Annotated in this window: 51 protein-coding genes and 1 pseudogene (2 of these 52 only partly in view); 31 read left to right on the top strand and 21 right to left on the bottom strand. The window is 71.4% G+C overall.

All coding sequences use genetic code 11. The features are described 5' to 3' along the window. A protein-coding gene (locus tag ACIRR9_RS16215) for a LacI family DNA-binding transcriptional regulator (RefSeq protein WP_403751672.1) crosses the window boundary here: on the top strand, positions 1–749 show its 3' portion. The gene continues 316 nt to the left of window position 1, outside the view; the window shows 749 of its 1,065 coding nt (coding positions 317–1,065); its start codon lies beyond the left edge, outside the window; its stop codon occupies positions 747–749. A gap of 30 nt (positions 750–779) precedes the next feature. Further along, the gene (locus ACIRR9_RS16210) at positions 780–983 is read left to right on the top strand and encodes a hypothetical protein (protein ID WP_123973078.1); all 204 of its coding nucleotides are present in this window, start codon (positions 780–782) and stop codon (positions 981–983) included. A 77-nt stretch (positions 984–1,060) separates the two neighbouring features. Here the strand turns inward: ACIRR9_RS16210 and ACIRR9_RS16205 are convergent, their stop codons facing one another. The 3 genes from ACIRR9_RS16205 to ACIRR9_RS16195 form a co-directional block, all read right to left on the bottom strand. Continuing rightward, positions 1,061–1,306 (bottom strand): hypothetical protein, encoded by a 246-nt coding sequence (locus ACIRR9_RS16205; protein ID WP_365341227.1) that lies wholly within the window; start codon positions 1,304–1,306, stop codon positions 1,061–1,063. After that, positions 1,303–2,175 (bottom strand): oxaloacetate decarboxylase, encoded by an 873-nt coding sequence (locus tag ACIRR9_RS16200; protein ID WP_123973079.1) that lies wholly within the window; start codon positions 2,173–2,175, stop codon positions 1,303–1,305. The genes ACIRR9_RS16205 and ACIRR9_RS16200 overlap by 4 nt, the downstream gene beginning before the upstream one ends. A 159-nt stretch (positions 2,176–2,334) precedes the next feature. After that, positions 2,335–2,985 carry a ThuA domain-containing protein gene (locus ACIRR9_RS16195; protein ID WP_403751669.1) on the bottom strand — a complete coding sequence of 217 codons (651 nt, stop codon included), beginning with the start codon at positions 2,983–2,985 and terminating at the stop codon, positions 2,335–2,337. Positions 2,986–3,328: 343 nt separating this feature from the next. Here ACIRR9_RS16195 and ACIRR9_RS16190 point away from each other — a divergent pair, with 343 nt between their 5' ends. Next, positions 3,329–3,724, top strand: coding sequence for a VOC family protein (locus ACIRR9_RS16190; RefSeq protein ID WP_403751667.1), 396 nt, complete (start codon positions 3,329–3,331; stop codon positions 3,722–3,724). Here the strand turns inward: ACIRR9_RS16190 and ACIRR9_RS16185 are convergent. After that, positions 3,713–4,378 (bottom strand): helix-turn-helix domain-containing protein, encoded by a 666-nt coding sequence (locus ACIRR9_RS16185; RefSeq protein ID WP_403751665.1) that lies wholly within the window; start codon positions 4,376–4,378, stop codon positions 3,713–3,715. The genes ACIRR9_RS16190 and ACIRR9_RS16185 overlap by 12 nt on opposite strands. A 116-nt stretch (positions 4,379–4,494) precedes the next feature. After that, a complete protein-coding gene (locus ACIRR9_RS16180) occupies positions 4,495–5,424 on the bottom strand; it encodes an AraC family transcriptional regulator (RefSeq protein WP_403751663.1) in 930 nt (309 codons plus the stop codon). Between the two features lie 82 nt (positions 5,425–5,506). Here ACIRR9_RS16180 and ACIRR9_RS16175 point away from each other — a divergent pair, with 82 nt between their 5' ends. After that, positions 5,507–6,376 carry an NmrA family transcriptional regulator gene (locus ACIRR9_RS16175; protein WP_403751661.1) on the top strand — a complete coding sequence of 290 codons (870 nt, stop codon included), beginning with the start codon at positions 5,507–5,509 and terminating at the stop codon, positions 6,374–6,376. Between the two features lie 5 nt (positions 6,377–6,381). On the opposite strand, the gene ACIRR9_RS16170 is transcribed toward ACIRR9_RS16175, so the two are convergent. Continuing rightward, the gene (locus ACIRR9_RS16170; protein WP_403751659.1) at positions 6,382–7,524 is read right to left on the bottom strand and encodes a YihY/virulence factor BrkB family protein; all 1,143 of its coding nucleotides are present in this window, start codon (positions 7,522–7,524) and stop codon (positions 6,382–6,384) included. Positions 7,525–7,675: 151 nt separating this feature from the next. On the opposite strand from ACIRR9_RS16170, the gene ACIRR9_RS16165 reads away from it, so the two are divergent. From ACIRR9_RS16165 to ACIRR9_RS16090, 16 genes are all read left to right on the top strand, one after another. Further along, a complete protein-coding gene (locus tag ACIRR9_RS16165) occupies positions 7,676–9,313 on the top strand; it encodes an acyl-CoA dehydrogenase family protein (RefSeq protein ID WP_403751657.1) in 1,638 nt (545 codons plus the stop codon). Between the two features lie 419 nt (positions 9,314–9,732). Then, positions 9,733–11,010 carry a GAF domain-containing protein gene (locus ACIRR9_RS16160; RefSeq protein ID WP_403751655.1) on the top strand — a complete coding sequence of 426 codons (1,278 nt, stop codon included), beginning with the start codon at positions 9,733–9,735 and terminating at the stop codon, positions 11,008–11,010. 208 nt (positions 11,011–11,218) lie between these two features. Further along, a complete protein-coding gene (locus ACIRR9_RS16155; RefSeq protein WP_403751653.1) occupies positions 11,219–12,553 on the top strand; it encodes a hypothetical protein in 1,335 nt (444 codons plus the stop codon). A gap of 103 nt (positions 12,554–12,656) precedes the next feature. Beyond that, on the top strand, positions 12,657–13,241 hold the full coding sequence (locus ACIRR9_RS16150) for a GNAT family N-acetyltransferase (RefSeq protein ID WP_403751651.1): 585 nt from the start codon (positions 12,657–12,659) through the stop codon (positions 13,239–13,241). A gap of 109 nt (positions 13,242–13,350) precedes the next feature. After that, entirely contained in the window at positions 13,351–13,434 is an 84-nt protein-coding gene (locus tag ACIRR9_RS16145; protein ID WP_309500612.1) for a putative leader peptide, read from the top strand. Positions 13,435–13,561: 127 nt separating this feature from the next. Further along, entirely contained in the window at positions 13,562–15,259 is a 1,698-nt protein-coding gene (locus ACIRR9_RS16140) for a nitrite/sulfite reductase (RefSeq protein ID WP_403751649.1), read from the top strand. Further along, positions 15,256–15,444, top strand: a complete 189-nt coding sequence (locus ACIRR9_RS16135) for a hypothetical protein (protein WP_123973092.1) — start codon at positions 15,256–15,258, stop codon at positions 15,442–15,444. The genes ACIRR9_RS16140 and ACIRR9_RS16135 overlap by 4 nt, the downstream gene beginning before the upstream one ends. Next, on the top strand, positions 15,441–16,151 hold the full coding sequence (locus ACIRR9_RS16130; protein ID WP_403751647.1) for a phosphoadenylyl-sulfate reductase: 711 nt from the start codon (positions 15,441–15,443) through the stop codon (positions 16,149–16,151). Before ACIRR9_RS16135 ends, ACIRR9_RS16130 begins: the two co-directional genes overlap by 4 nt. Before the next feature lie 35 nt (positions 16,152–16,186). Beyond that, positions 16,187–16,723, top strand: a complete 537-nt coding sequence (cysC, locus tag ACIRR9_RS16125; protein ID WP_403751645.1) for an adenylyl-sulfate kinase — start codon at positions 16,187–16,189, stop codon at positions 16,721–16,723. After that, positions 16,720–17,658 carry a sulfate adenylyltransferase subunit CysD gene (cysD, locus tag ACIRR9_RS16120; RefSeq protein WP_403751643.1) on the top strand — a complete coding sequence of 313 codons (939 nt, stop codon included), beginning with the start codon at positions 16,720–16,722 and terminating at the stop codon, positions 17,656–17,658. The genes cysC and cysD overlap by 4 nt, the downstream gene beginning before the upstream one ends. A 2-nt stretch (positions 17,659–17,660) precedes the next feature. After that, positions 17,661–18,998, top strand: a complete 1,338-nt coding sequence (locus ACIRR9_RS16115) for a sulfate adenylyltransferase subunit 1 (protein WP_403751641.1) — start codon at positions 17,661–17,663, stop codon at positions 18,996–18,998. A gap of 231 nt (positions 18,999–19,229) precedes the next feature. Beyond that, the gene (locus ACIRR9_RS16110; RefSeq protein ID WP_403751639.1) at positions 19,230–20,342 is read left to right on the top strand and encodes an aliphatic sulfonate ABC transporter substrate-binding protein; all 1,113 of its coding nucleotides are present in this window, start codon (positions 19,230–19,232) and stop codon (positions 20,340–20,342) included. A gap of 33 nt (positions 20,343–20,375) precedes the next feature. Continuing rightward, a complete protein-coding gene (locus ACIRR9_RS16105) occupies positions 20,376–21,155 on the top strand; it encodes an ABC transporter ATP-binding protein (RefSeq protein ID WP_123973099.1) in 780 nt (259 codons plus the stop codon). Beyond that, a complete protein-coding gene (locus ACIRR9_RS16100) occupies positions 21,142–22,020 on the top strand; it encodes an ABC transporter permease (RefSeq protein ID WP_365351100.1) in 879 nt (292 codons plus the stop codon). The genes ACIRR9_RS16105 and ACIRR9_RS16100 overlap by 14 nt, the downstream gene beginning before the upstream one ends. 5 nt (positions 22,021–22,025) lie before the next feature. Next, the gene (locus ACIRR9_RS16095) at positions 22,026–22,766 is read left to right on the top strand and encodes a sirohydrochlorin chelatase (protein ID WP_403751637.1); all 741 of its coding nucleotides are present in this window, start codon (positions 22,026–22,028) and stop codon (positions 22,764–22,766) included. 249 nt (positions 22,767–23,015) lie between these two features. Further along, entirely contained in the window at positions 23,016–23,273 is a 258-nt protein-coding gene (locus ACIRR9_RS16090; protein WP_403751635.1) for a hypothetical protein, read from the top strand. On the opposite strand, the gene ACIRR9_RS16085 is transcribed toward ACIRR9_RS16090, so the two are convergent. Next, positions 23,254–23,805, bottom strand: coding sequence for a DUF1697 domain-containing protein (locus ACIRR9_RS16085; RefSeq protein WP_403751633.1), 552 nt, complete (start codon positions 23,803–23,805; stop codon positions 23,254–23,256). The two genes, ACIRR9_RS16090 and ACIRR9_RS16085, sit on opposite strands and share 20 nt — an antisense overlap. Positions 23,806–24,187: 382 nt before the next feature. Between ACIRR9_RS16085 and ACIRR9_RS16080 the strand changes: the two genes are divergently transcribed. The 3 genes and pseudogenes from ACIRR9_RS16080 (at position 24,188) to ACIRR9_RS16070 (ending at position 28,669) form a co-directional block, all read left to right on the top strand. Further along, positions 24,188–26,434: an MMPL family transporter gene (locus ACIRR9_RS16080; RefSeq protein WP_403751631.1), complete on the top strand. Its 2,247-nt coding sequence runs from the start codon at positions 24,188–24,190 to the stop codon at positions 26,432–26,434. A gap of 255 nt (positions 26,435–26,689) precedes the next feature. Next, positions 26,690–27,611, top strand: a pseudogene (locus tag ACIRR9_RS16075) (RNA-guided endonuclease InsQ/TnpB family protein). A gap of 194 nt (positions 27,612–27,805) precedes the next feature. Then, positions 27,806–28,669 (top strand): phosphotransferase enzyme family protein, encoded by an 864-nt coding sequence (locus ACIRR9_RS16070; protein WP_403751629.1) that lies wholly within the window; start codon positions 27,806–27,808, stop codon positions 28,667–28,669. Between the two features lie 97 nt (positions 28,670–28,766). Here ACIRR9_RS16070 and ACIRR9_RS16065 read toward each other — a convergent pair whose 3' ends face one another. The 4 genes from ACIRR9_RS16065 to ACIRR9_RS16050 all read right to left on the bottom strand — a co-directional run bounded on the left by ACIRR9_RS16065 (position 28,767) and on the right by ACIRR9_RS16050 (position 33,148). Then, positions 28,767–29,486 carry a 3'-5' exonuclease gene (locus ACIRR9_RS16065; protein WP_365351094.1) on the bottom strand — a complete coding sequence of 240 codons (720 nt, stop codon included), beginning with the start codon at positions 29,484–29,486 and terminating at the stop codon, positions 28,767–28,769. Between the two features lie 102 nt (positions 29,487–29,588). Beyond that, positions 29,589–30,830: an SAV2148 family HEPN domain-containing protein gene (locus ACIRR9_RS16060; protein WP_123973108.1), complete on the bottom strand. Its 1,242-nt coding sequence runs from the start codon at positions 30,828–30,830 to the stop codon at positions 29,589–29,591. 102 nt (positions 30,831–30,932) lie between these two features. Further along, positions 30,933–32,273, bottom strand: a complete 1,341-nt coding sequence (locus ACIRR9_RS16055; RefSeq protein ID WP_403751626.1) for a copper amine oxidase — start codon at positions 32,271–32,273, stop codon at positions 30,933–30,935. 59 nt (positions 32,274–32,332) lie between these two features. Continuing rightward, entirely contained in the window at positions 32,333–33,148 is an 816-nt protein-coding gene (locus ACIRR9_RS16050) for a Tat pathway signal sequence domain protein (RefSeq protein ID WP_403751624.1), read from the bottom strand. 196 nt (positions 33,149–33,344) lie between these two features. Here ACIRR9_RS16050 and glgX point away from each other — a divergent pair, with 196 nt between their 5' ends. The 3 genes from glgX to ACIRR9_RS16035 all read left to right on the top strand — a co-directional run bounded on the left by glgX (position 33,345) and on the right by ACIRR9_RS16035 (position 39,414). Beyond that, positions 33,345–35,453 (top strand): glycogen debranching protein GlgX, encoded by a 2,109-nt coding sequence (gene glgX, locus ACIRR9_RS16045; protein ID WP_403751622.1) that lies wholly within the window; start codon positions 33,345–33,347, stop codon positions 35,451–35,453. A gap of 95 nt (positions 35,454–35,548) precedes the next feature. Next, the gene (treY, locus tag ACIRR9_RS16040; protein ID WP_403751620.1) at positions 35,549–37,927 is read left to right on the top strand and encodes a malto-oligosyltrehalose synthase; all 2,379 of its coding nucleotides are present in this window, start codon (positions 35,549–35,551) and stop codon (positions 37,925–37,927) included. A gap of 236 nt (positions 37,928–38,163) precedes the next feature. Further along, the gene (locus tag ACIRR9_RS16035) at positions 38,164–39,414 is read left to right on the top strand and encodes a M14 family zinc carboxypeptidase (protein ID WP_403751618.1); all 1,251 of its coding nucleotides are present in this window, start codon (positions 38,164–38,166) and stop codon (positions 39,412–39,414) included. A 52-nt stretch (positions 39,415–39,466) separates the two neighbouring features. On the opposite strand, the gene ACIRR9_RS16030 is transcribed toward ACIRR9_RS16035, so the two are convergent. The 3 genes from ACIRR9_RS16030 to ACIRR9_RS16020 form a co-directional block, all read right to left on the bottom strand. Beyond that, positions 39,467–39,886: an SSI family serine proteinase inhibitor gene (locus ACIRR9_RS16030; RefSeq protein WP_403751616.1), complete on the bottom strand. Its 420-nt coding sequence runs from the start codon at positions 39,884–39,886 to the stop codon at positions 39,467–39,469. Further along, entirely contained in the window at positions 39,883–41,208 is a 1,326-nt protein-coding gene (locus ACIRR9_RS16025; protein ID WP_403751614.1) for a M14 family zinc carboxypeptidase, read from the bottom strand. The genes ACIRR9_RS16030 and ACIRR9_RS16025 overlap by 4 nt, the downstream gene beginning before the upstream one ends. Before the next feature lie 602 nt (positions 41,209–41,810). Then, positions 41,811–42,362, bottom strand: coding sequence for a DUF1707 and FHA domain-containing protein (locus tag ACIRR9_RS16020; protein ID WP_123973115.1), 552 nt, complete (start codon positions 42,360–42,362; stop codon positions 41,811–41,813). Positions 42,363–42,537: 175 nt separating this feature from the next. On the opposite strand from ACIRR9_RS16020, the gene treZ reads away from it, so the two are divergent. Continuing rightward, complete coding sequence (treZ, locus tag ACIRR9_RS16015) at positions 42,538–44,283, top strand: malto-oligosyltrehalose trehalohydrolase (protein WP_403751612.1); 1,746 nt, start codon at positions 42,538–42,540, stop codon at positions 44,281–44,283. Between the two features lie 25 nt (positions 44,284–44,308). On the opposite strand, the gene ACIRR9_RS16010 is transcribed toward treZ, so the two are convergent. The 4 genes from ACIRR9_RS16010 to ACIRR9_RS15995 form a co-directional block, all read right to left on the bottom strand. Beyond that, positions 44,309–45,256 (bottom strand): aminoglycoside phosphotransferase family protein, encoded by a 948-nt coding sequence (locus tag ACIRR9_RS16010; RefSeq protein WP_403751610.1) that lies wholly within the window; start codon positions 45,254–45,256, stop codon positions 44,309–44,311. 63 nt (positions 45,257–45,319) lie between these two features. Continuing rightward, positions 45,320–46,447: an aminopeptidase P family protein gene (locus ACIRR9_RS16005; protein WP_403751608.1), complete on the bottom strand. Its 1,128-nt coding sequence runs from the start codon at positions 46,445–46,447 to the stop codon at positions 45,320–45,322. Between the two features lie 217 nt (positions 46,448–46,664). Then, positions 46,665–47,237 carry a PDZ domain-containing protein gene (locus ACIRR9_RS16000; RefSeq protein ID WP_403751606.1) on the bottom strand — a complete coding sequence of 191 codons (573 nt, stop codon included), beginning with the start codon at positions 47,235–47,237 and terminating at the stop codon, positions 46,665–46,667. A gap of 91 nt (positions 47,238–47,328) precedes the next feature. Continuing rightward, positions 47,329–48,213, bottom strand: a complete 885-nt coding sequence (locus tag ACIRR9_RS15995; RefSeq protein ID WP_403252534.1) for a LysR family transcriptional regulator — start codon at positions 48,211–48,213, stop codon at positions 47,329–47,331. Between the two features lie 87 nt (positions 48,214–48,300). Here ACIRR9_RS15995 and ACIRR9_RS15990 point away from each other — a divergent pair, with 87 nt between their 5' ends. Together ACIRR9_RS15990 and ACIRR9_RS15985 are read left to right on the top strand one after the other, a co-directional pair. Then, on the top strand, positions 48,301–49,035 hold the full coding sequence (locus ACIRR9_RS15990; RefSeq protein ID WP_403751604.1) for a hypothetical protein: 735 nt from the start codon (positions 48,301–48,303) through the stop codon (positions 49,033–49,035). A gap of 69 nt (positions 49,036–49,104) precedes the next feature. Then, positions 49,105–49,941: a hypothetical protein gene (locus tag ACIRR9_RS15985; protein ID WP_403751602.1), complete on the top strand. Its 837-nt coding sequence runs from the start codon at positions 49,105–49,107 to the stop codon at positions 49,939–49,941. Between the two features lie 24 nt (positions 49,942–49,965). Here ACIRR9_RS15985 and cyc2 read toward each other — a convergent pair whose 3' ends face one another. Beyond that, entirely contained in the window at positions 49,966–52,128 is a 2,163-nt protein-coding gene (gene cyc2, locus ACIRR9_RS15980) for a germacradienol/geosmin synthase Cyc2 (RefSeq protein ID WP_403751600.1), read from the bottom strand. A 219-nt stretch (positions 52,129–52,347) separates the two neighbouring features. Here cyc2 and ACIRR9_RS15975 point away from each other — a divergent pair, with 219 nt between their 5' ends. Continuing rightward, a complete protein-coding gene (locus ACIRR9_RS15975; RefSeq protein ID WP_403751598.1) occupies positions 52,348–53,613 on the top strand; it encodes a cytochrome P450 in 1,266 nt (421 codons plus the stop codon). Here ACIRR9_RS15975 and ACIRR9_RS15970 read toward each other — a convergent pair. Together ACIRR9_RS15970 and ACIRR9_RS15965 are read right to left on the bottom strand one after the other, a co-directional pair. Then, positions 53,585–54,739, bottom strand: a complete 1,155-nt coding sequence (locus ACIRR9_RS15970) for a damage-control phosphatase ARMT1 family protein (RefSeq protein ID WP_403751596.1) — start codon at positions 54,737–54,739, stop codon at positions 53,585–53,587. The genes ACIRR9_RS15975 and ACIRR9_RS15970 overlap by 29 nt on opposite strands. Before the next feature lie 52 nt (positions 54,740–54,791). Then, the gene (locus tag ACIRR9_RS15965; RefSeq protein ID WP_403751594.1) at positions 54,792–55,439 is read right to left on the bottom strand and encodes a ScbR family autoregulator-binding transcription factor; all 648 of its coding nucleotides are present in this window, start codon (positions 55,437–55,439) and stop codon (positions 54,792–54,794) included. Between the two features lie 449 nt (positions 55,440–55,888). Between ACIRR9_RS15965 and ACIRR9_RS15960 the strand changes: the two genes are divergently transcribed. Further along, a protein-coding gene (locus ACIRR9_RS15960; RefSeq protein ID WP_403751592.1) for a lytic polysaccharide monooxygenase crosses the window boundary here: on the top strand, positions 55,889–56,527 show its 5' portion. 306 nt of this gene lie beyond the right edge of the window; only the first 639 of its 945 coding nucleotides appear in the window; its start codon is at positions 55,889–55,891; the stop codon falls past the right edge of the window.

Raw genomic sequence — 56,527 nt, 5'->3', positions numbered from 1 at the left:
CGGGGCCGACCCGGACGCGGGCCGGCCGCCCGGAGCGCGGGTGGCTGGACAAGCTCACCGTGCGCGGCTCCTCGGGCGTACTGTTCAACCTGGCCGAGCTGACCCAGGCCCAGTACGCCTGGCTGGACCACCACCGCATCCCGTACGTGCTGATCGACCCCGTGCACGAGCCCCCCGCGGGAGCCGTGTCGGTCGGGGCCGCGAACTGGCAGGGCGGGGTGACCGCGACCGAGCACCTGCTCGCGCTGGGGCATGAGCGGATCGCGGTGATCGCCGGCAGCCGGCGCAAGATGTGCAGCAGCGCCCGGGTGGCCGGCTACCGCTCGGCACTCGCCTCGGCGGGCCTGCGCCATCGTGGCGAGTACGTCCGGCACGCGGGCTTCGACGAGGGCACGGCCCGGCATCGTATGCACGAACTGCTCGACCTGCCGGAGCCGCCGACCGCCGTGTTCGTCTGTTCGGACCGGATGGCGCTCGGGGCGTACGCGGCGCTGACCGAGCGCGGGCTGCGGGTACCGGACGACATCAGCGTGGTCGGCTTCGACGATCTGCCGGAGGCGCGCTGGGGGTCTCCCCCGCTGACCACGGTCCGCCAGCCGCTGTCGGAGATGGCGGCGACGGCGCTGCGGCTGCTGGTGCGGCTGATGCACGGGGACCGCCCGGAGGGCACCCGGACGGAGTTGTCGACGCGGCTGGTGGAGCGGGCCAGCACGGCGGCGCCGGCGGCCCGTTCGGCCGTACGACGGTGACCGTGCCCTGTTCATGATCGTTTCCCGGGCATGAAACTCACCCCGCGTACCGCGGCGGCCTGTGCCCTGACCGCAGCCGCCCTGACCATGGCGTTGGGCACCGCCCACGCCACGACCCTGACCGTCGCCCCGGCCCGGCAGCATGCCACGGTGGCCGCCCCGGCCGACGAGCACGACCCGAAGGAGGACGTGGAACTGGACGAGAACGGCCGCCCGGACCTGGGCGAGGACTGAGCCGGAGCGCCCCGGCGAGGGCGGGGGAACTGCGCGACCCGTCAGCACGGTCCCGCAGTTCCCCACTCGCCGGTCCCTCAGTCGTCGTCGGCCTGGCGCGGCTCGCCCATCAACGCCTGGATCGCGTCCACGGCGCTGCCGTCGTGGTCGCTGCCGGCGTCCCCCCTCCCGGTCTGGAGGTTCGCCGTGCGGTCCACCTCCAGGATGGAGTCCGCGTGGGAGTTGTCCAGCACCGTGATCAGGCTCCCGTCCGCGTACGCGGGAGCCGCGGCTCCAGCGAGCAGCGCCGCGGCGACGGCAGCGGCCGTCCGCAACCGCGTCACACGCCCACGCCCTCGGACTCGGGCTCGTCGAGCCGCTCCCGGGCGATGTTGCGTTCCAGGAGGGTCGTGGACGCCTTGACGCCGACCCCGCTCGCCGCGTCCACCTGGGGCAGTCGGCCGTCCGCCGCCCTGAGGTCGCTGAGCGCGGAGTCCATCGCCTCGTGTGCGGCGAACAGACAGGGCGTGGAGTAGATCGCGACATCGACGCCGAGATCGTCCAGTTCGGTGAGGGAGAGCCTCGGCGACTTGCCGCCGGCGATCTGGTTGAACAGCAGCGGCTTGTCGCCGACGACCTTGCGGATGCGGCGGATCCACTCCTCGCTGCGCACCCCGTCGACGAGGACCACGTCGGCGTCGGTGGCGGCGAGCCGCTCCGCGCGGTGCAGGATGTCGTGCTCGTCGGTGGCGTCCGTACGGGCCACGACGACCAGGTCCGTGCGGGTCTCCAGGACCTTCTCCAGTTTCTCCAGGTACTCGTCCAGCGGCAGCACCTGCTTGCCGTCCGCGTGCCCGCAGCGTCGGGGCCGCTTCTGGTCCTCCAGGATCACCCCGGAGGCGCCGATCCGTTCCAGCCCCTCCACGACGTGGCAGGCGACCTCGGGGTCGACATACCCGTCGTCGATGTCGACCAGCAGATGGTGGTGCGGGAACGCGCCCCGCAGCCGCTGGACGAAGGCCACCATGTCGGGCCAGGCGATGAATCCGATGTCCGGCAGGCCGTAGTACGACGCGGCGAAGCCGAAGCCGGAGACGAACATCCCGTCGTAGTGCTTGGCCGCGATCGATGCCGAGTACATGTCGTACACGCCGATCAGCGGGGTGGTCCCCGGCCCGGCGATCTGTTCGCGCAGCTTCTTCCCGTAAGTCAAGGTCCGGCTCCTCCGGTGGGTGGGTGGCGCGAGGTCCTGGTGGATCTCCGCGTCTCGACGCCCTTTGCCAAGACAAGAGCATCTCTAGATACGCACGTGACCATCTCCGTGCGCGACCTTTACTCACTCCAACGGCGGATCCGGTTCACCGGAGAAACGTCACTGGTCGAGCCGTGCGGCCCAGCCGATACCGCCGTACAGGTGGGCCAGGAAGCGGGGATCCCGGTAGGCCTCGCGGGCGTGCCCCAGGGCCGTGTAGAACACCCGTCCGGCCCCCTGCTCACGGCACCAGGCCAGCGGATGGTCGGCGCCCATCCCGCCCCCGTCGTACGACGTCTCGTCGGCGCGCAGCAGTACCCGCACCCGGCCCCGCGGGTTGTCGCGGAAGTCGTACCACTCGTCGGTGAAGTCCCAGACGGCGGGCAGCTGACGGGTCGCCGGATGACCGTGGTCCTCGACGAGCGCCTTACCGGGCTGGTACCGGGGGTGGCGGTCGAAGCGGGCCCCGAGGAGTTCGCCGTAGAACGGCCATGTGTACTCGGTGTCGGCCGCCGCATGGACACCGGCGAAGCCGCCGCCCGCCTCGACGTAGGCGGCCAGCCTCGCACGCCCTGCCGGGGTCAGGATCTCGCCGCTGGTGGAGAGGAAGACGACGGCCGCGTACCCGTCCAGCGGCTGTTCGAGCGCGGCCGGGTCCTCGGTGGCGTCCACCTCGAACCCGGGGAACTCCCGTACAGCTGCGATGCCGTCGGGTATCGAGTCGTGGCGGTAGCCGGTGGTGCGGGTGTGGAGGAGCAGTCGAAGGGTCATGCCCGCATGGTCACCCACCGGCCGGGAGGGCTCAAAGGCCCGGTGTCGGCACGCTGTTGTCGGGTGCGCCGTCCCCGTTGGACGGCAGGTCGCCGCGCTGTACCGGAGCCCGCCTTCTCGGTGCCGCATCCGGTGAGCAGGACGGAGGCGAACAGCAAGGGCGGCAGCGCGCGCAGGGCACGGATCATCCGCCCATCGTGCCGCACAGGTGTTCCACAGGCACGGGGTTTTCCGGCGGCCACGGTGGCCGGCCCGAGGCTACGACCCCGGCACCCCGCATCCCCTTCGGCCGGGGGTCCGATTCGTTCAAGACCGACGGCCGGCCCCCGCCTACGGTGGCGCCATGACTCCACGATTCGGCGTGATCGGTCTCGTCACCTCCGACCTGACCGCGTCCCTCGCCTTCTACCGTCGCCTCGGCCTGGACTTCCCGCCCGGCGCCGAGGAACAGCCGCATGTCGAGGCCGGGTTGCCCGGCGGCCTCACCCTCGCCCTGGACGCGGAGGAGACGATCCGCTCCTTCCACCCGGCCTGGCACCCGCCGGCCGGCGGCGGCCGGGTGTCACTCGCCTTCCGCTGCGCGTCGCCCGCCGAGGTGGACACGGTGTACGAGGACCTGGTCGCCGCCGGCCATCACGGCGAGCTGAAGCCCTGGGACGCCTTCTGGGGCCAGCGCTACGCCACGGTCCACGACCCCGACGGCAACGGCGTCGACCTGTTCGCCCCGCTACCGCAGTAGTCCGGTCAGCGGCACGCCCGCCAACTCCCGCACGTCACGCGAGAGATGCGGCTGATCCGCATACCCGGCCAGAACGGCCGTCTCCGCGAGCGGCACCCCGGCCCGCGCGAGCGAGAGCGCCCGCTGCATCCGGAGCACCCGGGCGAGGGTCTTGGGCCCGTAGCCGAAGGACGCCAGCGACCGCCGGTGCAACTGGCGTGCACCCAGGCCGAGTTCATCCGCAGTCGCTGACACGGATCGCCCCTCGTCCAACGCTTCGACGAGCCGTGACAGCAACGGGTCAGGAGGCATGGCCCGTTCGAGCGCGATCTCTTCGAGCGCGGCGGCCGGATCGTCGGCACGGTCGACGCGGGCGCGCAGCCGCCGTACGACGGAGGCCGGCCACAGGTCAATCAACTCGACGCGCTGATCGAGGAGTTCGTGAGCCGGTACGCCGAGGAAGGCGGGCGCGGTCCCGGGGTAGAAGCGCAGGCCGGCCCATACACCCGGGACGCCTTCGGTGACGTACGCACGTGTGTCGGGCCCGGCGACGAGCAGCCGTCCCTCGTGCCAGAGCAGGTCCATACACCCGTCGGGCAGCACACGCCCCGCCCCGGCCACGGTGTTCTCCCACACGACCGCTCCGGCGAGCCGAGACGCCCTTTCCCTGTACACATACGCCAGAGTAAGCGCCCCTTCAGGGGCGCGGGGCTGCGTCGATATGCGGCTCCGCCGCGTGGGCGCGAGCAACCACGGACCACCCGCGGTCCGCAACCTCGCGAACCCGCCCCCTACCCCCCTCGATACTCCTGCGGACTCACCCCATAGACCCTTTTGAACGCGCTGGACAGCGCGAACGCACTCCCGTACCCCACCCTCCGCGCGATCGCCTCCAGCGTGTCGTCGGTGTCCCGCAGCGCGTCCGCCACCAGGGCCAGCCGCCACCCGGTCAGATACGTCATCGGCGGCTCCCCCACCAGTTCGGCGAACCGCCGTGCCAGCGCCGCCCGGGACACCCCCGCCTTCGCCGCCAGCGAGGCGACCGTCCACGGATGGGCGGGGTCGTCCTGGACCAGCCGCAGCACCCGCCCGACCACCGGGTCCGCCAGCGCCCGGTACCAGCCGGGCGCCTCCCCGTCCGGCCGGGAGAACCACGCCCGGAGCGCGGCGATGACCAGCAGGTCGAGCAGTCGGTCGAGGACGACCTCCTGCCCGGGTTCGTCGCGGACGATCTCCGCCATCAGCAGCGGGGTGAGCGGGCACTCCCACACGTCGGCGCCGAGCGTCAGCAACGGCGGCAGCGCGTCCAGCAGCCGCCCGCTGATCTCGCCCCGCATCAGATACGTGCCGATGAACACCACCGTGCCACCGGCCGGGCTGCCGCCCCAGGTGCGGACGCCCAGGTCCATGGAGCCGTTGAGCGGCCGCCCGTCGGGGTGGGCGCACTCCGCACCGGGCAGGATCAGCGCCTGCGGGGCCGTACCGGGATCGTCGGCGCAGGTGTACGCGTCGGGGCCGCGGGCGATGGCGAGGTCGCCGGCCCGCAGTTGTACCGGATCTCCCGCGTCCGGCAGGACCCAGGCGTCGCCGCGGACCATGAGCATCACGGTGAGCGGGGCACGGTCCTCGACCCGCACGCTCCACGGCGGGTCGAAGCACGCGCGGATCATGAAGGCGCCACGCGCGCGAGGGCCCTCCAGCAGGCCTGCGAGAGCGTCCATGGGGCCAGCGTAGACGCGCGCTTATGGGAATGAGCCGTTCCGTGATGGGCGCCCGCGGCGGCCCGGCGGTTGACTGGCTGACATGACCTCGAAGGCACAGGGCAAGGCACAGGACACAGCGCGTAACACGCGGGACATGACGGTGGTGGTGACCGGCGCGACCGGCCGTACGGGCAGCCGGGTCGCCGAGGCTGCGCGGGCCGCGGGGCTGACCGTGCGGCCGGCCTCGCGAGCGCAGGGCTTCGACTGGCGGGACCGGTCGACATGGGCCGGCACCCTGCGTGGCGCCGACGCGGCGTACCTGGTGTATCCGACGGACGTCGGCTCGCCGGAGGCGACGCACGCGGTGGGGCTGCTGGCGCATGAGGCGGTCTCGCTCGGGGTGCGCCGGCTCGTGCTGCTCTCCTCGCGGGGCGAGGTGCCGGCGCGGCCGACGGAGGAGGCGCTGCGGGAGTCGAGGGCGCAGTGGACGGTCGTACGGGCGTCGTGGTTCGCGCAGAACTTCAGCGAGGGTCCGCTCGTCGCGGGGTTGCGGGAGAGCGGGGAGCTGGTGTTCCCGGGCGGTGCGGTGCGGGAGCCGTTCGTCGACCTCCGGGATGTCGCGGAGGTGGTGGTGGCGGTCCTGGCGGGCGGCGACCGGTACGCCGGTCGGGCCCTGGCCGTCTCCGGGCCGCGGCTGCTCACCTTCGGCGAGGCGGTCGCGGAGATCTCGGCGGCGACGGGCCGGGAGCTGGCCTACCGGGCGGTGACGGCCCGGGAGTACGGCTCGGACCTGGCCGCCTTCGGGGTGCCTGCGGAGGAGGTCGGGTTCCTGGTGGAGCTGTTCGAGTCCCTGCTGGACGGCCGGAACTCCTACCTCTCGGACGGGGTCCAGGAGGTACTGGGCCGGGCGCCCCGGGACTTCGCGGACTTCGCCCGGGAGACGGCGGCGACAGGCGTCTGGAAACCCTGACGGCCCTAAGTGCCCTTGCTCTCCGGCTTGTGCGGCGGATGGCTGCTCTTCACGTGGGTGCGCAGGCGGGCCGTGACGTCCTCGGGGGGCAGGAAGCGGGACCAGCGCTCCGGGAACTCGGAGGGCATGTCGGGGTCGTCGGGGTCGGCCTCGCGGGCCGCGGCGGCACGGGCGACGTACTCGACGACCTGGGCCTCGCGCAGCCGTTCGTTGGCGGCGCGGGCCGCGGCCGTGGCGGCGGCCGGCCAGACGCGGTCGATCGCGGCGTTCACGGCGGCGCCGACCAGCACGGCGAAGGCCGACACCCCGATCCACAGGAGCACGGCGACGGACGCGGCGAGCGAGCCGTAGATCGTGGCGCCCTCGATGGTGTGGGTGAGGTAGATGCGCAGCAGGAAGCTGCCGAGGACCCACATGGCGAGGGCCACCAGGGCGCCGGGCACGTCCTCGATCCACGGGGAGCGGACGGGCACGGACACGTGGTACAGCGTGGTCAGGAAGACGACGGACAGGACGATCACGACCGGCCAGTACAGGACCTGTACGAGCGTCTCCGACCAGGGCACGACCCGGACCACCGCGTCCGGTCCGGCCACCATCAGCGGCAGCGCGACCGAGCCGATCAGCAGTGCGGCGATGAAGAGCATGAAGGAGACGATCCGGGTCTTCACGATGCCCCGGACGCCGTCGAGGCCGTACATCACGGTGATCGTGTCGATGAAGACGTTCACCGCGCGGGAGCCCGACCACAGGGCGAACAGGAAGCCGATGGAGATGACGTCGGGTCGGCCGCCGCGGACCACGTCGTGCAGGATCGGCTGCGCGATCTCCTTCACGCCCTTGTCGGACAGGACCGTGTGGGAGGCGTCCAGGAGGTTGGCCTGGAGACTGGCGATGGTGTGGGCGCCGGTCCAGTCGTCGACGTAGGCGAGCAGTCCGATGAGGCTGAGCAGCAGCGGCGGCACGGACAGCAGGGTGAAGAAGGCGGCCTCGGCGGCGAGGCCGAGGATGCGGTACTCCATGCAGGAATTGACGGTGTCCTTGAGCAGCAGCCAGGCCGTCCTGCGCTTGGAGACGTTCCGGTAGAGGGCTCTGGCCCGGTGGAGCCGGCCGGAGGGCCGCTCGGGGGTATCGCTTGCTGGCTGCACGCCCTAACGGTATCCGCCGTCCGGGGCCGTACTCATCTCCCGGGGTCCCGTCCGTGATCTTCCGGAACCGCGCGGGATCTTGCCGCGCGACCGGCGGGGCCGCTGTGTCAGGCTGGGGACCACCGCCGACGCCCCGGGTAGGTTCGCAGACATGGCAGGCAACTCCACCCACACCGTGACCAACCAGCCGCCCCCGCTGGTCGGATACGACCTCTTCGCCGCCGACCGGGCCCTCGTCGAGGCCGTCGAGCGGCACACCGCCCCGGAGCTGCTCGACGAGGTGCGCGCCGAGCTGTCGGGCATCGGCACCTCGGCGGGCTCGGCCCAGGTGCAGGAGTGGGGGGTGCAGGCGAACGAGAACCCGCCGAGGCTGCGCACCCACGACCGCTACGGCCACCGCGTCGACGAGGTCGAGTTCCACCCGGCCTGGCACCGGATGCTCGGCAAGGGCGTGGGCGCGGGCCTGACCACCGGGTGGGTACGGCCGTCCGGGCACGTCCGGCGTGCGGCCGCGTTCCTGGTCTGGACCCAGGTCGAGGCCGGCAACTGCTGCCCGCTGTCGATGACGAACGCGGCGGTGCCCGTGCTGCGCACGGACCCGGAGCTGGCCGCCGTCTGGGAACCGCTGCTGACGTCCACGGTCTACGACCGTGAGCTGCGGCCCGCCGCGGCGAAGGCCGGCGCCCTGTTCGGCATGGGCATGACGGAGAAGCAGGGCGGCAGCGACGTACGCGCGAACACCACCGCCGCCGTCCCGCTCGCCGAGTCCGGGACGTACGCGCTCACCGGCCACAAGTGGTTCTGCTCGGCGCCGATGTCGGACGGCTTCCTGGTGCTGGCCCAGGCGCCCGCCGGGCTCACCTGCTTCCTCGTCCCCCGGGTACTGGAGGACGGCACCCGCAACGTCTTCCTCCTCCAGCGGCTCAAGGACAAGCTCGGCAACCGGTCGAACGCGTCGGGCGAGGTCGAGTTCGACGGGACCTGGGCGCGGCGCGTGGGCGAGGAGGGGCGCGGGGTGCGGACCATCATCGAGATGGTCGCCGCGACCCGGCTTGACTGTGTGCTGGGCTCGGCGGGGCTGATGCGGCAGGCGGTGGCACAGGCCGTGCACCACTGCACGCACCGCGAGGCGTTCGACGGGAAGCTGGCCGACAAGCCGCTGATGCGCAACGTGCTGGCGGACCTCGCGATCGAGTCGGAGGCCGCGACGGTGCTCGCCCTCCGGCTGGCCGCCGCCTACGACGACGGCAGCGAGGCCGAACAGGCGCTGCTGCGGCTGGCGTTGCCGGCCGCCAAGTACTGGGTGACCAAGCGCTGCGCGCCGGTGACCGTGGAGGCGGCCGAATGCCTGGGCGGCAACGGCTACGTGGAGGAGTCGGGCCTGCCCCGGCTGGTCCGCGAGTCCCCCCTCAACTCGGTCTGGGAGGGCGCCGGCAACATCCAGGCCCTGGACGTCCTGCGCGCACTGCAACGCGAACCGGGCGCCCTGGACGCCTACCTCCAGGAGATCGGCCGGGCCCATGGCGCCGACCACCGTCTGGACCGGGCGGTCAAGGACCTCTTCTCCGAACTGGCCGACCTGGAGGGCATGGAGGGCCGGGCACGACGGCTGGTGGAACGCCTGGCGACGGTCCTGCAGGGCTCACTGCTGGTCCGCTTCGCACCGACGGAGGTCGCGGACGCCTTCTGCGCATCGAGGCTGGGCAACGACTGGGGTTCGACTTTCGGCACACTGCCAAGCGGCCTGGACCTCAGGGCAGTAGTGGATCGAGCCCGGGTGACTTCCTGACCCAGGGGAGCTGCCTCACCTGGAGGGGCGCGGGGAACTGCGCGACCAGCCACGAACAACCCGCAGCCGCCGACGCACCGCAAGCCGCTCCCCCTGCCGCGCACGGCCGAGGCGCCGCAGGCGGGGGTGGTGCTGCGCCGACACGGCACCACCCCCGCCCCGTGGCCCGTTCGAGGCCGCTGACGGCGCCCTGCGAGGCGACATCGGCTCAATTTTCGGCCACCCCCGGTCCGATCACCAGGGTTGCAAGGGGTTGCAACATATCGGTGACTGTGTGCGGACTGTGTGCCTCCGCCAACGGAAAACGGCAGTATGAGATGCGCAGTCGGACCGGAAACCGCCGCCCGGACGGCTTGACAGCAGTCTTTTGATGCCTTTTCCGAGGCCTATCCGGGAGGACCTCAGTGGGGAACCCGCCGATGGACGTGGCGCGACTCGCCGCGAAGGACGCGGCGCAGGCGGCGCGGGTACTGAACGAGGTGCGCGAGGCCAGACTCGCCGGACAGCGTGGGCGGCTCTCGCCCCGGCCGGTGATCGAGCAGTCCTGGGGGCGGATGCTGCGCGGCGGCGTCGACCCCGACCACGACTTCCGTTCCGGGCTGCTGTCCGCGGACGAAGTCCGGCGCAGACGTGAGGAGTCACCGCTCAGGGACGTACTGCCGGTACTGCGCGAGGGGTTGCTTTCGGTCGCGGACGTCACCCGGCACATCATGGTGGTGGCCGACGCCGACGGCCGGGTGCTGTGGCGGGAGGGTTCCTCGCCGGTGCTGCGCAAGGCGGACGGGCTGGGCTTCGAACTCGGCGCCGACTGGCGCGAAGACGTCGTCGGCACCAACGGGATCGGCACCCCGGCGGTGGTGCGCCGGCCCGTGCAGGTCTTCGCGGCCGAGCACTTCGTCCGCTCGCACGCCTCCTGGACCTGCTCCGGCGCCCCGATCACCGACCCCAGGGACGGCACTCTGCTGGGTGTGGTGGACGTCAGCGGCCCACTGGAGACCATGCACCCGGCGACCCTGGCCTGGGTGAACTCGGTGGCGAAGCTCGCCGAGGCCCGGCTGCGGGAGCTGCACCTGGACGCGCTGGAACGGCTGCGCGCGGTCGCCGCGCCGGTGCTGGCCCGGCTGACCGGGCGGGCACTGGTGGTGGACGCCGACGGCTGGACGGCGGCGGTCACCGGGATGCCGTATCCGCGGCGGCTCGCGCTGCCCAAGTCCCTTTCGCCGGGCCGTCGGTGGCTGCCCGCGCTCGGGCTGTGCTCGGTGGAGCCGCTGGCCGGGGGCTGGTTGCTGCGGGCAGTGGACGAACCGGCGCCGGCCGGCGGGGGCCGGCTCGTGCTCGACCTGGCCCGGCCGCGCCGGCCCGCGGTGACGGTGGGCGGCGGCGCGGGCTCCTGGTCCCGTGAACTGAGCCCCCGGCACGCCGAATTGCTGTATCTGCTGGCGATGCGGCGCGCCGGGCGCAGCGCGGCCGGGCTGGCCGAGGACGTGTTCGGGGACGCCTCCCGGACGGTGACCGTACGCGCCGAGATGTCCAGGATCCGGCGGTATCTGGGGGCGCTCCTCGAACACCGGCCGTACCGCTTCCGCGAGGACGCGGAGATCGAGGTGCTGCTCCCCGACGACCCGCGCGACCTGCTGCCGCAGTCGACCGCCCCGGCGGTGACGGCGGGCAGAAGGCCGGACCTCGGGCACGGGTGAGCACCCGGCCCTCCGGCAGGTCGAACACCCCGGCCCTGGTGCGCATTCGGCGCATCCAGGGCATCGGGGGAGATATCTTCCGTGTATTTGCGGGGTCTTCGAGGTACGGCGGCCCCGACTGCCGTAGCATCCCGGTACGGGCCTCCCCACCTGCTCCTCGGTCAACGTACGGACCATCAGGCGCAGTTGGCCCGCCTCGGGAGGACATATGAAGCATCGCGGCAGACACCGACGGCGCAGGCGGGGTGCGGCACTGCGTGCGGCACTGGCCGGGACCGCGCTGGCGCTCACCGCGGCCGCCACGATCGTCAGCGCCTCGCAGGCCACGGTCGCCGCGGACCCCGGCGCGCTGAAGCCGCTCACCTCCACCGCCGACACCGCGCGACTGCAGCTCCAGGAGCACCTGATACCGCGCCGCTCGCTGGACCGGCTCGCCTCGGCGATGGGCGGCACGGTCGGCGTGACCGACGTCCTGGCGAGCGCCGACCACAGCCTGCGCAAGGCGGCCGAATGCGACTCCGACGACCAGGACTCGCTGCCCGTCAGCCCGGCGGCCGGCGAGGCGTACTGCTGGGACCCCACGGACACCCTCACCGACGACTGGCGGCCGGCCTCGGTGACCACCTCCTCCGAGGCGGACGACGACGGCCTGTGGGGCGCCAACCGCGTCGTCCTCGCCGGCTGGACGCACAGCACCTCCACCGGCCCCGCCGCCTCCCGGGGTCTGGCCCGGGTCGCCGTGATCAACGGGAACGGCTCCGCCCACCCCTCCTACGCCTGGGTCCTGCTGACCGTGCCCAGCGCCGACGGCACCACCTACCGGGGCCTGACCTCGCAGATCTCCGGAATGGTCTGGTTCCAGGACAAGCTGCTGGTCACCACCACGCTGGGCAGCGCCGACGCGCTCTACGTCTACGACCTGAACCGCATCCAGCGCACCTCGGTGATGACCCGGGCGATCGGCCGGGTGCGGGGCGGCTGGTCGGCCGACGGCTTCCGGTACGTGATGCCGGCCGTGGGCTCGTACCGCTTCACCGCCGGAGCCTGCTCGCGCGGCGGCGCACCCTGTCCGAGCGCTCTTTCCGTGGACCGCGGCACGGCCCCGGACAGCCTGGTCCTCGGCGAGTGGACCCCCGCCGACAGCGATCAGCATGCCCGGCTGTGGCGGTACGCGTTCGACGAGAGCCCGAAGCGTGCCGGGCTGCTCGCCACGGACACCTTCGGCCGGGCGGACGCGGTCGAGGCGTACCGGACCGGGGCGTCCGAGATCCGGGGCGTCCTGTCGTACCGCCCGCCGGGTGCGACGGACTCCGAGTGGTACGTCGGCCACCTGCCCGGCGCGATGGACGGGCACGGCAGCCTGTGGCGCCAGGACTTGAAGGGCGCGCGGGCGGCCGACTGCGGTTCGGACGCCTCGCACCGCTGCTGGGCCGCGTCCACCGGCTCGCTCTCCTACGCGTCGGACACGGGCGAGGTGTGGTCGGTCACGGACAGCATGCTGTTCTCGGTGCCGCTGCGCTCGATCGACGCGTCACTCGGATAACCCGCCGCACAGCGTCGGCGCCCGGGCAACGGATCGCATACCGTCGACGCCCGGGGACGGCCGCTGTCGACATGTCCGGGGCCGGGATGATTGCCTGGCCCCCATGAGCACCATCGTCGTGACCACCTGGTCCCTGGAACAGACCTCCCCGGCCGGCCTCCTCCCTGCCGCCGCGCCGGAGGGCGACGCGGTCAGGGTCGTCCGCTCCGAGGTCCCCTCCCCCGAGTTCAGCCGCTTCCTGTACGCCTCGGTCGGCGGCGACATCCGCTGGACCGACCGGCTGAGCTGGAGCTACGACCGCTGGCAGGAGTACCTGGAGCGGCCGGGTACGGAGAGCTGGGTCGCGTACGACCGGGGCACCCCGGCGGGCTATGTCGAGCTCGACCCCCAGGACGACGGTGTGGTGGAGATCGCCTACTTCGGCCTGATCCCCGCCTTCCGCGGCCGCCGCATCGGCGGGCACCTGCTCTCGTACGGCGCCGCACGCGCCTGGGACCTGGCGGAGCGGTGGGACGGGCGGCCGCCGACCAAGCGGGTGTGGCTGCACACCTGCAGCCTGGACGGCGAGCACGCGATGGCGAACTACCAGCGGCGGGGCTTCAGGCTCTTCGACACGAAGGTCGAGGAGGAACCGGACGTATCGGCGCCCGGACCGTGGCCCGGGTCCGTTTCCGACACCCGCCCCTAAACTCGCCAGGCGCGTGACACACAACACTCTGTCTCATTATTCAGAATAGATCCGTCCGAATCGCGGACTATGGTGGACTGGCCAGAGATCCCCATGACACGCTTCCGTCATGTCTGGAACTGGGATTGCCTTGGTGAGTCGGCGGCACGTCGACCTCGGCCGCATGTCCAGCGCCATCTGTCCGGCGGGCTGAGAGCACAGCACCGCCGCGTTCCCCTGTCCGGACCTCCCCTCGCGCAATGTTGCGCAGACATGCCCCCGTGCGCCCGCACGCGCAGGTCAGAGCCGCTTCCCACCTGTCCGAAGGACGTAAATTCGCCATGGCCGCCACCCCTGAGAACCCCGCCACCTCCGCGCCCCGCCGCAAGGTGAGCCGTCACCGTGGCGAGGGTCAGTGGGCCATGGGCCACCACACCCCGCTCAACGGGAACGAACAGTTCAAGAAGGACGATGACGGTCTCAATGTGCGGACACGCATTGAGACGATCTACTCCAAGCGCGGCTTCGACTCGATCGACCCCAACGACCTGCGCGGCCGTATGCGCTGGTGGGGCCTGTACACCCAGCGCAAGCCCGGCATCGACGGCGGCAAGACCGCCATCCTGGAGCCGGAGGAGCTGGACGACAAGTACTTCATGCTGCGGGTGCGCATCGACGGCGGCCGCCTCACCACCCAGCAGCTGCGGGTGATCGGCGAGATCTCGCAGGAGTTCGCCCGGGGCAGCGCGGACATCACCGACCGGCAGAACATCCAGCTGCACTGGATCCGTATCGAGGACGTTCCCGAGATCTGGAACCGTCTCGAAGCCGTCGGGCTGTCCACCACCGAGGCGTGCGGCGACTGCCCGCGTGTCGTGATCGGCTCGCCGGTCGCCGGTATCGCCGAGGACGAGATCATCGACGGCAGCTGGGCGATCGACGAGATCGAGCGGCGGTACATCGGCAGCAAGGAGTTCTCCAACCTGCCCCGCAAGTTCAAGTCCGCGATCTCCGGCTCGCCGCTGCTGGACGTGGTGCACGAGATCAACGACATCGCCTTCGTCGGCGTCGAGCACCCCGAGCACGGCCCCGGCTTCGACCTGTGGGTCGGCGGCGGCCTGTCCACCAACCCGAAGATCGGCGTCCGGCTCGGCGCCTGGGTGCCGCTGGACGAGGTCCCGGACGTCTGGGCCGGCGTGATCGGCATCTTCCGGGACTACGGCTACCGGCGGCTGCGCACCCGCGCCCGTCTGAAGTTCCTGGTCGCCGACTGGGGCGCGGAGAAGTTCCGCCAGGTGCTGGAGGACGAGTACCTCAAGCGCGCGCTCGTCGACGGCCCGGCGCCGGCCCAGCCGCTGCAGCGCTGGCGCGACCACGTCGGTGTGCACCGGCAGCAGGACGGCAACTTCTACGTCGGCTTCGCCCCGCGCGTCGGCCGCGTCGACGGCGCCACCCTGGCGAAGATCGCCGACCTCGCCGAGGCGCACGGCTCGGGCCGGGTGCGGACCACCGTCGAGCAGAAGATGATCATCCTCGATGTCACCGAGGAGCAGGTCGAGTCGCTGGTCGAGGCCCTGGAGGCGCTGGACCTGACCGCCAAGCCGTCCCCGTTCCGGCGCGGCACCATGGCCTGCACCGGCATCGAGTACTGCAAGCTCGCCATCGTCGAGACCAAGCAGCGCGGCAGCTCGCTCATCGACGAGCTGGAGCGCCGTCTGCCGGACTTCGACGAGCCGCTGACCATCAACCTCAACGGCTGCCCGAACGCCTGCGCCCGTATCCAGGTCGCGGACATCGGTCTCAAGGGCCAGCTGGTCCTGAACGACGCGGGCGAGCAGGTCGAGGGCTACCAGGTGCACCTGGGAGGCGCCCTGGGTCTGGAGGCCGGCTTCGGCCGCAAGGTCCGCGGTCTCAAGGTGACCTCGGAGGAGCTGCCGGACTACGTCGAGCGGGTGCTCAAGCGTTTCCAGGCGGAGCGCGAGGACGGCGAGCGGTTCGCCGCCTGGGCGTCCCGCGCCAGCGAGGAGGCCCTGTCATGAGCGAGCGGGCCGCCCCCTTCTACTGCCCCTACTGCGGTGACGAGGACCTCCGGCCGAGCGAGGCCGCCGAGGGCCGTCACGGCGCCTGGGAATGCGGGGCCTGCAACCGCGCATTCCAGCTGAAGTTCCTCGGGCTGCTCGCCCGTGGACTGAAGCACTCCGAAGCTGGAGGGGAACAGATATGACCACCGCTCAGCAAGAGCGAACGAGCGAGGAGTTGAAGGCGCTGGCCGAACAGGCCGGCCGCGATCTCGAAGACGCCTCCGCCCTGGAGATCCTCCAGTGGGCGGTCGACACCTTCGGCAAGGGCTTCTGCCTGACCTCCTCCATGGAGGACGCGGTGGTGGCCCACCTGGCGTCGCGCGTCCAGAAGGGCGTGGACGTCGTCTTCCTCGACACCGGTTACCACTTCCCGGAGACCATCGGCACCCGGGACGCGGTCGAGGCCGTGATGGACGTCAACGTCATCACGCTCACCCCGCGCCAGACGGTCGCCGAGCAGGACGCGGAGTACGGCCCGAAGCTGCACGACCGCGACCCCGACCTGTGCTGCAAGCTCCGCAAGGTCCAGCCGCTGGAACGGGGCCTGACCAAGTACACCGCCTGGGCGACCGGGCTGCGCCGCGACGAGTCCGAGACCCGGGCCAACACCCCGGTGGTCGGCTGGGACGAGAAGCGGCAGAAGGTCAAGATCTCCCCGATCGCGCGCTGGACCCAGGACGACGTGGACGACTACGTCGCCGAGCACGGCGTACTCACCAACCCCCTGCTGATGGACGGCTACACCTCCGTCGGCTGCGCCCCCTGCACCCGCCGGGTCCTGGAGGGCGAGGACGCGCGCGCCGGCCGCTGGGCAGGGCGGGCCAAGACCGAGTGCGGGCTGCACGAATGACGACCACCGGGCCTTCGACGAACCAGGAGAACAACGTGACGACCGGAGCCACCGTCTGGCTCACGGGTCTGCCGAGTGCCGGCAAGACCACCATCGCGTACGAGCTGGCGGGCCGGCTGCGCGCGGAGGGACACCGCGTGGAGGTGCTCGACGGCGACGAGATCCGCGAGTTCATCTCGGCGGGTCTCGGCTTCAGCCGCGAGGACCGGCACACCAACGTGCAGCGCATCGGCTTCGTCGCCGAACTCCTGGCCCGTAACGGCGTCAAGGCGCTCGTCCCGGTGATCGCCCCCTACGCGGACAGCCGTGACGCGGTGCGCAAGCGGCACGAGGAGAACGGCACCGCCTACGTCGAGGTGCATGTGGCCACCCCGGTCGACGTGTGCTCCGTACGCGATGTGAAGGGTCTGTACGCCAAACAGGCCGCCGGTGAACTGACCGGGCTGACGGGCGTCGACGACCCGTACGAGGAGCCCGAGACGCCCGATCTGCGGATCGAGTCGCAGCACCAGACCGTGCAGGAGTCCGCGGCGTCGGTGCACGCCCTGCTGACCGGGAAGGGACTGGCATGACGACGACCGTGGCGACCCACGAAGAAGGCACGGGCACCCCGTACACCCTGTCCCACCTGGACACGCTGGAGTCCGAGGCGGTCCACATCTTCCGTGAGGTGGCGGGCGAGTTCGAGCGGCCGGTGATCCTGTTCTCCGGCGGCAAGGACTCCATCGTCATGCTGCACCTGGCGCTGAAGGCCTTCGCCCCGGCGGCCGTCCCGTTCTCGCTGCTGCACGTGGACACCGGGCACAACTTCCCCGAGGTGCTTGAGTACCGGGACCGCACGGTCGAGCACCACGGACTGCGCCTGCACGTGGCCTCCGTGCAGGACTACATCGACCGGGGTGTGCTCAAGGAGCGCCCGGACGGCGTCCGCAACCCGCTGCAGACGCTGCCCCTGACCGAGAAGATCCAGAGCGCGAAGTTCGACGCGGTCTTCGGCGGTGGCCGGCGCGACGAGGAGAAGGCCCGCGCCAAGGAGCGGGTGTTCTCCCTGCGCGACGAGTTCTCCCAGTGGGACCCGCGCCGCCAGCGCCCCGAGCTGTGGAACCTCTACAACGGCCGGCACGCCCCCGGCGAGCACGTCCGCGTGTTCCCGCTCTCCAACTGGACCGAGCTGGACGTCTGGCAGTACATCGCCCGTGAGGGCATCGAGCTGCCGCAGATCTACTTCGCGCACGAGCGTGAGGTGTTCCAGCGCAACGGGATGTGGCTGACCGCGGGCGAGTGGGGCGGCCCGAAGGGCGGCGAGACCGTCGAGAAGCGCCAGGTGCGCTACCGGACCGTCGGTGACATGTCCTGCACGGGTGCCGTCGACTCCGACGCCGACTCGCTGGACGCCGTGATCGCCGAGATCGCCGCCTCCCGGCTCACCGAGCGCGGCGCCACGCGTGCCGACGACAAGCTCTCCGAGGCCGCGATGGAAGACCGCAAGCGCGAGGGGTACTTCTAACCATGACCACCAGCACCACGGAACTCGGCCTCGCCGAGACCACTCTGCTGCGGTTCGCGACCGCCGGTTCGGTCGACGACGGCAAGTCCACCCTCGTCGGACGGCTGCTGCACGACTCCAAGTCGGTCCTCACCGACCAGCTGGAGGCCGTCCAGCGCGCCTCGGCGAGCCGCGGCCAGGACGCCCCCGACCTCGCCCTCCTCACCGACGGCCTGCGCGCCGAGCGCGAGCAGGGCATCACGATCGATGTGGCGTACCGTTACTTCGCCACGCCCCAGCGGCGGTTCATCCTCGCCGACACGCCCGGCCATGTGCAGTACACCCGCAACATGGTGACGGGTGCCTCCACCGCCGAGCTGACCGTGATCCTGGTCGACGCCCGCAACGGCGTGGTCGAGCAGACCCGCCGGCACGCCGCGATCGCCGCGCTGCTGCGCGTCCCGCACGTCGTCCTCGCCGTCAACAAGATGGACCTGGTCGGCTACCAGGAGTCGATCTTCGCCGGGATCGCCGAGGAGTTCACGGCGTACGCGACCGAGCTGGGCGTCCCGGAGGTCACCGCGATCCCGATCTCGGCGCTCGTCGGCGACAACGTCGTGGAGCCGTCCGCGAACATGGACTGGTACGGCGGCCCGACCGTCCTGGAGCACCTGGAGACCGTCCCGGTCACCCACGACCTGGCGCACTGCCACGCCCGGCTGCCCGTGCAGTACGTGATCCGCCCGCAGACCGCCGACCACCCGGACTACCGGGGCTACGCCGGCCAGATCGCGGCCGGCTCGTTCCACGTGGGCGAGGCCGTCACGGTCCTGCCGTCCGGCCGTACGACGACGATCTCCGGCATCGACCTGCTCGGCAAGCCGGTCGACACGGCCTGGACGACCCAGTCGGTGACCGTGCTGCTCACGGACGACATCGACGTCTCGCGCGGTGACCTGATCGTCCCGACGAAGGATGCCCCGGCGACCACCCAGGACGTCGAGGCGACCGTCTGCCACGTGGCCGACCAGCCGCTGACCGTCGGCCACCGGGTGCTGCTCAAGCACGGCACCCGCACGGTCAAGGCGATCGTCAAGGACATCCCGTCCCGGCTCACGCTCGACGACCTGTCCCTGCACCCGCACCCGGGTCAGCTCGTCGCCAACGACATCGGCCGGGTGAAGATCCGTACCGCCGAGCCGCTGCCGGTCGACTCCTACTCCGACTCGCGCCGCACCGGCTCGTTCATCCTGATCGACCCGGCCGACGGCACCACGCTCACCGCGGGCATGGTCGGCGAGTCGTTCGCGTCCCCCGAGCCGGTCAAGGACGAGGCCGACGACGACGGCTGGGACTTCTGACATGACGATGACCGACGTCTACTCGACGTTCGCGAAGGAGGGCGGCCGCGTCGGCAGCGGTGCCCTCGGGAGCGGGCAGGGCGGGGTGGCGCGATGTGCGCGATGACGTACGCGCACTGCCTGCGCGCCCTGGCCCCCCACCCGACGTCCCGGATGCGACGAAGACCTGCCGACCTCCCGGCCACGACCTGAAAGACCGTGACCGCCGGGCCAACGAGAGGAAAGCCTCCCGTGCCTGCCAACCGCTCACAGCTCCTTCGCCGCGGCATAGCCGTGGTAGCCGCGCTCCCGCTTCTCACACTCGCCGCCTGCGGCTACGGGTCGAAGTCGACCACCGACAACGCCAAGGAAAAGGTCTCCGCCGGATCCTCGAAGATCGACGGCCTCGACTCGGTCAAGATCGGCTACTTCGGCAACCTGACCCACGGCACCGCGCTCGTCGCCCGTCAACAGGGCTACTTCCAGAAGCAGTTGGGCGCCACCAAGGCGGCGTACCAGATCTTCAACGCCGGCCCCTCGGAGATCGAGGCGCTGAACTCCGGCTCCATCGACATCGGCTGGATCGGTCCCTCCCCGTCGATCAACGGCTACGTCAAGTCGAACGGCAAGAGCCTGAAGATCATCGGCGGTTCGGCCTCCGGCGGTGTGAAGCTCGTCGTGAACCCGAAGACGATCAAGTCCCTGAAGGACGTCAAGGGCAAGAAGATCGCGACGCCGCAACTGGGCAACACTCAGGACGTGGCATTCCTCAACTGGATCGCGGACCAGGGCTGGAAGGTCGACGCGAACACCGGCAAGGGCGATGTCTCGGTGGTGCGCACCGACAACAAGATCACCCCGGACGCCTACAAGTCCGGTGCCATCGACGGCGCCTGGGTGCCGGAGCCGACCGCGTCCAAGCTGGTCGCCGAGGGCGGCAAGGTGCTGCTCGACGAGTCGAGCCTGTGGCCGGACAAGAAGTTCGTGATCACGAACATCATCGTGCGGCAGCAGTTCCTCAAGGACCACCCGAAGGCCGTCGAGGCGGTGCTGAAGGCCTCGGTCGAGGCCAACAAGTGGATCAACGCCAACCCCGACCAGGCCAAGGCGGTGGCGAACAAGCAGCTTGAGGCCGACTCCGGCAAGGCGCTCAAGGCGAACGTCCTCGACCCGGCGTGGAAGTCCATCCAGTTCACCGACGACCCGCTGGCCGCCACCCTCAACACCGAGGCGGAGCACGCGGTCAAGGCCGGTCTGCTGGAGAAGCCCGACCTGAAGGGGATCTACGACCTGACGATCCTCAACAAGGTCCTGAAGGCCGACGGCGAGGCCACCGTCTCCGACGCCGGTCTCGGCAGCAGCTGACGGACCCCGACGAGATCCCAGGAGGTGACGACCATGGCCACGACCCTCGCCAAGGCCGACGAGACCGTCGAATACGCGGCGCGGCTCGAGCACGTCTCGAAGTCCTTCGCCCAGCCGGGTGGACAGCAGCTCGTCCTGGACGACATCAGCCTCGATGTCGCGCCGGGTGAGTTCGTCACCCTCCTGGGGGCCTCGGGCTGCGGCAAGTCCACGCTGCTGAACCTGGTGGCCGGCCTGGACGCGCCGACCGCCGGTTCCATCGCGACGGACGGCCGCCCGGCCCTGATGTTCCAGGAGCACGCCCTCTTCCCGTGGCTGACCGCGGGCAAGAACATCGAACTCGCTCTCCGGCTCCGGGGAGTCCCCAAGAACGACCGGCGCGACAAGGCCGAGGAACTGCTCGAACTCGTCCGGCTCAAGGGCGCGTACGGCAAGCGCGTGCACGAGCTGTCGGGCGGTATGCGGCAGCGGGTGGCGCTGGCCCGGGCGCTCGGCCAGGAGAGCAACCTGCTGTTGATGGACGAGCCGTTCGCGGCCCTCGACGCCATCACGCGGGACGTGCTGCACGACGAGCTGACGCGGATCTGGGCGGAGACCGGCCTGTCCGTCCTCTTCGTCACGCACAACGTGCGCGAGGCGGTCCGGCTCGCCCAGCGTGTCATCCTGCTGTCGTCCCGTCCGGGCCGGATCGCGCGCGAGTGGACGGTCGGCATCCCGCAGCCGCGGCGCATCGAGGACGCGCCCGTGGCCGAACTGTCCCTTGAGATCACCGACGTACTGCGGGGGGAGATCCGCCGTCATGGCCAGCACTGAGACCACGCCGACCCAGGATGCCGGAAGCGTCGAGGCGGGCCTCGACGCGCTGGAGACCTCGGTCGCCGGGCGGACGCCCTTCAGCCAGACCTTCAAGAACAAGATCCTGCCGCCCATCATCGCCGTCGCGGTGGTGCTGGTCGCCTGGGCCCTGCTCTACCCGGTCGTGAACGATCCGTCGAAGCTGCCCTCCCCCTCGGACGTCTGGAGCGCGGTCGAGGACCAGTGGCTCAAGGGAACCCTCCTCCAGTACATCTGGGGCAGCGTCTCCCGCGGTCTGCTGGGCTTCCTGCTCGCGCTGGTGATCGGCACACCGCTGGGCCTGCTGGTGGCACGGGTGAAGTTCGTCCGTGCCGCGTTCGGCCCGATCCTCTCCGGGCTCCAGTCGCTGCCCTCGGTCGCCTGGGTGGCGCCGGCGGTCATCTGGCTGGGCCTGAACAACTCGGTGATGTTCACGGTGATCCTGCTCGGCGCCGTGCCGTCGATCGCCAACGGCCTGGTGTCGGGCGTCGACCAGGTGCCCCCGCTGTTCCTGCGGGCGGGCCGCACCCTGGGTGCGACGGGCCTGCGCGGCACCTGGCACATCGTGATGCCGGCGGCGCTGCCCGGCTATGTGGCCGGTCTGAAGCAGGGCTGGGCGTTCTCCTGGCGTTCGCTGATGGCCGCCGAGATCATCGCCCAGTCCCCGGACATGGGCATGGGGCTGGGCCAGCTGCTGGAGGTGGGCCGTACCAACAGCGACATGGCGACGGTCTTCCTGGCCATCCTGCTCATCCTGTTCGTCGGTATCGCGATCGACCTGCTGATCTTCAGCCCGCTGGAGCGGTGGGTACTGCGCAGCCGCGGTCTGCTGGTGAAGAGCTGAGGTCCATGTACAGCAAGCCCGTTCTTCTCGTCATCGCCCACGGCAGCCGTGATCCACGGCACGCGGCGACCGTGCACGCCCTGGTACGGCGGGTACGGTCGCTGCGGCCCGGGCTGCGCGTGGAGACGGGCTTCCTGGACTTCAACATCCCGTCCGTGCACGGGATGCTGGAGTCACTGGCGGCGGAGGGCGTCCGGGACGTCGTCGCCCTCCCCCTCCTGCTCACCCGCGCCTTCCACGCGAAGGCGGACATCCCCGCCGTCCTGCGGGACGCGCCGGCGCAGCTCCGTATCCGTCAGGCGGAGGTGCTCGGCCCGTCCCCGCTGCTGCTCTCGGCCCTGGAACGGCGGTTGTACGAGGCGGGGCTGACCCCCGCCGACAAGTCCTCGACCGGGGTCGTGCTGGCCTCGGCGGGGTCCTCCGACCCGGAGGCGATCGCAGTGATCGCAGAAATCGCGCGGGAGTGGCGGCACACCGGCTGGTGCGCCGTGCGGCCTGCGTTCGCCTCCGCATCCCTCCCCCGCACCGAGGACGCGGTACGCGAGCTGCGGGAGCTCGGCTGTGCCCGGGTGGCCGTGGCCCCGTACGTCCTCGCCCCCGGCTTCCTGCCGGACCGGATCGCGCGGGGCGCGGCGGAGGCGGACGTGCTGGCCGAGGTGCTCGGCCCGGCGCCGGAGGTGGCACGGCTGCTGCTGGAGCGGTACGACGCGGCACGCACCCCTGCCCTGACGGCCGTGGGGGCCTGAACATTCTGGTCCGTGTTCGCGGTCCGGCGCTCCCCTGTGACGTCGGACCGCGAACGGCCGGTCCACTGCGGGGCTCTCGCGAACCTTCCTGCCGTGACCGGCTCTTACTTCAGCGTCGGCCGCGGTGAAGGTGTCACACCTGGGGCTTTACCGGTTCGGTTTCCCAACGACTTGTCCTTATTGGGTAGTTGGGTGCGCGCCCTTGACCCTGCCCCTGGGACAGGGCCGAGGGTCCGGGGCCTGTGGCTGGTGCGCCGCAACGTGGTCCTGGACCTCGCCGCCCGGCACGGCACCGAACCACTGCCCTGGGACGGCTGGGGCCTGGCCACCCTGGCGGACGGCCCGCTCACAGGGGACGAACAGGCGCTGATCGATGCCGTGGCGGCCACCGACGACCCTGCCGGACCGGACCGCCTCCACCGGGACCCGCGGCTCGCCGTACCGCGCGAGATCATGTCGCTGTCCCCCTTCCTCGGCCTGCGGAAGGTCACGCTTCCCCGGCGGTGAGCTCCACCAGCTTGACCACCGTGTTCCAGTTCCGGGTCGTGGCGACCAGTCTCTTGTTGACCCGGGGCCGGGACAGCGCCTCCGCCAGCTTGGAGCGGCCGAGGCCGTCCGGGGCGTACAGGTACAGCGCGCGGTCGCCCAGGCGGAACTCCTCCGGGAGGTGGGCCGCCGGGTCGATGTCCGCGAAGCGCTCCGGGGTGACCGGCGCGGAGAAGTAGGTGACGTGCAGCTGCCTGGCCTCCAGCTCGGCGGCCGGGAACGGGCAGGCCTCGGCGATCGCCTTGAGGTAGGCGTGGTCGCGGACGAGTACGTCGACCGGGAAGCCGAACCGCTCCTCGATCGCCTCGGCCAGCTCCGCGGCCAGGGACTCGGCGTCCCCGTGGCCGGAGGCGAAGACGGCCTGCCCGCTCTGCAGATAGGTCTGGACGGATTCGTACCCGAGCCCGGTCATCAGACCGCGCAGCTCGGCCATCGGAAGCTTCTTCTTGCCGCCCACGTTGATCCCGCGCAGCAGCGCCGCATACGTCGTCACTCGAACACCTTAGAACGGCCTTCATGCCCCGTGGGGGTGGGCACGAAGGCCGTGCCGGGCAACCCGGACTGCCCGAAACTCTGGCCGATCGGACCCGTCCGGATCAACTCCTACACGCACCTGTGACTTGTTCAACAAGGTTCTGTAATCACAAAGAGGACCCACGTCATCGGAAGGGACAGCCCCGATGATCACCCCCGAGACAGGGCGATAGGTGTAGGGGCCCGACATCCTTCTCGGTGACGAGAGCCGGCCGTCGTACTTCACCGGGCAGCACGACGAGTCCGACTTGTCCGGCCCATACCTTCGAATCGAACGAAGGAAGTCGTGAAGAAACCGTGGCGGCCGGGGCCGCCACCGCACACGAGGGGGCAATCCCGTCATGGGGAACGGAGACACGCGGGTGCGGGGGCTGGCCGCCCGGGCCGGCGGCTGGAGCGCCCGGCACCGCTGGGCCGCCGTCGGTATATGGGTGCTGTTCGTGGTCCTGGCGATGGGACTCGGCTCGGCGGCCGGCCGGGTCGACGTCGACGAGAACGACCAGCTCAAGGGTGAGACCCACACCGCCGCGAAGATCATCGACGATGCGGGTATCAAGCGCCCGGCGAGTGAGACGGTTCTGGTCCAGGCGAAGGACGGCTCGGTCAGGGCGACGGACGCCGGCTTCAAGGCAGCGGTCGCGGATGTCGTGAAGGCCGTCGACGGCACCGGCGAGGTCACGGACGTCACCTCGCCGTACGACACGGGGACGATCTCGAAGGACGGGCGCAGCGCGCTGGTGCAGTTCGACATGCGCGGCGACTCGGCGACGGCCGCCGACCGGGTCGGGCCGGTGCTCGACGCGGTGGCCGGGGTGCAGAAGGCGCACGGCACGCTGCGGATCGAGGAGATCGGCGGCGCCAGCATGAGCAAGCAGTACAAGGACGCCTTCGGCAACGACTTCCAGCAGGCCGAGTACTCCGCCGTCCCGGTGGCCTTCGGCATCCTGCTGATCGCCTTCGGCGCGCTGGTGGCCGCGCTGCTGCCGGTCGGGCTCGCCATCACCGCGATCATGGCGACGATGGGCCTGATGGGCGTGGTCAGCCATCTGCAGCCGATGAGCGACACCGCCAACTCCGTGATGCTGCTGGTCGGTATGGCCGTCGGTGTCGACTACTGCCTGTTCTATCTGCGCCGGGAGCGCGAGGAGCGGGAGGCCGGCCGGTCCGCGGGCGCCGCGCTGCGGATCGCCGCCGCCACCAGCGGCCGGGCGATCATCGTCTCCGGTGTCACGGTGTGCGTGGCGATGGCGGGCATGCTGTTCACCGGGCTCCCCGAGTTCGAGGCGATGGGCCTGGCCTCGCTGATGGTGGTCGCGGTCGCCATGGTCGGCTCCGTGACCGTGCTGCCCGCGCTGCTCTCCCTGCTCGGCGAACGGGTCGAGAAGGGCCGTCTCCCCTTCCTGCGCCGCCGCAGGAGCAACCACGGCCCCTCCGAGAGCCGGTTCTGGACGGCCGTCCTGCGCGGTGTGCTCGCCAGGCCGCTGGTCTCCGTGGTCGTCGCGGTCGGTGCGCTGCTCGCCGTCGCCGCCCCCGCCCTCGGTATGAAGACCTCGCAGCTCACCCTGGACCAGGAGTTCGGCGACTCGCTGCCGATCGTGCAGACCTACGACCGGGTCAACCAGGCCTTCCCGGGCGGCTCCGAGCCCGCCGAGGTGGTCGTCAAGGCGAAGGACATCAACGCCCCCGAGGTCAGGCAGGCGCTGACCGACTTCCGGGAGCGGGCGATCAGTTCGGGGGCCTCGCGCGGGCCGGTCGACATCAAGCTGCACGACGCCCAGAACGTCGCCCTGATCTCGGTACCGCTGGTCGGCGGCTCCGACATGGACAAGGCCGGCCGGAGCCTGGAGAAGCTGCGCGACGAGGTGCGGCCGGCCACACTCGGCAAGGTCGACGGCGTACAGGCCCCGGTGACCGGGAACGTCGCGGGCAACGAGGACTTCAACGACCAGCTGATGGGCTCGGTCGTCCCGGTCTTCGCCTTCGTGGTCGTGTTCGCCTTCCTCCTCATGCTGCTGTCGTTCCGCTCGCTGACGGTCGCGATCACCTCGATCGTCCTCAACCTGCTCTCGGTGGGCGCGGCCTACGGCGTCCTGGTCGCCGTCTTCCAGCACGGCTGGGGCGCCTCGCTGGTGGGTGCCCAGGGCGTCGGCGCGATCGTCACCTGGCTGCCGCTGTTCCTCTTCGTGATCCTGTTCGGCCTGTCGATGGACTACCACGTGTTCGTGGTCTCCCGGATCCGCGAGGCCCGGCTGCGCGGCCGGTCCACGAAGGACGCGATCCAGCACGGGGTGGTCACCACGGCCGGGGTCGTCACCAGCGCCGCCGTCATCATGGTCGCCGTGTTCGCGATCTTCGGCACCCTGTCCATGCAGTCCATGAAGCAGATGGGTGTGGGCCTGGCGGCCGCGGTCCTCATCGACGCGACGGTCATCCGGGGCGTGCTGCTTCCGGCCGTGATGGCCCTGCTCGGCGAGCGCAACTGGTACCTGCCCAGCTGGCTGCGGTGGCTGCCGGACATGACGCACGACGAGTCGCCGGAGCCGGTGGCGCGGGTGACGTGGGACGAGCCGGACCGGCTGCGCGTCTGAGCAACGCCCCCTGGCACAGGGCCCGTCGGTCTCCGGGGGAGCCGACGGGCCCTGTTCTGTGCGTACCGACGCTCAGCGCTGGTAGCGGGCCGGCACCAGGTTGCCGTCCTTCTCCGGCCGGTGGCGGAGTTCGTCGAACATGAGTGCTGGCATTCACCGATTGAGGCGATCACAAAGGAAAAGGGATGTGGGTGTACGGATCTCGCACGTACGGTCGCTTGGCAGGAGGAGGGTGACCGGACCATGGGTGATGGCGTGGCAGCAGCAGCGGAAGCCAACGGGGTGGAGCACGCCCGGTGGACGTTTCGGCTGCGTATGTCGTCCATGGCCCGCACAGCCCTGATGGCGGAGTGGCATCGGTGCCGGTGGGTGTGGAACGAGTGTGTGGCCAAGTCCAAGGCTATGCACTTGCACAACCAGGCCACTGGGGACAACCGGACGTGCGGTCCGGCACAGCTCGACAAGATGCTGACCGAGGCGCGCAGGGCAAACCCGTGGCTGCGCGAGGGTAGCTCGGTGCCGCAGCAACAGATCGTCCGAGATTCCGGCAAGTCCCGCGCCAAGGCGGTCAAGGACATCAAGGACCGGCTCCCTATGGCACGCCGAGCCGGAATGCCCAGATGGAAGAAGAAAAGCGAGGCGCCGCCCACCCTCAACTACACCCGGCGCGGTTTCCGACTGAAGGACGGAATGCTGCACCTGGCGGGCGGGGTCGCTCTGACCGTAAGGTCGCACGCCAGCGCCAGGACACCGGCCGCAAATGGGCCAAGAAGGTCGTCACAGACCATGACGTGTTGGCCATCGAAGACTTCAAGCCGCAATTCCTCGCCAGGACTTCGATGGCCCGGAAGGCCACCGACGCCGCCACCGGCGCCACCAAACAGGCCCTGATCGAGATGGGACGCAAGCACGGACGCACCGTCCACCTGGTCCACCCCGCGCACACCACGATGGACTGCGCGCACTGCGGAGCGAGAGCCAAGCACGCTCCCCCACTGCCTTAAGGGCGTGGGGCCCCCAGCCGCTGGGAGAGCGCACCTACACCTCCATCCGTTGCGGAGTCTCCTCCCCCAGAGACAAGAACTCCGCCCGCGTGATGCTCATCCGGGCTGGTCTCAACCCGGCTGGCGCCAAGGGTGTAAGACCACCTGGGGCGCTGCCCCCGATGGCTGCCTGAGCCAGGAATCCCCTCCCTTCTTACCCATAGGGAGGGGAGGATTCAAGACCATGACCAGGCCCGACCGGTCGCACACAAGGAGCGGCTGACATGTCGTGAAGGCAGCTGGTCCCGTCAAGGCACCGCGCACCTGGTCCCACCTCCGTGGATGCGAGACTGGCCGCCGTACAGCGGGACGGACACGGAGGCGGACGATGGACGAGGCAAGGGCACGGGACGTACTGGCCGCGGCGGGTGTGCTGCCCGGTACGGCGGCCGACGCCTCGCTCCTCGCCCTGGGCGAGAACGCGGTGTTCGCCGCCGGGGACCTGGTGGTGAAGGTGGGCCGGGACGCCGAGCTACTCGACAGGGCCCGGCGCGAGCTGGAGATCGCCGGGTGGCTGGCGGAGGCGGGCGTACCGGCCGTACGGGCCGCCGAGCCGAAGGCGCGGCTCGTCGAGGGGCACCCGTTGACCGTGTGGCACCGGCTGCCCGACCCCGTACGCCCCGCCGAGCCGCGCGATCTGGCCGGACTGCTGCGGATCGTGCACGCACTGCCCTCACCTCCCTTCGCATTGCCGCCCCGCGAGCTGCTGGGCGGTGTGGAGCGCTGGCTGCGGCTCGCCGGCGAGGCGATCGACCCCGCGGACGCGGCGTATCTGCGGGAGCGCCGGGACGGCTTCGCGGCGGCCGCGGCCGCGCTGACGCCGCATCTGACGCCGGGGCCGATCCACGGGGACGCGTTGCCCCGCAATGTGCACATCGGACCGGAGGGTCCGGTGCTGGTCGATCTGGAGACCTTCTCGTCGGACCTGCGCGAGCACGACCTGGTCGTCATGGCGCTGTCCCGGGACCGGTACGGGATGCCCGACGAGGCGTACGCCTCGTTCACCGAGGCCTACGGGTGGGATGTGCGTGAGTGGGAGGGGTGCGGCGTGCTGCGCGGGGCCCGGGAGACGGCGAGCTGTGCTTGGGTCGCCCAGCACGCCCCGACCAACCCGAAGGCACTGGCGGAGTTCAAGCGCCGGGTGACGTCACTGCGACAGGGCGACGAGTCGGTGCGGTGGTACCCCTTCTGAGCCACGGCCGCCGAGGAGCGCCCCGAAGGGGCGCGGGGAACTGCGCGACCAGCCCCCACCGGCCCGCGCTGGACGAACCGCCCAACCGGCCCAGTACTCAGACCGCTTCGGCCAGCTCCCGCAGGGGCCACGCCCCGTCCACCACCGCGTCGGCCTCTCCCTTGCGGCGCAGGAAGCTCTGGAAGTCCGCCGCCCACTCCGCGTACCACTCCACCTGGCGGCGATGCAGCTCCGCCGGGCCCAGCGCCGCGATCTTCGGGTGGCGCTCGGCTATCGCGTGGGCCAGGCGGGCCGCGGCGAGGGCGTCGGCGGAGGCGTTGTGGGCGGCGGTGAGGGTGATGCCGTACTCGGCACAGACCGCTTCGAGGTTGCGCTTGCCGCGGCGGTAGCGGTCGACCCGGCGGTCGATGGTGTACGGGTCGACGACCGGCGCGGGGTCGAGGCCGCCGAGGCGGTCGGAGAGGGACGGGAGTCCATGGCGGCGCAGCTCCGCCGTGAGGAGCGTGAGGTCGAAGGCCGCGTTGTAGGCGACGACCGGGACGCCTGTCTTCCAGTAGCCGGTGAGGACGTCCGCGAGGGCGTCGGCGACCTGGTCGGCCGGTCTGCCGTCGGCCGCCGCCCGCTCGTTGCTGATGCCGTGCACCGCCACCGCGTCGGCCGGGATCTCGACGCCCGGATCCGCCAGCCATTCGCGGCGGCCCAGTTCCTGCCCGGCCCTGACCTCGATCACGGCGCCCGTGACGATCCGCGCCTCGCGCGGATCCGTACCCGTCGTCTCCAGGTCGAAGCCGATCAGGAGCTCCTGGTGCCAGCCCATGGGCGGCCCCCCTTCTTGGTGGTGCTTTCCCCCAGTGGTCTCCACCCTCGCATGCGCCACTGACAATCAGAGGACCGCGTTCCGCTTACCGCCGTCCCCGCGTCAGGACACCGGGCGCGAATCCGCCCAAGCCATCTCGAACTCCTCGCGGTACGTCGGGAAGAGTCCCGTTTCCACCACGTCGTCCGACTTGACCACCTTGTTGCCGTTGCGCAGCACCAGCACCGGTGACTCCATGCCCCGCGCCCCGCGGAGATAGGACTGGATGATCGCGACGCCGTCGGCGCCGTCGCCGTCCACGAGGTAGGCGGAGAAGCGCGGGGTGTCGTCGTACACCTGGATCTCGAAGGCGCCCGGGTCGCGCAGCCGGGAGCGGACCCGACGCATATGGAGGATGTTCATCTCGACCGAGCGGCCGAGTTCGCCCCGTTTCATCCCGAGTTCACGCTCGCGGCGCTTGACCGCGCTGGAGGCGGGGTTGAGGAAGAGGAGCCGGACCCGGCAGCCGGTCTCGGCGAGGCGGACCAGGCGGCGGCCGGAGAAGTTCTGCACGAGCAGGTTGAGGCCGATGCCGATGGCGTCCAGGCGGCGGGCGCCGCCGAAGAGGTCCTCGGCGGGGAACTGGCGCATGAGCCGGACCCGGTCGGGATGGACGGCGACGACGTCGGCGTAGCGGTCGCCGACGAGGTCCTCGACGGCGTCCACGGGGAGCCGGCGCGCGGAGGGTACGTCGCCGCCCGCGCCGAGCATCTCCAGGAGCCGGGCGGAGGCGCGCTCGGCCTGGTTGAGGACGGCCTCGGAGAGCGCCCGGTTGCGGGAGACGACGTTGCGGGTCACCTCCAGCTCGTCCAGGGCGAGTTCGACGTCGCGGCGCTCGTCGAAGTACGGCTCGAAGCAGGGCCAGTGCTGCACCATCAGCTCGCGCAGCTGCGGGAGGGTGAGGAAGCTGAGCACGTTGTCGTCGGCCGGGTCGAGCAGATAGCCCTTGCGGCGGCTGACCTCGCGGACCGCGGCCGCCCGCTGGACCCACTCCTGACCGGCGGGCCCGGCGGCGGCGACCACCCACTCGTCGCCGTGGACGGGTTCGTAGATGGGCCGCAGCACGGCGGCCACGACGGTGCGCAGCCGTTGCTCGACCAGGTTCAGCCAGATGTAGGCCCGGCCGGCCCGCTGGGCGCGCGTACGCACCTCGAGCCAGGCGTCGGCGTCCCATTCCAGCTCCGGCCCGATGGAGCCCGTGGCGTCCATCGGCCGGGCCAGGGACACCGCGCCGGGCGGGACGTCTGTGGAGTTTCCCTCGTGACCCTCGTCACCAGGGGGCAGCTCCAGGCCTCCCGAGCCCACCCGTGCACCGCCTTCCGCTCCCCCGAGCTCTCCCTGTGCCAACGATCAAGGAAGGGTACTCCGGGAGCGGTCGGCGGTGCAGCCGGATGGACAGGTCGTTTCTCAACTACCGTTTCCGGGACGTCCGTTCTGATCGGCGAGCTCGGCCGGAGTGAGCGGATTCATAGCAGTGACATCACGCGGGGCGATGGAGAAGCCCTGCCAGTGGACCGGCATGGGCTGCTGGTCCTCGTCACGCGCGATGTGGTGGAAACCGACGTTCACCCAGACCACGGGGTTGGTGAGGGTCTGGCCGTTGACCCACTGGTCGACGGTCTTGGGGTGACCGGTGGCACAGCCCGGGTTGTTGCTGGCGAACTGCTCGCACTTGTCGTACTGGGTGAAGTAGACGTCGTGCTTGGTGAAACCGTGACCCGGGTACTTGTTGGTGGCGCCCTGGACGATCTCGTACGAACGGGCGTGCCCGTCCTTGTTCTTGCCCGCTGTGCTGACCACACGCCACCAGCGCATGTTCTTGGCGTCGCCGGCGAGTTCCTTCGTCACATTGGTGCGGGTGGTCTTGTTGCTCGGCGCCTCCTGGCCGCGGGCCGGCGGGCTGACCACCGAGTCGTACTGCTCGACGCGGCTCTTGGAGGAGCCGTCGAGGTCGAAGTCCAGCTTCCAGAACACGTTGTGGCTGTGGCTGGTGGCGTAGGCGTGGGCGCCCTTGCCGATCGGCCAGCCGCGGCCGTCCCCGGCGTCGTAGTCGCCCGGTGAAAGGCTGCCGGTGGCGCCGACGTTCATGTTGATCGTGCCGTCGTCCTGGAACCGCCACTCGGTCATGTACTCATACCAGCCGACCTTGTTGACGGTGTAGATCAGCAGGTCCTTGCCCTGCTGCTGGAACACCCGGTTGCCGGTGTCGGCCTGCATCCGGTACGCGTGGCCGCGCGAACGGGTGGTGGTGCAGAGGCCGTTGACGTTGGGGTGGGCCGGGTCCCAGGCGTCGGGGACCTTGATGCTCTTGATGGTGCCGCCGGGGCACTCGGCCGTGTCGAGCGGCACCAGGCCCTGGGCGAAGCCGAAGCCGGTCAGGTCGTCGTACTCGACGCTGCCGTCGTCGTAGGGGACGTCGATCTGGGCGAGGCGGGCGCTGGAGAGGACCTTGATGGGGGCCGACTCGCCCTTGGGCTGGTAGGAGATGTGCTCCAGGACCAGTCCGGCCTTGCTGTCGTAGCGCCAGCACATCCGCCAGGTGGTGCCGGTGGAGAGCTTCTGCTCGATGCGGTAGGCGGCGGAGCAGTCGGCGGCGGCCGCGGCGGCCCGCTCGGGCTGGGCGGCGGCGGGTCCGGCGGCCGTGGTCGCACCGGCCGCCAGCGCGGCCACGGACAGGCCCACGGCGGCCGTCCTGCGGGCACGGCCGACTCTGTACGCGCGCGTGGTCGCGCGCTCGTTCACGTGCATGACGAAATGACTCCTCGTACGGGAGGTGTGAGATGAGGGGATGCGCGAACGGAGCCGGCTCAGCGGCCGAGCTTCACGACCTTGCGCGCGCTCAGGTCGACGATGAGCGACCTGGCGTCGATCCACGGCCCGTTCTTGACCTTCGGGAAGAGCCGCACGCAGCGGTGTTCGCCGCACTTGTCGAGCGCGGCCGGCTGGGCGCCCGGGGTGGCGCGGTAGACCGCGCTGTTGAGCAGCAACTGCTGCTCCGGATCGGTCAGTTCCTTGCCCGTGGCGTCCTTGAAGTCTGCCTTGAGGCCGGCGCCGAGCGGATCACCGATCAGCAGCTTGAGCGCCTGGACGTTCTCGTCGTGGCTGAGCGGCGGCTGGACGCCCTGCCGGCTGGTGGTCTGCTCGACCTTGCCGGTGTCGAGGTTGACGGTCCGGGTGACGAGGGTGTCGTTGCGGTAGTCGTAGAACGTGACGTCCGCGCGGCGCGGCGTGTTCGCGTCGTCCAGTTCCTTCGCGTCCGGATCGGCGAGATCGACGCTGAGCCGCTCGGGGCCGCGGCGGCCCTCGGCGTTCTCCCCGGTGTTGAACATCTGCTTGGTCAGGGCGAGTTGTTCGACGCGCTTGGTCTCGTCGTCGGTCAGCGGGTCACTGCCCGTGCCCTTCTTCCCCTCGGCCGGGGCCTCTTCCACCACACCCGGCTTGACGGCACCCGACCCCTGGCCCGCGTCCTGCGCGGTTGCCGTGCCGTTCCCGTTGGTTCCTCCCGACTCGTCCGCCCCTGCCGTACCCGGCAGGGTTATCCCGACCATCACGGCGGTCCCCGCCACCGCCAGTCCCGCACCGGCCACCACCTTGCCCAGATGGCGGTGCACTATCTTGCGCACATCTTCCCCCTACTCCCCCTTTGTCACAGGGAGTACGTGTCGGCCCCACTGGTTCGGCACACTTCGCCACATGGGTCGCTGTGTGCACTGGTCGCGGGGTAAGAGGGGCGTAAGTCACCTGGGGTTCCATTACTTTCGGGCAGACTCATGACCAAGGCGCCCCCGGGCGTAAGGCACACCTGGAAGAGTCGACTTCATGCAGGTCTGGCCTGGAGAGGCATATCCGCTCGGCGCCACGTACGACGGCGCCGGGACCAACTTCGCGGTGTACACGGAGGCCGCGGACCGAGTGGAGCTGTGTCTGCTGCACGACGACGGCTCCGAGACCGCGGTGGAGCTGCGCGAGAGCGACGCCTTCGTCCGGCACGCGTACCTGCCGGGCGTGATGCCCGGGCAGCGCTACGGCTTCCGGGTGCACGGCCCGTACGACCCCGGGCGCGGTCTGCGCTGCAACTCGGCGAAGCTGCTGCTCGACCCGTACGCGAAGGCGGTCAGCGGGTCGGTGGGCTGGGGCGAGGAGGTGTACGGCTACCGCTTCGGCAACCCCGACAGCCGCAACGACCTGGACTCGGCGCCGCACACCATGACGTCGGTGGTGATCAACCCGTACTTCGACTGGGGCGACGACCGGCGGCCGCGCACCGAGTACCACCACACGGTGATCTACGAGGCCCATGTGAAGGGCCTGACCATGCGCCACCCGGGCCTGCCCGAGGAGCTCCGCGGCACCTACGCGGGCCTGGCGCACCCGGCGATCATCGGGCATCTCACCGAACTGGGCGTCACGGCGCTGGAGCTGATGCCGGTCCACCAGTTCGTGAACGACCACCGGCTGGTCGACATGGGACTGAACAACTACTGGGGCTACAACACCATCGGTTTCTTCGCCCCGCACAACTCGTACGCCTCCTGGGGCGACCGCGGTCAGCAGGTCCTGGAGTTCAAGTCGGCGGTCCGGGCACTGCACGAGGCCGGGATCGAGGTGATCCTGGACGTGGTCTACAACCACACCGCCGAGGGCAACCACCTGGGCCCGACCCTGTCCTTCCGCGGCCTGGACAACCAGTCCTACTACCGCCTGACGGACGACCCGCGCTACTACATGGACACGACGGGCACGGGCAACTCCCTGCTGATGCGCTCGCCCCACGTCCTCCAGATGATCATGGACTCGTTGCGCTACTGGGTCACCGAGATGCACGTCGACGGCTTCCGTTTCGACCTCGCGGCGACCCTGGCCCGGCAGTTCCACGAGGTGGACCGGCTGTCGTCGTTCTTCGACCTGGTGCAGCAGGACCCGGTGGTCTCCCAGGTGAAGCTGATCGCCGAGCCGTGGGACGTGGGCGAGGGCGGCTACCAGGTGGGCAACTTCCCGCCGCTGTGGACCGAGTGGAACGGCAAGTACCGCGACACGGTGCGCGACCTCTGGCGGGGCGAGCCCCGCGCACTGGCCGAGTTCGCCTCCCGCCTCACCGGTTCCTCCGACCTCTACCAGGACGACGGCCGCCGCCCGCTGGCCTCCATCAACTTCGTGACCTGCCACGACGGCTTCACACTGCACGACCTGGTGTCGTACAACGACAAGCACAACGAGGCCAACGGCGAGGACAACCGGGACGGCGAGAGCCACAACCGCTCGTGGAACTGCGGGGTCGAGGGACACACCGACGACCCCGCGATCCTCGAACTGCGCGACCGCCAGATGCGGAACTTCGCCGCCACGCTGATGCTGTCCCAGGGCGTGCCGATGATCGGACACGGCGACGAGTTCGCGCGTACACAGCAGGGCAACAACAACGCGTACTGCCAGGACAACGAGGTGTCCTGGGTGGACTGGCCGGCCCCCGACGACGAGAGCGACCTGCTGTCCTTCACCCGCGCGATGGCAAGGCTGCGCAAGGAGCACCCGGTCTTCCGGCGCCGCCGCTTCTTCCACGGCCGCCCGGTGGAAGGCACTCACGACGAGCTCTCCGACATCGCCTGGTTCACCCCCCAGGGCCACGAGATGACCCAGCAGGACTGGGACTCGGCACAGGCGTCGGCCCTGACGGTGTTCCTCAACGGCAACGCGATCTCGGAACCGGGCCCGCGCGGAGAACGCGTCGCCGACGACTCGTTCCTGCTCATGTTCAACGCGTCACCGGACCCGCTGGACTTCGTGGTCCCGGTGAACCACGGCCGCGAGTGGGAAGCGGTGGTCGACACGGCACTCACCGAGGCGGTGCCACCGGGATCGAAGGTGGACGCGGGGGCGCGACTCACGTTGGTGGGCCGGAGCCTGACCGTCCTGAAGAGGCCCGCATAAGCGCGCCCCGTCAGGGGCGCGGGGAACTGCGCGACCAGCCCCCACCGGGCCCGCACTGTGACACAGAACCCAACCAGACGGGTACATACATCCGTATGACAGCCGAGCGAACCGCCCCCACCGTCCCGACGGCCACTTACCGACTGCAGCTCCAGCCCGGCTTCCCCTTCTCGGCAGCCTCCTCCGCCGTGCCGTACCTCGCCTCGCTCGGCGTCTCCCACCTCCACCTCTCCCCCGTCCTGGAGGCCGTCCCCGGCTCCACCCACGGCTACGACGTCGTGGACCACGCGCGCGTGCGCGAGGAACTCGGCGGCGAGGAGGGACTGCGCGCACTCGCCCGCACCGCGCGAGCCCACGGTCTCGGCCTGATCATCGACATCGTGCCGAACCACATGGCCATGTCCCCCCGCCACAACCACGCCCTGTGGGAGGTCCTGAGGGAGGGCCCGAAGTCGCCGTACGCGCGCTGGTTCGACGTCGACTGGGAGGCGCAGGGCGGGCAGCTGCTGCTGCCGGTGCTCGGCGGACCGGTCGGCGACGTGCTCGGGCAGCTCGTGGTCGACGGGGACGTGCTGCGCTATCACGAGCACGCCTTCCCGCTCCGGGAGGGCACCGGGGAGCTGCCGCTGCCGCAGCTGCTGGACGCCCAGTGGTACCGCCCGGTGTGGTGGCGGCTGGCCCGCACCGAGCTGAACTACCGGCGGTTCTTCAGCATCTCCGAGCTGATCGGGGTGCGGGTGGAGGACCCGGAGGTGTTCGAGGCCACCCATGCCAAGATCCTCCAGCTGCTGCACGAGGGAGTGGTGGACGGGCTGCGCGTCGACCATCCCGACGGGCTCGCCGACCCCGACGGCTATCTCGCCCGGCTGCACGAGGCGACCGGCGGGCGCTGGACGGTCGTGGAGAAGATCCTGGCCGACGGCGAGCACCTGCCGGCCGGCTGGCCGGTCGCAGGCACCACCGGGTACGACGCGCTGCGGCAGGTGGACGGCCTGTTCACGGATCCCGCGGGGGCCGGTGAACTGCTCGGCCAGTACCGGCGGTTCGCGGCCCCGCAGACGGACCGGGGCGGCGACTGGGCGGCGACGGTGCGGCGGGCGGCGTACAGGGTGCTCACGCACGAGCTGGCGGCCGAGACGGACCGGCTGACGCGGGTGGCCACGCGCGTGTGCGCGACGTCCCCGGACCCCGCGCTGCGCGACCGGGCGCCCTGGGCGCTGCGCACCGCGCTGCAGGAGCTGCTGGTGCGGATGCGGGTGTACCGGCCGTACGCCTCCGGTGACGTGGCCGCCGTCGTCACCGAGCAGGCCGCGGAGGAGGCCCGGCAGGCCTTCCTGGTGCCCGAGGAGGCCGGGGCGGTGGACGTGGTGCGCGGGCTGCTGGTGGGCGGGGACGGACCGGGGCCCGCGGAGTTCCGGGTGCGGTTCGCGCAGACCGCCTCGGCGCTGCGTGCCAAGTCCGTCGAGGACACGGCGTTCTACCGCTATGTACCCCTGCTGTCGGCGACCGAGGTGGGTGGTGATCCCGGCGGTCCGGGGGTGTCCCCGGACGCCTTCCACGCGTACTGCGCGCGCGTGCAGCGCGACTGGCCGCTCACCGGGACGGTGGTGACGACGCACGACACCAAGCGCAGCGCCGACGTGCGGGCGGCGCTGGCCGTGCTGACGGAGTGTCCGGAGCGGTGGGCGGACGTGCTGACGGAGGTGACCCGGGACGGGGAGGGCGTACCTGACGCGCAGCTGGCCTGGGCGGCCTGGCAGACGGTGTTCGGGCTGGGCCCGGCGGACCCCGAGCGGGTGCAGGGGGCGCTGCTGAAGCATGTGCGGGAGGCGGGCCTGTACACGAGCTGGACCGAGCAGGAGCCGCCGTACGAGGAGGCGGTGGCCTCGTTCGTCGCGGCGGGGCCGTGCGGGGCGCCGGGCGAGCGTGTGACGGCCTTCCGTGCCTCCCTGGGGCCGCATGTCCGGGCGAACGTCCTCGGCACGGCTCTGGTCCATCTGACGATGCCGGGCGTGCCGGACGTCTACCAGGGCACGGAGGGCGAGTACCGGGCACTGGTGGACCCGGACAACCGGCGGCCGGTCTCCTTCCCGCTCGGACACCCGGGCGAGAAGGACGCGCTGACGGCAGCGGCGCTGCGGTTGCGGGCACGGCGTCCGGACGTCTTCGGCGACACGGCGACGTACGCGCCGCTGGCCGCCGAGGGGCCGGCCGCGGCGCACTGTCTGGCGTTCACGCGCTCCGGGGAGGTGGTCACGGCGGTGACCCGGCTGTCGCTGCGGCTGGCCGCGGCGGGCGGCTGGCGGGACACGGTGCTGCCGCTGCCGCCGGGGCGGTGGGCGGATGCCCTGACGCCGCGGCGGGAGTTCACGGGGCACGCGCGCGTGGCCGAGCTCTTCGAGGGGCTGCCGGTGGTGCTGCTGGAGCGAGTGGGAGACGGGGACCAAGCCCCCCACATTCACCCGTACGAGTGAATGTGGGGCCGGTTCGGGAGGTTGCCGAAACTCGCCGGGCTCGGCCGGCGTCCGTAACGGCGCGCGGAACCGTTCCGCGCCCCGTAATGGCTTTGCACCCCCATCGGCGCCAACCGCCCTGCCGGCCTGCCGCACATGCCCCTGGGCGCCCCCTGGAGCCTCCCCCGGGAGGTTCTTGACAGTTCACCTATGCCGTGCGGGACTGGGAAATGCGAAGCCGGGCGGACAAGTCGGGGGTGAGTCTCCTGCCGGAGCTGCGCTACCCCAGTGTTCCCGAACTGACCGCGACCGCCCGGGCATTGGCCGCTCACCGGCCCAACCTGTGCACGTTGCGGCAGATCGGCGTCTCTCGCGCGGGCAGACCGCTGCACCTGCTGTCCGTGGGGCACTCCCGGCGGGCGGTCCTGGTGGTCGCGGGCGCCCACGCCAACGAACCGACCGGGGGCGGCACGCTCCAGGTCCTGGCCGAGCGGGTGCTGAACGAGCGGGAGTTACGGGCGGAGACGTCCTGGCACTTCCTGCTGTGCGCGGACCCGGACGGGGCGAGCCTGCACGTCACCCCGGCCCCGCGCAGCCTGCTCGACTACCACCTCGGCTTCTACCGTCCGGCGGGCCCCGAGCAGCCGGAGTGGTCGCCGTCGGTGCTGCCGCCGGACCGGCTGCCGCCGGAGACCGTGGCACTGCTCGGGGTGATCGACGAACTGCGCCCCTACCTCCAGGTGACCCTGCACGGCACCGATCTGGGCGGCAGCTGGGTGCAACTGACGAAGGACGTGCCGGGGCTCGCCGAGCCGTTCGCCAAGTCGGCCGCGGAGTTGCACATCCCGGTGGAGACGGGCGCCTCGGACGCCGCGGGCTGGCCCGCCTCCGGGCCGGGCGTCCGGGTGATGCCAGGCCCGGACTCGGGGGTGGCCTACCCGAGCATGCCGGACGACGCACGGCACAGCACCTGGTACCACGCACACCGCTACGGCGGTCTGACGGCGGTGGTCGAGGTGCCGATGTGGGCGAGCGACCTGGTCGACGACCCGGCACCGCACCCGGCGCCGGCGGCGGCGATGCGGCGGCTGGCACGCCGGCTGCTGCAGGACTCGCGGGAGGTGGAGCGGGTGCTGACCGAGACGCTGCCCCGGCTGGACGGCCTGGACGGACCGCTCCTGCGGGCCGCCCGCTGGGCGCTGGGGCTGATCCCCGGGCTGGCCGAGGACTGGATCCAACGGCAGCCGATCGACACCACGATGGCGTACGTCGGCAGTGTGGACGCCTTCGGGCGGCGGCTGCCGTTGCGGGCGGCGTCGATGCTGCTGCGGGTACTGCGGGAGGCGGACGACCGCGCGGCGCCGCGCCTGGAGGAGCTCGTGGCCTCCTGGTGCGACGCCTACGCAGAGCGTTTCCGGGCCCGCTGGGTGCCGGTGGAGCGCCAGGTGGAGCACCAGGCCCGGACGGTGCTGGCGGCCGCGCAGCACGCGCGTGAGCGGGCGGCGTGAGGGCTCGGGGCCGGTACCGGGGACCGGGGTGGACCGCACGCCGCCCCGGGGGTCAGCCGTCGAGGGCGAAGACCGGGCCGGTGCGGGCCGCCATCACGCAGGAGTTGGAGAACGTCTCGCGGTACTCGATCGGCCGGCCGTTCCACTCGCCGCGCGCCTGCGCGGTGACCGGGGCGTAGATCATCGGGCAGATCGCGCCCTTGGCCGGGGCGATGCGCGTGATGTCACCGCCCACCGCGGCGAGTTCGGCACAGGCCTCGGCCGCGCGGGAGTGCCCCTGGGGCGGGTCGCACAGCAGCAGCGTGCCGCGCGTGCCGCCGGCCCGGCCGTCCCCCTCCTTGCTGATGGTCAGGTTGAGGTAGTCGCCGTCGCGTGTGTGGCCGGGGGCGGCCTGCGCCGGTGCGGTGACGAGGAGGGCGGCGGCCGCCAGCAGAGCACCGCCGGCCGCTGTCGCTCTGATCAGATGGGTCATTCCCGGTGCATCGGCACGGCGGCCTCGGCGCCCCAGTCCGGCTCACCCGAACGAGCAAGCACGCGCGCGTGGCGATGCGCCAGTTCGAATGTGCTCAGGACCACGCGTGTCTGGTACTCGGCCTGCCGTGCGACCGGGATCCAGCGGGCGCCGAGGTTCTCGTGGTAGTCCGCGCACCAGGTGTCGATCAGCCGGTCCAGGTCGGGCAGGGCGCCGGCGGGGTCGTGGCCGGTGCTGCGCAGCAGCTGGTGCAGCAGCCCTGCGGTGCGCAGGACCAGTCGGCGCCCGGCGATGCGCAGGGCGACCAGGTGGGCGGTGCTGAGCGGGGGCAGCGGGCGCGCGCTGCCGGCATCGGTGTCGGGGTCCCAGGCGTCGGCGAGGCCCGGGCGGACGAGCAGGAAGTCGTCGACCGGCGGGAGCAGACGGGCCGCGTCCGGTGCCGCGGACAGCTGGGGCCGGACCCGGGCCAGGACGTCGTCCAGGAGGCGTGTGTCCTCGCGCAGGGCCCTGCTGGCGGCACGCAGCGCCGCGTCGCGGTCCGCGGGCGGTGCGCCGTCCTGGACGGCGGTGACACCCCACATGGGCGCCTCGACGATGGCGGTGACCGTGCCGTGCCGGTGCGGGTGGAACCAGGTGGACTCGACGGCCGCCTCGGTGATGGCGGCGGCCGGATCGCCCCGGCGGGGCGGCGGCACACGGTAGACGGCCGGGCCCAGCGTGGGCCAGTACAGGGTGTCGTTGGCGCCGAGTTCGAGGGGGATGCCGAGCCGGTTCGCGGTGTGCGCGAGGCGCTGGGCGAGGCCCGGCAGGTCGCGGGTCAGCTCGACGAAGCCGCCGCCGACGTCGACGCCGTGCAGCGAGCACTGGAGGAAGGGCCGCAGTTCGTCCTGGACGTCGAGGAGCGCACGGGTCTCGGGCAGCGCCACGGCGTCGGCCCCGTCGGGCAGCCACTCGGGCTGCTCCAGGAAGCCGGGCCGGAAGAAGTTCCGGAAGTAGTGGCCCAGGGTGTACGGCCCGGCGAGCCAGCCCTCGTTGCGGCGCGAGCCGTCCGGGTCCAGGCACAGCAGCAGGTTCCAGGTGACGTCGGCGTCCTCGGTGAGCCGTGGGTTGTCGAGGACCCGGGCGGCCAGCCGTAGCACGGTGGCGCCACCGACGGGTTCGTTGGCGTGCGGGCCCGCGACGACGAGGGCGTGCCGGCTGCCGTGACCGATGGAAAGCAGCCACATCGGCGTGCCCGCGCGGGAGGTCCCGACCCTGCGCAGCCGGGCGTCCCGCGGACGGTCGGCAACCAGCGCGGCCGCCCGGGAGGCGAGCTCGTCCACGGACGGGTAGCGGAGGAGTGGCGGCAGAACACACCTCCACAATGCGGTGCCGTCGGTTCACATGATGTACATGGCGTACGCACAGTGAGTCACGACTTGGGAGGTACGTCAACACTGCGACGGACAAACGCTTTTCGGCCACCGCGCGGGAGGCGTTCGGACGAGAGCGGGGGAAAAGCCCAGCGGAGCGGCACGTGTTCAGCCGGCTGTGAGCAGGAGGCCCATCTGCAGGGTGTGCATTCAGCCGACTGAGCGGAGGCCGTCCCACACGGGCCGCATCCGCGCAACCGACGGCGGAAAACCTGCACACGCAAACGCCGCCCGACCGCTCACGAGCGAGAAGCCACACCACGCGAGGCACGCCCGCCGACCGCGCCCACGGAGCCGGCCCGCGCGGTACGCGTCCACCCGACCACGATCGGAAAGCCGCGCTCGAACCGCGGGGAGCGACACCCTCATCCGCCCCGGACGCCTTCGGAGAGTCGCGTGCGGACGGGACGTCTTCGGCCGGTCCCGAGCCGACGGCAGGTCCGGGCCGGACTGTTCAGCCGGTCATGAGCAGACGGTGCGGACGGGGCGACGGCACGGTCGGGCCGGTTCCTTCAGCCGGTTGCGAGGCGGAAGTGCATGCGGCCGAAGCCCACCTGGTCGCCCTCGCGGACGACGGCGGCGCCGGTCACCCGGCGGCCGTTCACGGTCGTGCCGTTGGTGGAGCCGAGGTCCCTGAGGACCCACAGACCCCCCTGATGCCGGAGTTCGGCGTGCACCCGGGAGACCGTGTCGTGGCTGAGCCGCAGCCCGTTGGCGGGGTCGCGGCCGATCCGCAGCGGGTGCCCGGCGCCCGGGTGCGGCAGCAGCAGCTTGGGCAGCCGCTCGGCCTGCCAGGCCCGGCGCAGCCGTACCGTGAACCCGGAGACGGCCTCGACGGTGCCGAAGAACACGCGCGCGAAGCGGTTCTCCTGGGGCAGGTCGGCGGTGAGCGCGGCGAGTTCGTCCACGCGGCGGGCGGCGAGCGCCAGCTCCATGCGGCGTACGAAGGTGTCGTGCGACAGCCGTCCCATGACGACGCCGTCGCGCAGCACGCTCAGCGCCTTCTCACGCTCCGCGTCGGACAACCGCGCGGGATAGGTGTTGAACTCGAAGGACGACGTCACGGTGCTGATTCTGGGTCAGTGAACCCCGGGTGTCCAGAAAACGGGGAAACGGCCGCCACGCGCGCGTACGTACGGCGACACCCGCCGGGAAAGCCGGGATTCAAAGCGGACTGATCGCCTTTCGCGGCACGATGGACGTACTACCTCACGATGAGCCAGACGAAGGGGACCGTCCGTGCAGTTCGAGGTGTGGGCACCGCAGGCAGACCGTGTGACGCTCCATTGCGACGGCGCCACGCGCGCGTTGGACCGCGACCCGCGGCGGCCGGGCTGGTGGGCCGGGGAGGCGGACGCCGAGGACGGCACGCGGTACGGGTTCGCGCTGGACGACGGACCGGTGCGGCCCGACCCGCGCTCGCGCCGCCAGCCGGACGGCCCGGACGGACTGAGCGCGGTCGTCGACCACACCCGGTACGAGTGGCGGGCCGCGTGGCTGGGACGTGCGTTGCCGGGCGCGGTGCTCTACGAGCTGCACGTGGGCACGTACACCCGGGAAGGCACCCTGGACGCGGCCGCCGCATGCCTGGACCACCTGGCGGAACTGGGCGTCACCCACGTGGAGTTGATGCCGCTCTGCCCGTTCCCCGGCCGGCACGGCTGGGGATACGAGGGGGTCTCGCTGTGGGCGGTGCACGAGCCGTACGGCGGACCCGAGGCGCTGAAACGGTTTGTCGACCGGGCGCACGAACTCGGACTCGGCGTCGTCCTGGACGTCGTCCACAACCACCTCGGTCCGTCGGGCAACCACCTCCCCGCGTTCGGGCCGTATTTCACGGAGACGCACCACACGCCCTGGGGCGCGGCGGTCAACCTGGACGCCCCGGGTTCGGACGAGGTGCGCGCGTATCTGGTGGGCAGCGCGCTGGCCTGGCTGCGGGACTACCGGATCGACGGGCTGCGTCTGGACGCGGTGCACGCGCTGCGCGACACGCGCGCGTGCCACTTCCTGGAGCAGCTGTCGTCGGCCGTGGCCGCCCTGGCGGGCGAGTCGGGCCGGCCGTTGTTCCTCGTCGGCGAGTCCGACCTGAACGACCCTCGCGTCATCACCGCCCGCGCGGAGCACGGGCTCGGCCTGGACGCGCAGTGGAACGACGACTTCCACCACGCCCTGCACACCGCCCTGACCGGCGAGTCCCAGGGCTACTACGCCGACTTCGCGCGTGACTCCTTCGGCGCCCTCGCCAAGACGCTCACCGGCGGCTACTTCCACGACGGCACGTACTCCGACTTCCGCGGCCGGCACCACGGCCGGCCGCTGGACCGCGCGCGGGTGGCGGGGCACCGGCTGCTCGGCTACACGCAGACGCACGACCAGGTCGGCAACCGCGCCCAGGGCGACCGGCTTTCGGCCACCCTCTCGCCCGGCCTGCTGGCCTGTGCGGCCACGCTGACCCTGACCGCGCCCTTCACCCCGATGCTGTTCATGGGCGAGGAATGGGCGGCCGGCACCCCCTGGCAGTTCTTCACCGACCACACGGACCCGGACCTGGCGGAGGCGGTACGGCGGGGCAGGCGGCGGGAGTTCGCGGCGCACGGGTGGGCCGAGGAGGACGTGCCGGACCCGCAGGACCCGGCGACCCGGGAGCGGTCCTGCCTGGACTGGTCGGAGCCGCAACGCGAGCCGCACGCGCGCGTGCTGGCCTGGTACCGCAGGCTGATCGCCCTGCGCCGCGAGCAGCCGGACCTCACCGATCCCGACCTGGCCGACACCAAGGTGGCCTACGACGACGGGGCGCGCTGGCTGGCGTTCCGGCGCGGGGACGTACGAGTGGCGGTCAACCTGGGGAAGGAACCGGCGGCGATCCCGCTCGGCAGCGGCAAGGTGGAGGTGCTGGCCGCGTGGGACACCGTGGCGGCCCCGGACGCCGACGGGGTGCTGCGGGTGCCGGGCGAGTCGTGCGTGGTGCTGACCCAGGTGTGAGCACCGGCGCGGCCAGAGCTCCCGGCTAGAGCTGCTCGTCGTCCTCGGGGTCCTCGCGCAGCTCCGTCACCCGCTCCAGCAGGATCGTCTCCCAGGCCCGCCCGAGCCGGATGCGCAGCAACTGCAGGGGGCTGTCGTCGCGGCCCTCCAGACGGTCGGTGAGACGGATGACGGTGTCGCAGCGGGCGAGCCACAGACCGCGCAGGCAGGGGCGGGCGCCGTAGCCGGCGAGGGTGGCGGCGCGGACGGCCGCGCCGGAGCCGACCGCGAGGGCGAGCCCGGCGATGTCCTCGGCGGGGTCGCCCACGGCCGTGCCGGTCCAGTCGAGGACACCGCGGACCCTGCCGTCGGCGCTGACCACCAGGTGCTCGCCCTTGAGGTCGTGGTGGGCCAGCACGGCGGCACCGGGCTGCGCGGCCAGCTGGGCCGCGCCCGGCGGGGTGAGCTGGTGCAGCCGGCCGGGGTCGAACTCGTCGGCGGCGGCGAGGCGTTCGGCGGCGGCGACGGCCATCCGGCGCAGCGCCTCCAGGGAGCGCGGAGGGGTGCGCGGCACGCCGAGCGTCTCGGCCTGCCGTACCGGCACCTCGCGCAGCCCGGTGAGCAGCCCGGCCAGATCGGCCTCGCCGACGGCGGAGACGTCGTGCTCCTCGGCCGTGCCCCCGGGGATCGCGATGTCGAGGGTGTACGTCAGCCCCGGTGCCCACTCGCCGTGCGCGACGCTGGTCGGGACGGCGACCGGCAGATGCGGGCGCACCAGGTCGCGCAGGCGCAGTTCGCAACGCCGGCGCAGCGCGGCCTCACGGTCGGGGGCGAGGCGCAGGACATGGCGGGTGCCGACCCACCAGGTGGAGTGCTCGCCGCCCTCGGCGACGGGCCGGACGTCCGGTCCCGGGGTTCCGTTCGCACTCTCCTTGAGCAGCGAACGGACCAGTCGGCGGACGGTGTCCGCGGTGGGTGTCGGTGCCTGGGTCATGGATCGCGCCGTTGCCGTTCGGGGTGGGGTAGGGGCGAGCGGGTGTTCCCGGAGCCGGGTCGGTCAGTCCACTATGACCATCTCGCGGGCGGTGTTGTTGAAACGACGCCCGCCCTCCTCGGTCACCGTGACGATGTCCTCGATCCGCACCCCGAAGCGGCCGGGCAGATAGATGCCGGGTTCCACGGAGAAGCACATCCCGGGCACGAGGGGCTGCTCCTCGCCCTCGATCATGTACGGCGGCTCGTGCGTGGTGACACCGATGCCGTGGCCGGTGCGGTGGATGAAGAACTCGCCGTACCCGGCGTCGGTGATGACCGCGCGGGCGGCCCGGTCGACCTCCTGGCAGGCGACGCCGGGGCGTACGGCCCGGAAGCCGGCCTCCTGGGCGGCGCGCACGATGTCGTGCACCTCGCGCTCCTCGGCGGTCGGCGGGCCCACGTGCACGGTGCGGGTGGTGTCGGAGCCGTAGCCGTCCTTGAGGCCGCCGAAGTCGAGCACGACCATGTCGCCGTCCTGGATGACCCGGTCGCCGACCTCGTGGTGCGGGTTGGCGCCGTTGGGGCCGGAGCCGACGATGGTGAAGTCGACCAGTTCGTGGCCGAAGCGGCGCAGCAGGCCGGCGAGGTCATGGCCGACGTCGGACTCGCGGCGGCCGGCGAAGGGAACCTTGCGGATCTCCTCGAACGTTGCATCGGCAGCCGCTCCGGCGGCCGCGAGGAGTTCGAGTTCGGCCGCGTCCTTCACGGCGCGGAGCATGGGCAGCGCGTCGGTGAGGGAGGCGTACGAGGTGTCCGGGAGTGTCTTCTGCAGGCCCAGCAGGTGCATGGCCCAGGTGTTGTCGCTGATACCGAACCGGCCGTCCTTCGCGAGCAGGTCGGCGGTCACGGCGTAGGAGTCCTTGCCGTCGGTCCAGTCCCGCAGGGTCAGGACGGCCGAGCCGTCGGACTTCGCGGCGTCGGGGGCCTCCAGGGTCGGGACGACCAGGACGGGGTCCCGGTCGGGGGTCAGGACGAGAAGGGTGAGCCGTTCGGTGACCGCGGTGGGGGTGTAGCCGGTGAGCCACACCATGTCGGGGCCGGGGGCGATCAGGAGGCCCGCGAGGCCGGCGTCCGCGGCGGTCCGCGCTGCGCGCGTCATGCGGGACCTGTAGTCGCCGGCGGTGAAGGGCGCGGGCTTGCTGCCGGTCATCCGGGCCTCCCTGTGCGAGTGAGGGGACTGTAGGGCCCCGGCATGCATCCTGCCCGGAGAGGAGGGCGCGCGCGAGCTGGTTTGCGCGGAAACGCCGTTGTGCGTCTCGGCCGTACGGCGAATACGGCTGCGTCGTGGCTGGTCGCGCAGTTCCACCCCCAGCCTTCGGCCGGGGGTGCCCCCAGCGCCCCTGCGGGGCGCGTCCCTGCGGGCGTTCTCAAGTGACGACGCCCGGCACCACGGTCAGCTGCTGGTACCCCCCGCTCTCGTGTCGCACCGTGAGTTTGACCTCCTTCCCCGGGTGGGCCCCGGCCACCGCGCGGGCCAGGTCGGCGGCGCTGTCGACCCGGTTGTCACCGAGCTGGAGCAGGACGTCGCCTCGCACCAGGCCCGCCGCGTAGCCCGGGCCGGGCACATGGACGCCCACCACCACGGCTCCCACCTTCTCCGCGTCCACCACCTCCACGCCCAGCGTCGCGCCGACCGTCCACGACGGGCTCGGGGTGAGGGACGGGGCAGGGCTGGACATCGGTTGTGGGGCCTGGTGTTTCAGTTCGGCCAGTCTGCTCATGCCGATCACCGTGGCGCCGACCGTGCCGATGCCGACCCCGGACAGCACCAGGACCGTGCCTACGAACGATCCGAAGACCAGGGTCCTGATCCGGCCGGCGCGGCGGCGCGCGGCGTGTGGTCGCCGGGCCGGGTCGGCCGGGGTTTCGTCCCCTCGTTCCTGTCGTTCCTGTCGTTCCTGACCGGGGATCGGCTTGGGACGCAAAGCGGTCTGTTCCATGGTTCGCCTCCAGCCCGAGCTCTACCCGGCGCACGCGGGCGCGACGAGACACGAACGAGTGAGACTGACCCATGGTCAGAGGCGGGAATCCTTAGCCTTCGCCTGCGTCCCAGGCGCTGTCGAGAAGGCTTGTCACCAGGTCCGCCGCCGCTCCCACGGGCGTCCCGCCGTACACCAGTTCCACCCGGTGGACGACCCGGGGTGCGGTGACGGGGACGGCGACCGTGCCGGGGACGCCGGTGGCCGTGCGACGGGGCAGCAGCGTGAGGCCGTGACCGGTGGCGGTGAGAGTGGTCAGGGTGCGGACGTCGGAGCCGTCGTAGCGCAGGGCAGAGCGGAAGACGCCGCCGCCGGTCGCGGCGCGCAGCTGGGCGAGGGGCAGGGCCGCGTCGGGTGCGTCCAGCCAGCGGGCGTCGGCGAGGTCGGCGAGGCGCAGGCCCGGGCGGCCGGCGAGGGGGTGTCCGGCGGGGAGCAGGACGGCGACGGGTTCCTCGCCGACGCCGTGTGTGGTCAGGGGTGCCACGTCGGGCAGGCGCAGGGGGTCGCTGGGGGCGGCCAGACCGTCGAGCAGCCCCAGGTCGGCGGTGCCGGTGGCGACGGCGGCCGGGATCTCGTCGCGGGGCAGGACGCGCAGGGTGACGCCCGCGGCGGGGAGCGCGGCGAGCACGGCGGGGCCGAGCGCGGTCGGAGTGGCGGCGAGTGTCAGGCCGGGCGCGGGTGCGGCGGCCATCCGTACGACGTCCGCGCGGGCCGCCGCCAGGCGCAGCAGCAGCGGGCCCGCGTGCTCCAGGAGGCGTTCGCCGGCTGCTGTGGGGTTCACCGGGCGGCGGGTGAGCAGCGGCGCGCCGAGGTCCTGTTCGAGGGCGGCGATGTGCTGGGAGACCGCGGACTGGGTGTAGCCCAGTTCGCGGGCAGCCTCCGAGAAGGAGGCCAGACGGGCCACGGTGACATAGGTGCGCAGGAGGTGCGGGTCCATGCCGTACAGGATCGCATCAGCAACGCTTATCGAGAGTGCGTGAATCATCGTTGGACGTGAATCACGCTCGGCGCCCACGATGAGGGCATGACGAACTCAGCAGCTCGGACCGCCACGATCGCCCTGGTCGGGGACCGCTCCCCCAACGTCGTGTCGCACACCCGGGTCCCGCTCCTTCTCGACGCGCTCGCCGAGCGCGACCGGCTGGTCCTCGACGCGTACTGGATCCCGTCCGAGGACGCCGAGGCCGAGGACGCGGTGCGCGGCTTCGACGCGGTGTGGGTGCTGCCGGGCAGCCCGTACCGCAGCGAGGCGGGTGTGCTGCGGGCGATCCGTACCGCCCGGGAGGAGGGCATCCCCTTCCTGGGCACCTGCGGGGGTTTCCAGCACGCGCTCCTGGAGTACGCCCGCAACGTGTGCGGCCTGACCCGGGTCGCACACGCGGAGAACGACCCCGACGCCGAGGATCTCCTCATCGCGCCGCTGGCCTGCTCGCTGGTGGGCCACGAGGGGGCGGTGACCGTCGAGCCGGGCTCGCTGGCCGAGTCGGCGATCGGCTCGGGGCGCACGGTCGAGCGGTACTTCTGCGCGTACGGCCCCTCCCGCCACCTCGACACCCTGCGCGCCCACGGGCTGCGGCTGTCTGGCCACGACGAGGACGGCCATGTCCGTGTCGCCGAACTGCCGGGCCATCCCTTCTTCCTGGCCACGCTCTTCCAGCCGGAGCTGTCGGGTGACGGCTCGCGTCCGCATCCGGTGGTGCGGGCGCTGGCGCGGGCGGCCGTCGCGCACGCCTCGGAGCGGGTACGCGCGTCGGCTTGAGCCCGGGGCGGCGGCACTCCCGGTCGCGGCCGGAGGCCGTTGTCAGTGGCGGCTGTTACGTTCTGTGACATGACCGATCACTGCCTCCGGCTGCTCCGGCAGCACCGCCGCCTGGCCGAACTGGCGGCGTTCCCCTTCAACTTCGACCTGGGCCGGGCCGCCGACGGCCATGGCGAGCCGGTCCGTCTCGCCTCCGGCGGCCCACTGGAGGTGGTGGCCGGCTGCGACACGGGCGGCACGTATTTCGTCTGCCCGGACGGCTCGTTGCTGTACGCGGACTCGGAGGGCTCGGCCGGGATCATGGGTTCGTCCGTCGACGAGGCGCTGGAGATCGTGATCGGCCTGCCGGGCTGGCGCGACTGTCTGCGCCTGACTCCGGCGGACGGCGAGGAGGCGATCCTCGCGCACGTGGCGGAGATCGAGGACGAGATACGGGAGTACCACGGCATCGACGCCGAGCGCGCCGAACTCCGCGCCGCCCTGGGCCTGCCCGACCGTTCCCCGGTCGAACTGGTCGGCATGTTGCACACCGCCCTGCTGCGCACCGAGCCCGACTTCCTCCTCCTCAACGCGGACGAGGGCTGTGCCTACGACCTGCTCGACCCGCACCCCCGGCCGCCCTTGTGGGAGTCGGTACGGCACGAGGTGCCCGGCGACCCGGCCGGCCAACCGCTCTCGACCTGGACCCGGCTGGCCGCCGACCAGGGCCTGACGGAACACGCCAGAGTGGCCCTGATCCGCCGGCTGGACGAGATCGTCATGGACCAGAGCGAGTTGCTCCGTCCCGGCAGCAGAAAGGACCTCGATCTGTCGCCGTTGCTCGAACTGACCGAGGAGTTCGAGTGGCTGGGCGACCCACAGCAGGCAGAGCGCGCCCAGCACCTGTACACCGCCCTCCTCCGGTGACGACGGAAGTCCGGTGGCGGCCCGTCAGCCGACACCGAGGCTCGGCGCGAGCGGCGGTCGGTCCGGCAGGAAGCCGTGGGCGCGGCGGGCGAGGTGGTCCGGCTTGTAGCGGTCGACCCGCCGGTGCCAGTTGAGGACACCGGCCATCCAGTTCTGCAGGTCGTGGACGTAGATCCGCATGGCCTCCCGTGCCTCGGCCGACAGCTCGAAGTCGTCGTACACGACCGGGAGTTCGTTGGCCACGACGTGTTCGAACTGCCGCATCCGCTGGGTCATCAGGTCGTGCACGACGCGCAGTGCGGTCGGGTAGTCGACGCCGAAGAAGTTCTGGACGACGAGGATCGCGTTGTGGAGCTCGCCCTCGTACTGGATCTCCTTCTGGTAGGAGAAGACGTCGTTGACGAGCATGCCGTAGTCGATGGCGGCGTTCTCCAGGGAGCGGACCGGGCCGGTGCGGTAGACCTCCGGGGGGATCGCGGGGCCGTGGCCGCGGCGGGCCAGGCTCAGGGTGAGGTCGGAGCCGAAGGTGGCCCTGCGCATCTCCAGGTAGTCGACGGGGTCGGGGATGCGGTGCTGGAGCTGGTTGGACAGCTCCCAGAGCCAGCTCTCGGTCATCGTGTCGACGGACTGCCTGAGGAAGAGCCGGTCGTCGGGGCTCATGCCGGCGCTCGTACGGGCCCACAGGTCGATCAGGCCGCGCTCCATACCGGAGACCGGGACGGGAACGGGTTCACCGGCGAGCGGCATGCAGGCGGACAGGCGGGCCGTGGCGTGCCGGGCGCCGGCCAGGTCGCGCCGGGTGCCGAACACGAGGGGGTAGTAGTCGTCGGCGTAGGTGCCCCAGGCCAGCCACTGGGCGCTGAGGTCGAGTTCCTCGGCGGTGCCGTCGGGGTCGAGGCCGGCGGAGCAGAGCGCGAGGTCGCTGGCGGTGAGCTTGTCCTCGTCCCAGACGCCCTCGGAGAGCATGCCGGTGCCGTGCATCCAGGCGGTCAGCCGGGGGCGGGCGGCGTCGAGGTGCGGGTTGAGTTCGACCTCGTACGGCATGTGGAAGTCGGGCAGCAGGGAGGGCCCGACCTGCTGGAAGGGGACGTGGGAGTAGGCCCGCAGGCGCTCCGCGGCCGCCGAGGCGAGCAGGGCGCCGATGTCGGCGGCCGAGGTGCCGGGGCCGGTGAGGTGGTGCCAGGGGGAGGTCGGGGTGGCGCCCTGGTTCATGTAGCGGCTGGAGCGCAGGTGCCATTCGTGGCCGCCGGACTGCCAGTCCTGCAGACCCTTGGTGTAGGCGGCGATCGCGGCGGCCTCGCCCGGGGTGAGGCCCTTCTCGGCGGCGAGGGCGGGCACTTCGGTGAGGGCGGTGTGCTCGAACTGGTGGAGGCGGGAGGTGAGGATGTCGTTGACCGTGTCCGCGGCCTCCTGGGTGGAGCAGTCGAAGAAGGTCTCCAGGACCAGCACGCCGTTGCTGTTCTCGCCCTCGTCCTCGACCTCCCGCTGGTAGGAGAACAGGTCGTTGCGCAGATGGACGGCGTCGGCGAAGGTCTCCATCAGCACCCTGAGCGGTCGCGAGCCGGCCACGGCCGCGGGCACCTCGGCCGTGGCGTACTCGACGAGCCCCGCCGACCAGGGGGCGCCGCCGACCTTGCGGCGCATCTCGATGTACTCGACGGGGTTGGCGATCCGCCCCTCGTTGATGTTGGACAGCTCCCACATCGACTCGTTCAGCAGGTGCTCGGTGGCGACCGAGAACCGGCGGCGCCAGTCGGCCGACATCGACGGCACGGTGCGCGCCCACAGGTCGGCGAGGCCCGCCTCGACCGGGTTCCGCGGCTCCGGCACGGGTGTCGCGAGGTCGAGCGGCATGAACAGCGGGAGCCGGTCGAGATGGGCCTTGCCGGCGGCGCGGTCCTGGGTGCGCTTGTACATGTCGAGGAAGTGGTCGTCGAAGAAGAACACCCACACGTACCAGTCGGTGATCAGCGAGAGGGCGGGGCCGTCGCAGTCGGGGTGGGTGTAGCTGCACAGCAGGCCGTAGTCGTGGGCCTCCAGGTCGGCCTGGGTCCAGATCCCGGACCCCTCCAGCATGCCCGTCTCGCGGGCCCACTCGGTGGAATGGGCCCGTGCCTCCTCCAGATGCGGATTGAGCCGCGCGGGATACGGCATGTAGAAGTGCGGGAGTTCGAACGGCTGCGTCATGGCCGGGGCTCTACCCGGGCGCCTCGACGGCCATCCGCAGCACGGCACATGATCACACCATCGCGTGAACCGGGCCGGAATCCGGGAACTTCGGCCCACTCCTGTGGCGCTCGGCCGCCCCGCTTCCTCCCGTCACCCCCGTGCTCGACCAGCGGCAGTGCCCACCCACTTGGGCAGCTGTTCCTTGCCTTTGCATTTCGCCGGGGCCACCGTGGTCCCATGACCGCCTCCGCCGGCAGCGGCGCCGCCCCGCCCGTGCCCGACGTCTTCGATCCGCGCCGGTACGCCACCGCCGTGCCGTACGCCGACTACCGCGTCCTGCGCGACCACCACCCCGTGTCCTGGCAGCGGGAGCCGGAGGTGCTGGGCTGGCCGGCCGGTCCGGGGTTCTGGGCGGTGGCCCGCCACACGGACGTGGTGCGGGTGCTCAAGGACCCGGGGACGTACTCCTCGTGTCTGGGCGCGACCCAGATCCGGGATCCGGCCCCGGAGGATCTGCCGTTCATCCGGCGCATGATGCTCAATCAGGATCCGCCGGACCACGGACGGTTGCGGCGGACGGTGAGCCGGGCCTTCACGCCTGGACGGATCGAGCGGTTCGAGGCGGTGGTACGGCAGCGGGCGCGGACGTTGTTCGACCGGGCGCTGGAGACGGCCCGGGAGGGCGACGGCACGGTCGACCTGGTCGCCGCCGTCACCGACGAGTACGCCCTGCTCAACCTCGCCGATCTGCTGGGTGTCCCGGACGGCGACCGCGGCCTGCTGCTGCACTGGACACAGCGGGTGATCGGCTACCAGGACCCGGACGAGGCCGGTCCCCGGACGGTCGACGAGCAGGGCCGGCCGGTCGATCCCCGCTCCCCGGCGATGCTGCGGGACATGTTCGGGTACGCCCGGGAACTGGCCGCGTACAAACGCCGCAACCCGTCGGACGACGTCATGACGGCCCTCGCCCGGGACGGGGAACTCGCCGACGGGGAACTGGAGATGTTCTTCTTCCTGCTCACGATCGCCGGCAACGACACCGTACGCTCGGCCGCCCCCGGTGGACTGCTGGCGCTGGCCGAACATCCCGAGGCCTACGCCCTGTTGCGCGCCGGGAAGGTGCGAGCGGACGCCGCTGTCGACGAGTTGCTGCGCTGGCATCCCCCGGTGCTGACCTTCCGCCGCACCGCCGCGCGGAACACCGAGCTGGGCGGGCGGCGCATCGGAAAAGGCGACAAGGTGGTCGTCCTGCATGCCTCGGCCAACCGTGACGAGCAGGCCTTCGCCGAACCCGACCGGCTGGACCTCGCCCGCACGCCGAACCCGCACATGTCCTTCGGGGACGGGCCGCATGTCTGTCTGGGCGCCCACTTCGCCAGGCTCCAGTTGCGCACCCTCTACGCCGAGGCGCCGCCCTCGCTACGACCCGCCGGACCCGCCCGACGACTCGTCTCGAACTTCATCAACGGGCTCAAGTCGCTGCCGACGGCCGTGGGTTGACCTGGATGAGGGCATGGGTGCCTGCCGTGCGCCAGCGTTGTCCCTCCGCCGCGTCCAGGGCCGCCTCGGTGTCCGCGGACAGGCCGGTGACGACGTCGGACTTGAGGGTGCGCAGGGCGGCCACCGGGCCGGGGAACCATGCGGTGACATCGGCGAAAGGGGTGGTCGGCCGCCAGAGGCGATCGCCCACCAGACGGCGGTAGTTGAGATCGCCCTTGAAGACCGTCAGCGCGGCGGCGGCGAACTCGGCGCGCAGGTCGTCGGGCATCTCGGCGTACGGCAGCGGGGCGCAGGAGAAGGGGTGGGCGCGCACGGTGAGGCGGCCGTCCGCCATCGCGGACCACAGGGTGCGGCCGTGGCGGGCGGCGGCGCCCGGGGCCGCGGTGAGCCGGCGCAGGGCGTCGACGACATCGGCGGTGGTGGCGTCGGAGACGTAGTACGGATACGGCTTGATGTGCAGGACCGCCCGTGCGATGCGCCCCGTGTCCAGGAGGTGGGCGATCAGCAGCAGGTCGGGGACGAGTTCGCGGCCGGCGTTGTCGGCGACGAGGCAGAGCGTGCCGCCGTCGAGCAGGGGCCACAGGGCGGCGCTGTCGTCGGCGACGAGCGCGGCGACGGCTTCGCCCGATTCGGCGGCGGAGAGGCGGAAGCCCAGGTCGGCGCGGTTACCCCAGAGGGAGCCGTGCAGCAGGGCCCGGTCCGGGTCGTCGCCGAGGGCGTCGAGGGCGGCGAGTTCCTCGTCGGTCTCCTTGGCGTCGAGTTCGGCCAGCTTGAACGGGCGGAAGGGGTCGACGCCCTGCCAGGGACCGGGGCCGAAGTAGCCGACGGCATCGAGGAGTCGGCGGTAGAAGTAGCTCTCGGACCACAGCCACGGCACGTCGAACCAGGACTGTCCGACGTAGGTGTCCAGACCCCAGTCGTGCCACCGGTCGGGGGCCGGGAGGGGTTCGATCACGCCCTCGGTGCAGTTGTGCAGCAACTCGTCGAGGGCGTGGTGCTGCTCGGGGCCGTAGGGGAAGGCGTCCCGCACCTGGCGGATGATCGCGGGGTGCCGTTCGGCCAGCACGCTGTGCGGGAACGGGCCGGTGGTGCCGAGGATCACGGGTGCGGCGGCGGAGTCGGGCATGGTCGCCACGCTATCGCGTGGGGTGTCCGGCTCCGCCGATCCACGACGCCGGTCACGCCGTTCTGATCTCGCGCTCCAGCTGCGTGGCGAGGGTCATGTACCGGGCGCGCCGGTGCACCGGGACCAGGCCGCGGATCATCAGGTACCACATTTCGGCGACCCTGCGCGGCAGTCGTGCCACCGGTTCCAGGTTGCGGCCTGCGACCCGGGTGCCGACGAAGAAGCAGACCAGGGAGTGGGCGACCGCGCCGACGTCGATGTCCGGGTGCACGTCGGACTCCTTGACGGCGCCCATGAGTTTGCGGGTGGCGAACTCCAGCCACTCCGTGAACGGGTGCCTGAGCGACACCGGCACGGTGACGTCCGCGGTGGCGAGCCGCAGACCGGCGCGCGGGATCGGGCCGTCGACCGAGAGCCGGGCGATCGCGAACGTGGTGCGCATCAGGGCCTCCAGCGAGGAGTAGCCCCTGCTCTCCATCTCCCTCACCAACTGGCTGGAGGTGCGGGACTGAAGCTCCATGATGGCGTGCGCCAGATCCTCCTTGGCGGCGAAGTGGAAGTAGAGCGCCCCCTTGGTGACCTTCGCGTGTTCGACGATCTCGCTCAGGCTGGTGGATTCATAGCCGTGCCGGTCGAAAAGGTCGGCGGCGGCCGTGATGATGGTTGCGCGGGTCTGCTCCGCGCGTAACTGCCTCGCCATCGACTCAACGCTCCTTCACGGCTTCACGGCTTTCACGGTTTCAAACCGACGGGACATGCGGTTTGTTTTTTACCCCGTGCACACGATAGCTCACCGTGCGGCAGCGGGAGGCAACTGTGCGGACCTGGTGACGGACACCTTCAAGTCGCGCGCGCTGCCTCACGATCGGCGTGCACACTGCACAAACGGACGAGATCAGAACGCGCTCCTCCCTCGTGTTCGTGCCGGTTTCCGGAAGCGGTGCGGGAGACCGGGCGCACATCGGTGATCGCCACGATACGATCCGGACGGTTGGTTCTCAATGGCACTCGGGAAGTCCGTAAAACGGACGAGCCGGTCGGTGCGTCACACATCGCCCGGCGCTGTGATCAACCGCACTGAACAGTGCGCTCGCGATTCCCGTACTCACCTCAGCAGACCTTGTACCCGCGCCTGCCGAGGAGTCCCGGATGACCCGGACGACCACCCACCTGAGAGTCACGGGAGCCGCCGTGGCAGCTCCGCTTCTGCTCCTGTCGTGGGCGGCGGGGTCCGCCCAGGCGCACGGCGCGCCCACCGATCCCGTCAGCCGGGTCTACGCCTGCTCCCCCAGTGGCGGCAGCGCCGGGACGGCGGCCTGCAAGGCGGCGATCGCGACAAGCGGGCAGAACTTCGTCGAGTGGGACAACCTGCGGGTGGCGGGGGTCGACGGACGTGACCGGCAGGTGATTCCGGACGGCAAGCTGTGCAGCGGCAACCTGCCGGCGTACAAGGGGCTCGACCTGGCGCGCACGGACTGGCCCGCGACCGAACTGACCCCCGGCGCACGGATGACGATGACGTACGCCTCGACGATCGCGCACGCCGGCACGTTCAAGCTGTATCTGACGAAGCCGGGCTACGACCCGTCGAAGCCGCTGAAGTGGTCCGATCTGCCCACGCAGCCGTTCGCCGAAGTCAAGGACCCACCGCTGACGAACGGGGCGTACCACTTCAGCGCGACGCTGCCCTCCGGCCGGACGGGCCGTCAGATGCTGTACACCATCTGGCAGAACAGCAGCACGCCGGACACCTACTACTCGTGTTCCGACGTGGTGTTCACGGCAAAG

The organism is Streptomyces sp. NPDC101234, assembly GCF_044767525.1.
Classification (GTDB): Bacteria; Actinomycetota; Actinomycetes; order Streptomycetales; family Streptomycetaceae; genus Streptomyces; species Streptomyces sasae.
The sequence above is the reverse complement of the archived record's forward strand: the minus strand, read 5'-3'. Positions and strand labels throughout refer to the sequence as shown.

What these genes read in the sequence shown, in the direction of transcription:
- ACIRR9_RS16065 (WP_365351094.1), bottom strand. Translation starts at nt 29,486, where the DNA reads ATGGGCTGGCACCAGGAGCTCCTGATCGGCTTCGACCTGGAGACGACG.
- ACIRR9_RS16095 (WP_403751637.1), top strand. Translation starts at nt 22,026, where the DNA reads ATGTACAGCAAGCCCGTTCTTCTCGTCATCGCCCACGGCAGCCGTGAT.
- ACIRR9_RS15990 (WP_403751604.1), top strand. Translation starts at nt 48,301, where the DNA reads ATGACGAACTCAGCAGCTCGGACCGCCACGATCGCCCTGGTCGGGGAC.
- ACIRR9_RS15970 (WP_403751596.1), bottom strand. Translation starts at nt 54,739, where the DNA reads ATGCCCGACTCCGCCGCCGCACCCGTGATCCTCGGCACCACCGGCCCG.
- ACIRR9_RS16175 (WP_403751661.1), top strand. Translation starts at nt 5,507, where the DNA reads ATGACCTCGAAGGCACAGGGCAAGGCACAGGACACAGCGCGTAACACG.
- ACIRR9_RS16155 (WP_403751653.1), top strand. Translation starts at nt 11,219, where the DNA reads ATGAAGCATCGCGGCAGACACCGACGGCGCAGGCGGGGTGCGGCACTG.
- ACIRR9_RS16160 (WP_403751655.1), top strand. Translation starts at nt 9,733, where the DNA reads ATGGACGTGGCGCGACTCGCCGCGAAGGACGCGGCGCAGGCGGCGCGG.
- ACIRR9_RS16145 (WP_309500612.1), top strand. Translation starts at nt 13,351, where the DNA reads ATGTCTGGAACTGGGATTGCCTTGGTGAGTCGGCGGCACGTCGACCTC.
- ACIRR9_RS16210 (WP_123973078.1), top strand. Translation starts at nt 780, where the DNA reads ATGAAACTCACCCCGCGTACCGCGGCGGCCTGTGCCCTGACCGCAGCC.
- ACIRR9_RS16130 (WP_403751647.1), top strand. Translation starts at nt 15,441, where the DNA reads ATGACCACCGCTCAGCAAGAGCGAACGAGCGAGGAGTTGAAGGCGCTG.
- glgX (WP_403751622.1), top strand. Translation starts at nt 33,345, where the DNA reads ATGCAGGTCTGGCCTGGAGAGGCATATCCGCTCGGCGCCACGTACGAC.
- cyc2 (WP_403751600.1), bottom strand. Translation starts at nt 52,128, where the DNA reads ATGACGCAGCCGTTCGAACTCCCGCACTTCTACATGCCGTATCCCGCG.
- ACIRR9_RS16030 (WP_403751616.1), bottom strand. Translation starts at nt 39,886, where the DNA reads ATGACCCATCTGATCAGAGCGACAGCGGCCGGCGGTGCTCTGCTGGCG.
- ACIRR9_RS16100 (WP_365351100.1), top strand. Translation starts at nt 21,142, where the DNA reads ATGGCCAGCACTGAGACCACGCCGACCCAGGATGCCGGAAGCGTCGAG.
- ACIRR9_RS16150 (WP_403751651.1), top strand. Translation starts at nt 12,657, where the DNA reads ATGAGCACCATCGTCGTGACCACCTGGTCCCTGGAACAGACCTCCCCG.
- ACIRR9_RS16000 (WP_403751606.1), bottom strand. Translation starts at nt 47,237, where the DNA reads ATGGAACAGACCGCTTTGCGTCCCAAGCCGATCCCCGGTCAGGAACGA.
- ACIRR9_RS15975 (WP_403751598.1), top strand. Translation starts at nt 52,348, where the DNA reads ATGACCGCCTCCGCCGGCAGCGGCGCCGCCCCGCCCGTGCCCGACGTC.
- ACIRR9_RS16135 (WP_123973092.1), top strand. Translation starts at nt 15,256, where the DNA reads ATGAGCGAGCGGGCCGCCCCCTTCTACTGCCCCTACTGCGGTGACGAG.
- ACIRR9_RS16105 (WP_123973099.1), top strand. Translation starts at nt 20,376, where the DNA reads ATGGCCACGACCCTCGCCAAGGCCGACGAGACCGTCGAATACGCGGCG.
- cysD (WP_403751643.1), top strand. Translation starts at nt 16,720, where the DNA reads ATGACGACGACCGTGGCGACCCACGAAGAAGGCACGGGCACCCCGTAC.
- ACIRR9_RS16195 (WP_403751669.1), bottom strand. Translation starts at nt 2,985, where the DNA reads ATGACCCTTCGACTGCTCCTCCACACCCGCACCACCGGCTACCGCCAC.
- ACIRR9_RS16140 (WP_403751649.1), top strand. Translation starts at nt 13,562, where the DNA reads ATGGCCGCCACCCCTGAGAACCCCGCCACCTCCGCGCCCCGCCGCAAG.
- ACIRR9_RS16055 (WP_403751626.1), bottom strand. Translation starts at nt 32,273, where the DNA reads ATGCACGTGAACGAGCGCGCGACCACGCGCGCGTACAGAGTCGGCCGT.
- ACIRR9_RS16115 (WP_403751641.1), top strand. Translation starts at nt 17,661, where the DNA reads ATGACCACCAGCACCACGGAACTCGGCCTCGCCGAGACCACTCTGCTG.
- ACIRR9_RS16005 (WP_403751608.1), bottom strand. Translation starts at nt 46,447, where the DNA reads ATGACCGGCAGCAAGCCCGCGCCCTTCACCGCCGGCGACTACAGGTCC.
- ACIRR9_RS16010 (WP_403751610.1), bottom strand. Translation starts at nt 45,256, where the DNA reads ATGACCCAGGCACCGACACCCACCGCGGACACCGTCCGCCGACTGGTC.
- ACIRR9_RS15995 (WP_403252534.1), bottom strand. Translation starts at nt 48,213, where the DNA reads ATGGACCCGCACCTCCTGCGCACCTATGTCACCGTGGCCCGTCTGGCC.
- ACIRR9_RS16190 (WP_403751667.1), top strand. Translation starts at nt 3,329, where the DNA reads ATGACTCCACGATTCGGCGTGATCGGTCTCGTCACCTCCGACCTGACC.
- ACIRR9_RS15985 (WP_403751602.1), top strand. Translation starts at nt 49,105, where the DNA reads ATGACCGATCACTGCCTCCGGCTGCTCCGGCAGCACCGCCGCCTGGCC.
- ACIRR9_RS16180 (WP_403751663.1), bottom strand. Translation starts at nt 5,424, where the DNA reads ATGGACGCTCTCGCAGGCCTGCTGGAGGGCCCTCGCGCGCGTGGCGCC.
- treY (WP_403751620.1), top strand. Translation starts at nt 35,549, where the DNA reads ATGACAGCCGAGCGAACCGCCCCCACCGTCCCGACGGCCACTTACCGA.
- ACIRR9_RS16165 (WP_403751657.1), top strand. Translation starts at nt 7,676, where the DNA reads ATGGCAGGCAACTCCACCCACACCGTGACCAACCAGCCGCCCCCGCTG.
- ACIRR9_RS16070 (WP_403751629.1), top strand. Translation starts at nt 27,806, where the DNA reads ATGGACGAGGCAAGGGCACGGGACGTACTGGCCGCGGCGGGTGTGCTG.
- ACIRR9_RS16080 (WP_403751631.1), top strand. Translation starts at nt 24,188, where the DNA reads ATGGGGAACGGAGACACGCGGGTGCGGGGGCTGGCCGCCCGGGCCGGC.
- ACIRR9_RS15965 (WP_403751594.1), bottom strand. Translation starts at nt 55,439, where the DNA reads ATGGCGAGGCAGTTACGCGCGGAGCAGACCCGCGCAACCATCATCACG.